This is a genomic window from Pseudomonas sp. GW821-FHT05H12 (assembly GCF_059419385.1).
This window is the reverse complement of sequence record NZ_JBWKRS010000003.1, coordinates 140131-195237: the sequence shown is the minus strand read 5'-3', so window position 1 is coordinate 195237 and position 55107 is coordinate 140131. Positions and strand designations below refer to the sequence as shown.

The following is a 55107-nucleotide window of genomic DNA, read 5'->3' as shown; positions in this document are numbered from 1 at the left end:
CAGGCACGCGCCCACCAGCAACACAAACCCGCCGTTCCAGCCGAAATGGTCCACGGTGTAGCCCATGGCCGCACTCGCTGCCACCGAACCGCCCAGGTATCCGAACAGGCCGGTGAAGCCTGCTGCCGTACCGGCCGCTTTCTTCGGTGCCAATTCCAGGGCCTGCAGACCGATCAGCATCACCGGGCCGTAGATCAGGAAGCCGATGGAGAACAGCGCGATCATGTCGATGGTCGGGTTGCCCGGTGGGTTGAGCCAGTAAACCAGGGTTGCCACGGTCACCAGGGCCATGAACACCACGCCGGTCAGGCCACGATTGCCACGGAAGATTTTGTCCGACATCCAGCCGCACAGCAGCGTGCCTGGAATGCCCGCCCACTCGTAGAAGAAATACGCCCACGAGGTTTTATCCACGTCGAAGTGCTTGGCTTCCTTGAGGTAGGTCGGCGCCCAGTCCAGCACGCCATAGCGCAGCAGGTAGACGAAGACGTTGGCGAAGGCGATGTACCACAGCATTTTGTTACGCAGCACGTACTTGACGAAGATTTCCTTGGCACTGAATTCTTCTTCGTGGCTGGCGTTGTAGCCTTCCGGGTAGTCGTTCTTGTACTGCTCGATCGGCGGCAGGCCTACCGATTGCGGGGTGTCGCGCATGGTGATGAAGGCAAACGCCGCCACCAGCAACGCTACGGTGGCCGGTACATAGAATGCTGCGTGCCAGTCGTTGAACCAGGCCATGCCCAGCAGGAACAGTGGGCCGATCAGGCCGCCGCCGACGTTGTGCGCCACGTTCCATACCGACACCACGCCGCCGCGTTCTTTCTGCGACCACCAGTGCACCATGGTGCGCCCGCTTGGCGGCCAGCCCATGCCTTGGGCCCAGCCGTTGATGAACAGCAAAATGAACATCATGGTCACGCTGGACGTTGCCCAAGGTGCGAAACCGAAAATGAACATCACCCCCGCCGACACCAGCAGGCCGAAGGTCAGGAAGTAGCGTGGGTTGGAGCGGTCGGACACCAGGCCCATCAGAAACTTGGATAAGCCGTAGGCGATCGCGATGGCCGACATGGCCAGGCCCAGCTCGCCGCGAGTGTAACCCTCGTCGATCAGGTAGGGCATGGCCAGGGAGAAGTTCTTGCGCAGCAGGTAGTAGCCGGCGTAACCGAAGAAGATACCGGCGAAGATCTGCCAGCGCAGCCGTCGGTAGGTACTGTCTATTTTTTCTTCAGGCAGGGGCGCCTGGTGTGCGGCAGGTCGAAAGAAAGCAAACATTCAAGAGCTCCAAATTTCTTGTTTTGACTGCGGATGCGAATGTTACAGTTTCGTTACCGAAAATAGCATCGCCTCTTATCTGCAAACACAGGAAATGAGAGCAATCGCATGTTCTCTTACGAACATGTCGCAAATGGATAAGTGTGGGTCGGGATGAGGTTCTTGAGCGTGTTGGAGATCAAATGTGGGAGCTGGCTTGCCTGCGATAGCGATCTATCAGCAGAAAATGTGTTGGCTGCCCCGACGCTATCGCAGGCAAGCCAGCTCCCACAGGGATTGCATTTCAGGTCCGTTAGCGGGTCTGGACGACCACTTTGCCCACCGCCCGGCGCTGCCCCAGGTCATTGATCGCCTGCGCGGCCTGTTCCAGTGGATAAACCTGCGACACCAACGGCTTGAGCTTGCCCTCGGCGTACCACGTGAACAGTTGCTGGAAGTTCGCCGCATTGTCCTGCGGCTGGCGCTGGGCGAACGAGCCCCAGAACACGCCGACCACGGATGCGCCTTTAAGCAGGGCCAAGTTCACCGGCAGCTCGGGAATGCGCCCGCTGGCAAACCCCACCACCAGCAGACGGCCGTTCCAGGCGATAGCGCGCACGGCCTGGTCGAACAGGTCGCCGCCCACCGGGTCGTAGATCACATCGACGCCATTGCCATCGGTCAGGCGCTTGATCTCGTCCTTGAGGCTGGTTTCGCTGTAGTTGATCAGCTCATCGGCGCCGGCCGCCTTGGCCACGGCCAGTTTGTCGGCGCTGCTGGCAGCGGCGATCACGCGGGCGCCCATGGCCTTGCCGATTTCCACGGCGGCCAGGCCCACGCCGCCCGAGGCGCCGAGCACCAACAGGGTTTCGCCGGGCTGCAGGTTGGCGCGTTGTTTCAAGGCATGCATCGAGGTGCCGTAGGTCATGCTGAACGCGGCGGCAGTGTTGAAATCCATGCTCGGCGGAATCGGCAGCACGTTATAGCCTGGTACCGCGACCTGCTCGGCGAAGCTGCCCCAGCCAGTCAGGGCCATGACCCGGTCGCCGGCCTTGAGGTGGCTGACCTTCTCACCCACTTCACTGACCACGCCGGCTGCCTCGCCACCCGGCGAAAAGGGGAAGGGCGGCTTGAACTGGTACTTGCCCTCGATGATCAACGTGTCCGGGAAGTTGACCCCGGCAGCGTGCACGTCCAACAGGATTTCGTTCTTCTTGATCGCCGGGCTGGCGACCTCTTCCAGCACCAGGGTTTCGGCGGGGCCGAAGGCTTTGCAGAGCACAGCTTTCATCGGACTATTCCTTTTGGCATCGTGGCCGATAAGTGTAGGAGGGTACGCCCGTGGGTCAACGAGCATGCCCGGGCCTGATAAGCCGCCATAAGCTTGTGCTCAGCCTTGCTAGCGTTATGCTACCCGGCAACCGAATTCGAGGAGTGAACTGTGAAAGCGTGGATCCTGTTGATGCTGGCCCTGACCTTGCCGATGGCAGCCCAGGCCGAAGAAGCGAAAGAAGGGGAGGCGCCGAAGGTCAGCTATATCAGCCTGACCCCGCCCTTCGTAGGCAACTACGGGCTGGACGGTACGGCCAAACTCAAAGTCTACAAGGCCGACATCGCCCTGCGTGTGACCGGGCCAGAAGCCGCCGCCGCCGTCAAAGCCAACGATGCGCTGATTCGTAACCAGTTGGTGGCGCTGTTCACCCAACAGACCAACGACACCATGAGCAGTGTCGAAGGCAAAGAAAAGCTGCGCCAGGAAGCCCTGAAGCAGACTCAACAAGTGATGAACGACGAGACCGGCAAGCCGGTGGTGGAAGACCTGTTGTTCAACAACCTGATCATCCAGTAACGCTTCACAGCAAATCGATCACCGCCGCCCATTGTTCGGCGGTCACGGGCATTACCGAAAGGCGGCTGCCTTTTTGTACCAGCGGCAGTTCGGCGAGAGCGGCTTGCTGTTTCAGGTAGCCCAGGCCGAGCACGTTGGGGAAGGTTTTGACGTGCGTCACGTTGATCGCGCTCCACGGGTTTTTCTCTGGAGTGGCCTTGGCGTCGAAGTAGTGGCTTTCCGGTTCAAGCGCGGTGGGGTCCGGGTAGGCCGCCTCGACGATTTTGCCGATGCCGGCAATGCCAGGTTCGGGGCAGCTGGAGTGATAGAAGAAAAACTCGTCGCCCACCGCCATGGCGCGCAGGAAGTTGCGCGCCTGGTAGTTGCGCACTCCGTCCCAGCGGGCTTCGCTTAGCTTTTCCAGGCCCTTGATCGAGAGTTCATCGGGCTCGGATTTCATCAGCCAGTAGGCCATTTTAGGGCTCCTGAAAAAGGCGTTGGGCAAGTTGTCTGGCAATTTTATGACAAACCGACAGTCGGTTGGCGCCAAGGTTTGCGTGTTGGTTCACGTTACCGCAGAATGCCGGGATTTTAAGCTTGACGCAGCTGCAACGGACTACTTTGGAACGTTGTTGTCATCGTGTACGAGGTGCCTGAAGGGGGGCAATCGATGCAACGTAAACCGGATTTACTATGGATTTTGGTTATTTTGTTTGGTCTGGGCGTCGTGACCACCGGATATGCGCAGAGCTTGTGGTCGAACAAGACCGATGCACCCGTTGAACTGGCTCAACAGAAGCCGCAACCGTTCAAGCGTTAACACGGCTTCAAGGCGTCGCTGGTTCCAGCGGCGTTCCCGCGACATACCATTGCTTATCGGTGACAGTGCCTGCCAACGGCACGTCCCAGCTTGCCTGTGCCAGGCGATCGACCTTCTGGCACTCATGGGCCAGGCCCAGCAGCGTTGGCTTGCGCCAGTGTTGGCGGCGAGCGAGGTAAGCCAGGCTGCGGTCATAGAAGCCGCCGCCCATGCCCAGGCGCCCACCGGCATCATCGAACCCCACCAGCGGCAGCAACACCACGTCCAGTGCCCAGACCTGGCGTTGGCGTTTGGCATTCACCCGTGGCTCAAGAATGCGGAAGCGGTTGGGCGATAACTTATCCCCAGGCCGCACGCGCTGAAACACCATCTTGGTCCGTGGCCAGGCGCTGAGCACCGGCAGGTAGGTGGCTTTGCCCCGACGTTGGGCGGCGCGCAGCAGCAGGCGCGGATCGATTTCACCGTCCGTCGGCAGGTACAAGGAAATGTGTTTGGCCCGGCGAAACAGCGGCTGCTGTGCCAGTTGCCGATAGAGGCCGTGGGCGGCCTTGCGCTGCTCGCTCGGCGTAAGGGCGCGGCGGGCTTTGCGCAACATGCGTCGAAGTTGCGGACGGGAAAGCGGCGCAGGTTCGGTCATGGTTTTCCGGCTCATAAAACAATGCCAGTCCGAAGACTGGCATTGAGTTTGGGAATTCAGGCTCCCCGACAGAGCCGCTGTCGACTTAGCCCTTGAACCCGAAAGTTCAAGGTGGAAGATGCAGTAGGCTTTAAGGCTTTCCGTCTAGCGGACATGCACACCAGCCCAACGTGCAACTTCCAGGGTAGTGCGAATCGGCTCAGGGACATCGCCGACTGGCAAACACGCCAGGGAGTGGGGCGAGTATACCTTAAACAGCTTCGGCAATCAGCCCTTGGGTGCGTCTGAATCGCTGGAAAGCACCAGATCGACACGCTCCAGCAGGTCACGCACCTGCTCGCGCGTCGAGCCGCTGGCCTGCACGTCAGGCCGTTCCTGCTTGTGCAGCAGATCATGGGTGATATTCAACGCGGCCATCACGGCGATGCGGTCGGCGCCGATCACTTTGCCGCTGCTGCGGATTTCACGCATCTTGCCATCCAGGTAACGGGCGGCGCTCACCAGGTTGTTGCGCTCTTCCTGGGGGCAGATGATCGAATATTCTTTGTCGAGGATCTGCACGGTTACGCTATTGCTTGAACTCATGAGTCTTGCTCCAGGGCCTTCAGGCGCGAAATCATCGATTCGACCTTACGCCGGGCGATTTCGTTTTTTTCAATGAGGTGAGCGCGTTCCTCGCGCCAGGTCTTTTCCTGAGCTAATAGGAGTCCGTTTTGACTCTTAAGTTGCTCGACCCGATCAATTAGCAGTTCGAGTCTGGCCATCAGCGCTTGCAGGTCGGTGTCTTCCATTGGGTTCCACTGGATTTGTCTGATGAATGGCAACTTCAGGATAAACGATCTGACGCCCTCGATAGTCTTGGTACGTCTGCCGGTGCTAGGATACAGCGCTCCATTCTAGACATTGCGCCGTCTGGCGCCTAGCTCACCATGCCCATTCAGAACTCCCCGTACGACGCTTTTTCCAAACTGCTGAGCACCAGCGGCCACCCATGCTCGCCTGCCGAACTGCACGGCGTGTTGCTGGGTCGCAGCTGCACTGGTGTCGGTTTCGATGCCGACAACTGGCTGGCCGATGTGGCCGAGCTGCTGGAGAAAGAACCCGAAGACAACGTGCGCAACGCGCTGATCGGCCTGCAGGAAATGGTCAAGGGCGAGCTGACCGGTGACGACGTCACCGTGGTTCTGCTGCTGCCGACCGACGACGCGCCGCTCACCGAACGTGCCGCCGCCCTGGGCCAATGGTGCCAAGGTTTCCTTCATGGCTTCGGCGTGAACGCCGGCGGCCTGGAGTTGAGCACCGACGCACAGGAAGTGTTGCAGGATTTGGCAGCCATCTCCCAGGTGCAAGATGCACTGGAAGAGTCCGAAGACGGCGAAAGCGACTATATGGAAGTGATGGAATACCTGCGCGTCGCGCCGCTGTTGCTGTTCACCGAGACCAAAAAGTCCGCTGAGCCGGCTGCGCCCAAGCCGTCGCTTCACTAAGAAAGGAAGCCCATCTGCCCATGATTCATATCCCCAGAGCGGAATACACCCGGCGCCGCAAGGCGCTCATGGCGCAGATGGAACCCAACAGCATCGCGATCCTGCCCGCCGCCGCCGTGGCGATCCGTAATCGTGATGTCGAGCACGTGTACCGCCAGGACAGCGACTTCCAGTACCTCAGTGGTTTCCCTGAGCCGGAAGCGGTGATCGTGCTGATGCCCGGTCGCCAGCATGGCGAGTACGTGCTGTTCTGCCGCGAACGCAATGCCGAACGCGAACTGTGGGACGGCCTGCGTGCCGGGACCGAAGGCGCGATCCGTGACTTTGGCGCCGACGACGCATTCCCCATTACCGACATCGACGACATCCTGCCCGGCCTGATCGAAGGCCGCGATCGGGTGTATTCGGCCATGGGCAGCAACGCCGAGTTCGATCGCCACCTGATGGAGTGGATCAACGTGATCCGCTCTAAAGCGCACCTGGGCGCCCAGCCGCCGAACGAGTTTGTTGCCCTGGATCATCTGCTGCACGACATGCGCCTGTATAAATCGGCGGCAGAAGTGAAGGTGATGCGCGAAGCGGCGCGAATCTCCTGCGCGGCGCATGTGCGGGCCATGCAGGCCAGCCGCGCCGGTTTGCATGAGTTCAGCCTGGAAGCCGAGCTGGATTACGAGTTCCGCAAGGGCGGCGCGAAAATGCCGGCCTATGGCTCCATCGTTGCCGCCGGGCGCAACAGCTGCATCCTGCATTACCAGCAGAATGATGCAGTGCTCAAGGATGGCGACCTGGTGCTGATCGATGCCGGTTGCGAGATCGACTGCTACGCCAGTGACATCACCCGCACCTGGCCGGTCAATGGCAAGTTCTCGCCGGAACAGAAGGCAATCTACGAGATTGTGCTGGCCTCCCAGGAAGCCGCGTTTGCCGAGATCGCCCCGGACAAGCATTGGAATCAGGCGCATGAAGCGACCGTCCAGGTGATCACGGCCGGGCTGGTAAAGCTGGGCTTGTTGCAGGGCGACGTTGACGAGTTGATCGCCAGCGAAGCCTACAAGGCTTTCTATATGCACCGCGCCGGCCATTGGCTGGGCATGGATGTGCATGATGTGGGCGAGTACAAGGTGGGCGGTGAGTGGCGTGTGCTGGAAGTGGGCATGGCGTTGACCGTGGAGCCGGGGATCTACATTTCGCCGGACAACCAGAACGTGGCAAAGAAATGGCGTGGCATTGGCGTACGCATCGAGGACGACGTGGTAGTGACCAAGCAAGGCTGTGAAATTCTGACCGGTGGCGTGCCCAAGGCCGTTGCCGAGATCGAAGCGCTGATGGCAGCCGCCCGATGAGCAGGGTCAACCTCGCCATCATCGGCGGCGGCCTGGTGGGTGCCAGCCTGGCGCTGGCGTTGCAGGCCGGGGCCAAGGCACGAGGCTGGAAGATCGTACTGATCGAACCCTTCGCACCCGGTGACAGTTATCAGCCGAGCTACGACGCACGGTCCTCGGCACTGTCATTTGGCGCCCGTCAGATTTACCAACGCCTGGGCCTGTGGCAGGAAATTTCCCGGCGTGCCGAGCCGATCAAGCAGATTCACGTGTCGGACCGTGGGCGCTTCTCCACCGCACGGTTGACCGCGCAAGAGGAGGGCGTGCCGGCCCTGGGTTACGTCGTGGAAAACGCCTGGCTGGGTCAATGCCTGTGGCAAGGCCTGGACAAGGACGTGGTCAGCTGGCGTTGCCCGGCCGAAGTCACACGCATGGAGCCATTGCCCGATGGCTACCGCCTGACCCTCAACGATGAAACCGTGCTGGAATGCGACCTGGCGGTACTCGCCGATGGCGGCCGTTCCGGCCTGCGCGAGCAACTGGGCATTGGCGTGAAGACCCGCCCGTACAACCAGAGCGCACTGATCGCCAACATCACCCCAAGCGAACCCCATAACGGCGAAGCCTTCGAGCGCTTCACCGATGAAGGCCCGATGGCCCTGCTGCCGCTGCCGGACAACCGTTGCGCGCTGGTCTGGACGCGCATCGGCATGGACGCCCAGCGCCTGGCCAACCTCGACGAACGAGCCTTCCTCAGCGAACTGCAGGGCGTATTCGGCTACCGCCTGGGCACCTTGAAGCAAGTCGGTGCCCGCCACCTGTACCCGTTGACCCTGGTCGAGGCCGAGGAGCAAGTACGCTCGCACCTGGCCATCCTCGGCAACGCTGCCCACAGCCTGCACCCGATTGCCGGGCAGGGCTTCAACCTGTCTCTGCGCGACGCGAATGCCCTGGCCGAGGCCTTGTTGGCCGGGCCTGCGGTACCGGGCGACCTGGCGACCTTGCAGGGCTACCTTGAGCGCCAGCGCCTGGACCAGAAAATGACCGTGGGTTTTTCCGACCAGGTCACGCGCCTGTTCGGCAGCGCGCAACCGCTGGTGGCGTTGGGCCGTAACCTCGGCCTGCTGGGGTTGGACTTGCTGCCACCGGCCAAACGCTGGTTCGCCCGTCAGGCCATGGGCCTGGGCACGCGTCCCGATGCGTAAGTGGCTGACCGAGCGCCTGGGCAAGGCGCGGCTGTTGCGTCTGTTCCTGACCCTGTACCCGCCGTACCTTGGCGCGGGCGTTCGGGTGCAGGCGCTGAGCGCGGATTTTCGCCATGCCAAGGTGCGCATGGGCCTGGGCTGGTACAACCGCAACTACGTCGGCACGCAGTTCGGCGGCAGCCTGTATTCGATGGTCGACCCGTTCTACATGCTGATGCTGATGGAGAACCTGGGTCGCGATTACATCGTCTGGGACAAGGCCGCGAGCATCGATTTCATTTCGCCGGGCAAAGGCCCGGTGTACGCCGAGTTTTCCATCGACGACGCGTTGCTCGATGACATTCGCCGGCAGACCGAAGGTGGCGAGAAGTACTTGCCTCACCTCAAGGTTCAGATTCATGACGGCTCCGGCACCCTGGTGGCGCGGGTCGACAAAACCCTTTACGTGCGGCGCAAGCCGCCAGCGAGACAGGCTTAAAGCATGGACATGCGCGCAGATGTGCTGATTGTCGGGGCCGGAATGGTCGGGAGCGCCCTGGCGCTGGCGTTGCAGGGCAGTGGCCTGCAGGTGCTGCTGCTCGACGGCAGCCCGCTGAGCGTCAAGCCATTCGACCGCGAGGCCGCCTTCGAACCCCGTGTGAGCGCATTGTCGGCCGCCAGCCAGCGTATTCTGGAGCGCCTGGGCGTGTGGGACGGCATCGTCTCGCGCCGCGCCAGCCCTTACGGCGAGATGCAGGTGTGGGACGGCAGCGGCACCGGGCAGATCCACTTTTCGGCCGCCAGCGTGCATGCCGAGGTGCTCGGGCATATCGTCGAGAACCGTGTGGTGCAAGACGCCTTGCTCGACCGCCTGCACGACTGTGATCTGGGCCTGCTGGCCAACGCACGTCTGGAGCAGATGCGCCGCTCCGGCGATGACTGGCTGCTGACCCTGGCCGACGGCCGCACCTTGCGTGCACCCCTGGTGGTGGCCGCCGATGGCGCCAACTCCGCCGTGCGCCGCCTGACCGGCACCGCGACCCGCGAGTGGGATTACCTGCACAACGCCATCGTCACCAGCGTGCGCAGCAGCCAGCCGCACCAGCGCACGGCCTGGCAACGCTTTACCGACACCGGCCCACTGGCGTTTTTGCCGTTGGTGCGCGATGGGCAGGAAGATTGGTGCTCGATCGTCTGGTCCACCACGCCGGCTGAGTCCGAGCGCTTGATGGCGCTGGATGATGAGGGCTTTTGCCGCGAACTGGAGCGCGCCTTTGAAGGGCGGCTGGGGACTGTGATCAGTGCAGACCCGCGCGTTTGTGTGCCCCTGCGTCAACGTCACGCCAAACGCTATGTGGCTGAAGGCCTGGCGTTGATCGGCGACGCGGCCCACGTGATCCATCCATTGGCCGGGCAGGGTGTGAACCTGGGCTTTCTCGATGCGGCGACCTTGGCTGAGGTGCTGCTCTCGGCGACTGAACGCGGCGAGCGCCTGGCGGATGTGAAAGTGCTGAGCCGCTACGAACGCCGGCGCATGCCGCACAACCTGGCGTTAATGGCGGCGATGGAAGGTTTCGAGCGACTGTTCCAGGCCGACCAACTGCCATTGCGCTGGTTGCGCAACGCCGGCTTGAAGATGGTCGACCAGATGCCCGAAGCCAAGGCCGTCTTCGTACGCCAAGCCCTCGGCCTGACCGGCGACCTCCCCGACCTCGCCCAACCCTGACCTCGAAACACAACCCCTGTAGGAGCCGGCTTGCCGGCGATGAGGCCCTCAGCCCCACCGCAAAAAGCCGGCCACGCAACATCTGGTAACGCCTCCACCAAGCGCCACCAAATGTGAGTCCTTATCATTTGCCCTCTTTTTGCAAATGAGAGACCGCACCCATGTTGGCACCCAAGCGCCTCCTGACTGCCCTGGCACTCACCCTGATCGGCAGCACCACCGTGCAGGCCGCCGACGAAGTGGTGGTCTACTCCTCGCGCATCGACGAACTGATCAAACCGGTGTTCGACGCCTACACCAAGAAGACCGGCGTACAGGTGAAGTTCATCACCGACAAGGAAGCCCCGCTGATGCAGCGCATCAAGGCCGAGGGTGAAAACGCCACCGCCGACCTGCTGCTCACCGTGGACGCCGGCAACCTGTGGCAGGCCGAGCAGATGGGCATCCTGCAACCGTTCACCTCTGAGGTGATCGACAAGAACATCCCCCTGCAATATCGCTCGTCCAAACACACCTGGACCGGCTTGAGCTTGCGCGCGCGAACCATTGCCTATTCCACCGACCGGGTAAAACCGGGTGATCTCACCACCTACGAAGCGCTGGCCGACAAACAGTGGGAAGGCCGCCTGTGCCTGCGCACGGCGAAAAAAGTCTACAACCAGTCGCTGACCGCCACCCTGATCGAAACCCATGGCGCGGAGAAGACTGAAGAGATCGTCAAGGGCTGGGTCAACAACCTGTCCACCGACGTGTTCTCCGATGACATCGCGGTGCTCGAGGCCATCAACGCCGGGCAATGCGACGTGGGCATCGTCAACACCTACTACTACGGCCGCCTGCACAAGCAGAACCCGAACCTGGCGGTGAAGCTGTTCTGGCCGAACCAGGGCGACCGTGGCGTGCACGTGAACCTGTCGGGCATCGGCCTGACCAAGCACGCGCCACACCCGGAAGCTGCCAAGGCGCTGGTGGAGTGGATGACCACGGCTGAAGCCCAGAAGATCTTTGCCGATGTAAACCAGGAATTCCCGGCCAACCCGGCTGTGCCGCCGTCTGCCGAAGTGGCGACCTGGGGCAAGTTCGTGGCAGACACCCTGCCGGTGGAAGTGGCGGGCAAGCGCCAGGCTGAGGCTATCCGCTTGATGGATCGCGCCGGCTGGAACTGATGCACATTTAGAAAACACAGCAGTTCATATGTGGGAGCAGTTTGTGTGGGAGCTGGCTTGCCTGCGATAGGATCACCTCGGTATGACTGATGTACTGAGGTGTTTGTATCGCAGGCAAGCCAGCTCCCACACAAGCCAGCTCCCACATTGGTTAGCGGCGACTTTAAATTCTTCATAATTCTGAGAGCTTTTCCTTGGCCCACCCCGCCCAACGCCGCTGGTACCTGCCGGTCTTCACCGTCGCCGCCCTGGTGCTGCTGCCGCTGAGCGTGCTGTTGCTGTCCTGGCAAAGCATCGACCCACAGATCTGGTCCCACCTCTGGGACACCCAGATGCCGCGCCTGCTGGACAACACCCTGACGTTGGTGCTTGGCGTCGGCGTCGGCGTGACCCTCCTCGGCGTCAGCCTGGCCTGGCTTACCAGCCTCTGCGAATTCCCCGGTCGGCGCTGGCTCGATTGGGCATTGATGCTGCCGTTCGCCATCCCGGCCTATGTGCTGGCGTTTGTCTTCGTCGGCCTGCTGGACTTTGCCGGCCCTGTGCAAACCCTGTTGCGCGAATGGTTCGGCACCGGTCTGCGCCTGCCACGGGTGCGATCCACCAGCGGCGTGATCATCGTGCTGGTGCTGGTGTTCTACCCCTACGTCTACCTGCTGGCGCGCACGGCGTTCCTGGCCCAGGGCAAAGGCTTGATGGAAGCGGCACGGGTGCTTGGGCAATCGCCGTGGCGAGCGTTCTGGCACGTGGCCCTACCCATGGCACGGCCCGCCATCGGAGCCGGCGTGGCCTTGGCCTTGATGGAGACCCTGGCGGATTTCGGCGCGGTTTCGGTGTTCAACTTCGATACGTTCACCACGGCCATCTACAAGACCTGGTACGGCTTTTTCAGCCTGTCGAGTGCGGCACAGTTGGCCAGCCTGTTGCTGCTGGTGGTGATGCTGGTGCTCTATGGCGAACGCCGTGCCCGAGGGGCCAGCCGGCCGAGCAATGAGCGGCCACGGGGCAAGGCGTTGTATCACCTGCACGGGTTCAAGGCTGCTGCGGCGAGCACCTGGTGCGGCCTGGTATTCGCCTGTGCCTTTGTCATTCCGATGGTACAACTGGTGGCCTGGTTCTGGCAGCGCGGCCGGTTCGACCTGGATGAACGCTATTCGGGCCTGATCCTTCACACCCTGTACCTGGGCGGGATTGCCGCGCTGATCACGGTCAGCGTGGCGTTGATACTGGCCTTTGCCAACCGCCTGGCACCGACCCGGGCGATACGCTCCGGCATCAGCTTGGCCAACGTCGGTTATGCCTTGCCGGGCTCGGTGCTGGCCGTGTCGATCATGCTGGCGTTCAGTTACCTGGACCGTGAGCTGGTGGTGCCGCTGTCCGGTTGGCTCGGTGGTGCAGGCAAGCCGCTGTTGCTGGGCAGCCTGTCGGCGCTGGTACTGGCGTATCTAGTGCGCTTCCTGGCGGTGGCCTATGGGCCGCTGGAAAACAGCCTGGCGCGCATCCGGCCGTCATTACCGGAAGCCGCGCGCAGCCTTGGCGTGAGTGGGCCACGACTGTTTTGCAAAGTGTATCTGCCGTTATTGCTGCCGGGGACCCTGAGCGCCGCGTTGCTGGTGTTCGTGGACGTACTCAAGGAAATGCCCGCTACCTTGCTGATGCGCCCGTTTGGCTGGGACACCCTGGCGGTTCGCATCTTTGAAATGACCAGCGAAGGCGAGTGGGCGAGGGCCTCACTACCGGCGCTGACGCTGGTGCTGGTGGGCCTGTTGCCGGTGATCGGGCTGATCCGTCGCTCTGCACGGCAAATCGGTTAGGTGCCAGTCCTACGGCTTGCGGCTACAATGCGCGGCATTCGGTGCGGTCCGTCTTTCGGATCGGGTCGCTGTGTGTGGCTGCAGGCCTTGTAATCAGAAGTGTCCAGCGCAAACGGCAACCCTGCGCACCTTCGCCAAGCCCGGAAGGAGAAACCCATGGGACAGCGTACGCCTTTGTATGACCTGCATCTCGCCCTCGGCGCGAAAATGGTCGATTTTGGCGGTTGGGATATGCCTCTGCACTACGGCTCGCAAGTTGAAGAACACCATCAGGTGCGACGCGACTGCGGGGTGTTCGATGTATCTCATATGACCGTGATCGATGTCACAGGCCCCCAGGCCAAGGAATGGCTCCAGCACTTGCTGGCCAATGATGTGGATCGTTTGCATGGCTGCGGCCGTGCGCTCTACAGCGCCATGCTCAACGAGCAGGGCGGCGTGGTGGATGACATGATCGTCTACCGAACCGACGACGGTTACCGACTGGTGGTTAACGCGGCCACCCGCGACCAGGACATGGCCTGGATGCAGGCGCAACTGGGCAGCTACCAGGTGCAACTGCACGAGCGGCCCGAATTGGCCATGCTCGCCATTCAAGGCCCCCACGCCCGGCAGAAAATCGCCGAGCTGGTCACCCAATCGCGTAGCACCCTGATCCACCAGCTCAAGCCTTTCGAGGGCCAGGCCGACGGCGACTGGTTTATTGCCCGTACGGGCTACACCGGCGAAGACGGGCTGGAAATCGTACTGCCTGCCGATCAGGCCCCTGGTTTTTTCAACGACCTGGTGGGTGCTGGCATTTCACCCATTGGTCTTGGGGCGCGCGATACACTGCGCCTGGAAGCCGGCATGAACCTGTACGGCCAGGACATTCACCAGGATGTTTCACCGCTGGCGGCGAATATGGCCTGGAGCATCGCCTGGGAACCCGTCGAGCGAGACTTCATCGGCCGTGCCGCGCTGGAAGCGGAAAAAGCGGCCGGGGTACAGTTCAAACTGGTAGGGCTGGTACTGGAAGAACGTGGCGTTCTACGTGCCCACCAAGTGGTTCGCATCGCCAATGTTGGCGAAGGGGAGATCACCAGTGGTAGTTTCTCTCCTACGCTGAGCAAATCCATTGCCCTGGCGCGCGTACCGACGGCAACTGCCGATCGGGCCGAAGTGGAAATCCGCGGCAAGTGGTACCCGGTTCGAGTGGTCAAACCGACCTTCGTACGCCATGGCAAAACCCTGATCTAACCTATTTCCGGCAGGCCAAAGGCCGCTGACATTTCTTCTTGAGGACACAGACTATGAGCGATATCCCTGCCGACCTGCGTTTTGCCGAAAGTCACGAATGGGCCCGTCTGGAAGCTGACGGAACAGTGACCGTCGGTATCTCCGACCATGCCCAGGAAGCGTTGGGTGACGTGGTGTTTGTTGAATTGGCCGAAGTCGGCGCTCAGTTTGAGGCTGAAGGCCAGGCGGGTGTGGTTGAGTCGGTAAAGGCTGCTTCGGATATCTACGCACCAATTGCTGGCGAAGTAATTGCTGTCAACGAAGAGCTGAGCGGTAGCCCTGAGCTGTTGAACTCCGACCCTTACGGTGCGTGGATCTTCAAGCTCAAGCCGAGCAACCCGGCTGACCTGGAAAAACTGCTGGATGCAGCCGGCTACAAAGCCGCCATCGGCGAGTAACACCGCAATCTACTGTAGGAGCCGGCTTGCCGGCGATGGCGGCCTCAAGTTCGCTGCAATGCTTGAGGGCCTCATCGTCGGCAAGCCGGCTCCTACAGGGTCAGCGTTTCAATACCGCTTTTACGGCCGCCACCGACCGCTCCACATCAGCCTCTGTCATCGCCGTAAACATCGGCAACGACACGATCAAACGCCCCACCTTCTCCGCGACCGGGAACATGCCTTCCTTGAACCCCTGTGCCCGATAAAGGCTCAGCAGGTGGATCGGCGGGTAGTGGTAGCCAATACCCACGCCGTGAGCTTGCATCTGCTCCATGAAGGTGGCGCGGGCAGGCAGGCCATCCTGACGTTCCGGCAGTACCAGTTGGAACAGGTGCCAGTTGCTGTTTTCGAAATCTGCGGGCGGCAGTTGCGCGCCGTATTGCTCTTCGAAGTCACTGCCGAAGCATTTGAAGTAGTGTCGCGCCAGGTTCTGGCGGTGAGCGGTGATCTTTTCGATATGAGCGAACTGACCCAGGCCAATGGCGGCGGCGATGTCGGTCATGTTGAACTTGCCGCCCAGCACGTCCACGTCCAGGCCATCGAAGCCGGTGCGGGTAACGCCCTGCAGGCGATATTTCTCTGCCAGGCGGGCTTCTTCGGCGTTATTCAACACCAGGCAGCCACCTTCCGACGAGGTGATGTTCTTGTTGGCCTGGAAGCTGAACGACACGAAGTCGCCGGTCGCGCCAATGCGCTCGCCATCCCAACTGGAACCCAGGGCTTGGGCAGCGTCTTCTACGATGCGCAGGTTGTACTTGTTGGCCAGGGCGTAAAGCATCGGCATGTCCAGCGGCAGGCCCGCCAGGTACACCGGAATGATTGCCTTGGTGCGCGGGGTGATTGCCGCCTCTACCTGAGCCAGGTCGATATTGCGGGTGACAGGGTCGATATCGGCAAACACGGGCGTGGCGCCCACTTCCAGAATCACGTTGGCCGTGGCAACCCAGGAAATCGGCGTGGTGATCACTTCATCGCCAGGGCCGATGCCCGCAATGCGCAGGGCAATTTCCATGGTGCAGGTGCCTGAGTTGAACGTGCGCACCGGGCGCCCACCAAAGTATTCCGACAACTGTGCCTCGAAGGCCTGCACTTTGGGACCGCTGGTGATCCAGCCTGAGCGCAATACATCGCCGACCGCCGAGATGGTGGCTTCATCAATGGTAGGTTTGGAAAACGGCAGAAAGGGCAGTTGGCTCATAACGACGAAGGCATCCGTTTCAGATTGGCGATGAGTGAGGGACGTATCAGTACCGGCATGGTTACACGGCTCGACTGAATATAGCCTGTCGCCCGTGAACGAATCGTCATGTTACGGACAAAAAAATGCCGCTTGAATAAGCGGCATTTTTTATGGGGCGTTTGTTACTCGGCCACAGCATTTTTCGCGAGGATGGCGTTGGCCAATTCCATATCCGTGGCTTGCAGGCCCGGATTGTCAGCGCGAACCTTCTGCATGGCTGCTTCCAGGTACGGGCCACGAATGCCGCCGTCGCTGGCAACGAAGCTGCCGGCGTCGTCTTGGGCGGCGACCACCAGCTTGTGGTCCTTGAAGGTCAGGTACGTCGAGCCGGTGGTGGCGCCCGAAGAGATGACATTGCGCCAGAAGCTGTCGGCCATGGCTGAACCGACAGGGAGGGAAAGCACAGCGAGGGTTGCGACAGCATATTTAAGACGCATGATGGGTGACTCCGGGTGGGTTATCTGTACTTTATGATTGTAGTAAGCCCAGCCGAGTTCCATCACTGACTAAACAGTTTCAACTGTTAAAACCACGCCATTCTGACCAATCACCCGTACTTGAGCGCCTACAGGGCTGTCCGGACCGGTTGCCATCCACACCCCATCACCGACTTTTATCTTGCCCCGGCCATCGACGATCGCCTGGTGCACCACAAAGACACGCCCCACCAGTTCCGAGCCGCGTTCGTTCAGCCCCGGCTGGTCGCTGGCCTTTGCGCTGCTGCGTTGGCGTTTCCACCAATACACGGCCGTCAATATCGACAGCACCGCGAACAACAGCAGTTGCCATTCCAGCCCAAGCGGCGGCACCAGGAACTTGATCACGCCCACCGCGGCCGCCGCGATACCCATCCACAGCAGGTAGCCGCCAGCGCCGAATACCTCCAGGATCAGCAGCACCGTGCCCAGTGCCAGCCAGTCCCAGAACGACAAGTGCTGCAGGAATTCCCACATGGCCTCAGCCTTTCTTGCTGTCGAAGGTGGCCTTGACGATCTCGCCGATGCCGCCCACGGCGCCAATCACCTGGCTGGCGTCCAGCGGCATCAGGATGACCTTGCTGTTGTTGGCTGACGCCAGCTTGCCCAGGGCGTCGATGTATTTCTGCGCCACGAAGTAGTTGACCGCCTGCACGTTGCCCGACGCGATGGCTTCCGACACGACCTGCGTCGCGCGAGCTTCCGCTTCGGCCTGGCGTTCACGGGCTTCGGATTCAAGGAAAGCCGCCTGTCGGCTACCTTCAGCCTCAAGGATCTGTGCCTGCTTCTTGCCTTCGGCGGTCAGGATCGCCGAGGCGCGCAGGCCTTCGGCTTCCAGAATCTGCGCACGCTTGATCCGTTCGGCTTTCATCTGGCCGGACATGGCGGCCATCAGGTCGGCAGGCGGGCTGATGTCCTTGATCTCGATACGGGTGATCTTGATGCCCCACGGCGCGGTGGCTTCATCCACGGTTTTCAGCAGTTTTTCGTTGATGCCGTCGCGCTGGCTGAGCATGGCGTCCAGCTCCATGGACCCCAGCACGGTACGGATGTTGGTTTGCAGCAGGTTGCGGATGGCATGTTCGAGGTTATTGACCTCGTAGGCGGCCTGGGCGGTGTTGACCACCTGGAAGAAGCACACGGCATCGATCTGCACGGTAGCGTTGTCGGCGGTGATGACTTCCTGTGGCGGAATATCCAGCACGCTCTCCATCACGTTGATCTTGCGGCCGATGCGGTCCATGACCGGGATGATGATGTTGAGGCCGGGCTTGAGGGTGTTGGTGTAGCGACCGAAACGTTCGACGGTCCACTGGTAGCCCTGCGGCACCACCTTGAAGCCCATGAACAGGATGGCCACGGCCAGGCCCACAAAAAGAAGCAGTACGGTTCCGATCTGCATAACGATTCCCTATCTGAAAGTGTCAGTGAAACGACGTTCGGCCGATTGTAACGGTCTCGTCACGGATAAGGACGGTTTCATGCCCCGACAATCAAAGGATTTGTTTCTGAATCCCCAGGCGTTACGCGCAAGACTTCAGCCAGGGTGGTAAGGCCGGCATTCATCTTGTCGATACCGGCCATGCGCAGGCTGCACATGCCTTGTTCAAGCGCCGCGCGGCGCAGCGCCTGTATATCGGCACCGGGCGTGATAAAGCCCTTGAGCGCTTCGTCCACCACCATGATTTCATAGAGGCCGGCCCGGCCCCGGTAGCCACTGTCACGACACTCCGCGCACCCGACCGCCTCATGGGCTTCAGTGTCTTTCACAGCGCGTTTGCAGTGAGGGCACAACACCCTCACCAGCCGCTGCGCCATCACGCCTATCAGCGTAGCCTTGATTAAATAATGAGCAATTCCCAGCTCTTGCAAGCGACTGATGGCGCTGGGGGCATCGTTGGTGTGCAGGGTCGACAGCACCAAATGCCCGGTCAGTGCGGCCTGGATCGCCATTTCTGCGGTTTCCTGATCACGAATCTCCCCGATCATGATGATGTCCGGGTCTTGTCGCAGCAGGGCGCGAATGCCGCTGGCGAAGGTCAGGTCGATGTTGTGCTGTACCTGCATCTGGTTGAAGGCGGGCTCGACCATTTCGATCGGGTCTTCCACCGTGCACAGGTTGACCTCGCGGGTCGCCAGTTGCTTGAGCGTGGTGTAGAGGGTGCTGGTCTTGCCCGACCCCGTTGGCCCGGTGACGAGGATGATGCCATTGGCCTGCCGAGTCATGGCGTGCCAGCGTTGTTGGTCATCGGTAGACAAACCCAACTGGTCAAAATCCTTGAGCAGGACCTGTGGGTCGAAAATGCGCATCACCAGTTTTTCGCCAAACGCAGTGGGCAAGGTGGACAGGCGCAGTTCCACCTCGGTGCCTGTGGGGCTCTTGGTCTTGACTCGCCCATCCTGGGGTTTGCGCTTTTCTGCCACATTCATCCGGCCCAGGCTTTTGAGGCGGCTGACCACGGCCATGGTGACTTGGGGCGGGAATTGGTAGACATCATGCAATAACCCATCGATGCGAAAACGCACGCGGCCCTGATCGCGGCAGGGTTCGATGTGGATATCGCTGGCCCGCTGGCCGAAGGCGTATTGCAGTAGCCAGTCGACAATATTGACGATGTGCGCGTCATTGGCATCCGGCTCCTTGTCGTGGACGCCGAGGTTGAGCAGTTCGGCAGTGCCAGGCACAGCGGGCTTTTGATCGGCACCGCTGACCGATTTGGCCAAGCGGTAAAACTCGCCGATGCAGCGCTGTATGTCCTGGGGGTTGGCGACCACGCGTTTGATCGAGCGCTTGAGCACCTGTGCCAGGCCGGCTTCCCAGGCGGTGATGCCGGGCTGGGCGCTGGCGATGGTCACGGTGTGCGCGTCCACGGCCACCGCGAGAATGGTGTGGCGTAAAGCGAAAGCGTGGGACATCAATGGCACCACGGTCGCCGCGTCGATCTTCAACGGGTCGATGCGCAGATAAGGCTGCCCAACGTGCCGAGCAAGCCATTGCGTCAGGGTTTCCAGGCAAGGCCCCTGTGCTGCAATGCACTCCAAGGGATGCAACGCATTGTTGGCGGGTAGCGCAGACAACTGCCGGGCGGTTTCGGGTGTTATCACGCCGCTGTCGATCATGGCGGGTAACAGCCGATGCAGTTCCAAAGGTTGATCAACGGGCATTGCAGGCTTCCTGGGCTGGCTTGGGGCGTAATCCCAAGGCTAGTCAGCCCCTGACTCAGCGCCTCCCGGCTTGTATTGCAGGCTTTTACAGCGCGACGGCTACCCGCTCTTGAGGCTCCGCGGAATCAGCTGCCCACAGTTCCAGGCTGCACACGCTGATCACATTTCGAATCTTTTCACCGATCACCTGGGCCCGGTGCCAGCTTAGGCCATTCATCACGATATCCACGCTCAGTAGGTCGTCCTCGCGGTTCACCTGGACCTGGCTGGGCGTCAGGAACTGCAGTGCAAAATAGTTGAGCACGCGGCACAGCACGTCCGGCTCAGCTTCGGCGACGATGCGGTAATGCGCCTGGCAATGCGCGCTGTTGACGGCCCACGCATCGACGCGGGTGGCGGGGTGGATGGTTTCGACGGCGTGCATGCTGACTCTCCAGATTCGACTGGAGAAATTTTTACATTCGGCACGGGAGATTTCTTATCTAAGATCGGCCATATTGGCCGCTATATGAATCACTCAATTCAATATGTCGGCAATCAAAGGTATTTTTATGCATAGCGAGCTGGACGCCTACGACCGTCGCATCCTGGCCCTGCTGCAAGAGGACGCCTCGCTGTCCAGTGCGCAGATCGCCGAGCAGGTGGGCCTGTCTCAATCGCCGTGCTGGCGGCGTATCCAGCGGCTCAAGGAGGAGGGGGTGATCCGTGGCCAGGTGACCTTGCTTGATCGCAAGAAGATCGGCCTCAACACGCAGATCTTCGCCGAGGTCAAACTCAACGCCCACGGTCGGTCCAACTTCACTGAATTCACCGAGGCGATTCGCGGTTTTCCGGAAGTGCTGGAGTGCTATGTGCTGATGGGGGCGGTGGATTTTCTGCTGCGCATCGTGACGGCGGATATCGAGGCGTACGAGCGGTTTTTCTTTGAGAAACTGTCGATGGTGCCGGGGATCCAGGAGGTCAATTCGATTGTGGCGCTGTCGGAGATCAAGTCCACCACGAGCCTGCCAGTGTTGCGCTGACAGGCTGGGCCCTATCGCCCGCAAGCGGGCTCCTACACGGTAAACCCAATCCCTGTAGGAGCCGGCTTGCCGGCGATAGCGATTTTACAGACGCAGCAGGGTCTTCCAGGCCCGGTTCTGGTACACCGCAATCGCCTGATGCATCCGCGCATCCAGCGACTCATCGGTGATCAGCTGGTTGGCCAGTTGCGCCAACTTGTTCAGCTCGCCGTACAAACGGTCCAGCTCCGGAATGTCCACCACATGGCGCGCATGGTGCAGCCAGGCCTGAATGCGTTCGATACGTGGCAGTTGCTCGGCCAGGTCTTCCGGCTGCTGCTGGTAGCGCGGCAGTTGCAGGGCGACGGCGTCGTCTGCCAGCAGGCGCGGCAGCCAGTTGGTGATTTGTGCAGCGCCCTGGCGATTGCCACGCACGTTGCGGTCGGCGGTCCAGCTACGGGCCAGCAACCAGCGGGAAGCGTTCAGCGAGAACAGGCCCCAACGCACGTCGTCCAATTCTTCGATGAATTGCTCAGGCGCGGCTTTGCGGATGTCTTCGTCGTCGTCACCGGCTTGCACCAGCGGGCGCCAGTCTTCCAGCAGGGCATCCAGTGCGCTGCGCAGTTCACTGGTGGACTGACGAGGTGCAGCTTGACCGAGGCTGCCGACCAGGGCGCGCAGTTCGCCCAGGTTGTCGACCCAGTCCTTCAGCAGGCGCCAGTGGCCATTGAAACGGTATTGTTCGGCCAGGCGCTGGCTGCTGCCGAGCAGGTGCCACATGATGGCGGCGAAAGCGTCGTCCAGCGGCATTTCGGCGTGCAGCTCAGGTGCCGGCAGGCTCAGGGAGTAGCTGCTGGCGTCGTACAGGCGGTAGCCGCGCTCGGCCTTGCTGATGTCGCAGGGCATCAGGGCCAGGGTGGCGGCCAGTTCGGCGGCCAGTTCCAGCAGGGCAGCCGGTTCGCCTTCACGCAATTCCAGCTCCAGCTCGCAGATTTCTTCTTTCTGCTTGCCGACCACCACGTGGCCCAGGTCCAAGGCCGCTTCGATAACCACCTTGGCCTTGCCACGGCCCCAGGCGATTTCGGCGCGCTCACGCACGAAGTCGGTGGTGAAGATCGGCTTAAGGGTCTTTTTGTCCAGCTCGGCCAGTTGCTCGGGCCAGCATTCGCCGTCCAGCTTCTTCACGTCGAGCTTGGCTTTGGGCAGGTCCCAGTTGTACTCGTTGCGTTCCGACAAGCCGGCGACGCTCTGGCCACGGGTCTTGAGGGTCTGGATGATGTCGTCACCGTCCTTGCGCAGGCGCAGGGCGACTTTGGCCTGGGCCAGGTCGCGCTCGGGGGTGTCGAAATACTGGTTCATCAACTCACGGCGTTCCCAGCCACTTTTGTTGCGTTTTTTCAGTAGCGGGTGCTCGCGCAGCGCGGCGAGTGTTTCGCGGCTGACGCGGAGCTTGATTTCGGTTTCTTTTTGCATGGCCGGAACATCCAGGATCGGGAGCGCAGCCGGGGAAAAGAGTGGCTGCCAAGGTCGTGCAGTGTACAGGACTGAGCCCGGCAACGCGCCGCAACGGTTTATTGTGTCGTGCAGATGGCTCTATAGTGGGGCTCATCCGGGAAGTTGAGAGACCGCGCATGCCATTACCGTCCATGAAAGAGCAGTTTGCCGCGCTGATTGCTGCGCCGTCGGTCAGTTGCACCCAGGCGTCTCTCGACCAGACCAACCGCCCGGTGATCGATTTGCTCGCCAGTTGGCTGGGCGACCTGGGTTTTGCCATCGATATCCAGCAGGTCAGCCCTGGCAAGTTCAACCTGCTGGCCAGTTTTGGCAGCGGCCCGGGTGGGCTGGTGTTGGCAGGCCACAGCGATACGGTTCCTTACGACGCCGCGCTGTGGAAGACCGATCCGCTCAAGCTGACGGAAGTGGACGGCCGCTGGGTAGGACTGGGCAGTTGCGACATGAAGGGCTTTTTCGCCCTGGCCATCGAAGCGGTGTTGCCGCTGCTGGACCAACCGTTCAAGCAACCGCTGTTGATCCTCGCCACCTGTGATGAAGAAAGCTCCATGTCCGGCGCCCGTGCGCTGGCTGAGGCGGGGCGGCCACTGGGGCGTGCGGCGGTGATCGGCGAGCCTACCGGCCTCAAGCCGATCCGCCTGCACAAGGGCGTGATGATGGAACGCATCGACATTCTGGGCCAGAGTGGCCATTCGTCGGATCCGAGCCTGGGCCACAGCGCACTTGAAGCCATGCACGACGCCATCGGCGAACTGCGCGGCCTGCGCCTGGCCTGGCAGCGCGAGTACCGTAACCCGCAATTCAGCGTACCCCAGCCGACCATGAATTTCGGTTGTATCCACGGTGGCGACAACCCCAACCGTATCTGCGGCCAGTGTTCCCTGGAATTCGACCTGCGCCCCCTGCCGGGCATGGACCCCCAGGTGCTACGCGATGCGATCCGGCAGAAGCTGCAACCCTTGGCCGAGCGTCATCAGGTCAAGATCGACTACGCGCCGTTGTTCCCCGAAGTGCCCCCGTTCGAACAGCCCGAAGACGCCGAACTGGTGCGTGTGGCTGAACGTTTGACCGGTCATCGTGCCGAAGCAGTAGCGTTCGGCACCGAAGCGCCTTATCTTCAGCGCCTTGGGTGTGAAACCCTGGTGCTTGGCCCTGGCGACATCGCCTGTGCCCATCAGCCGGGCGAGTACCTCGAAATGTCACGCTTGACGCCTACAGTGCGTCTATTGCGGGAACTGATCGAACACTACTGCCTGAAACCCGCATAAATTAACCCCAACCTGTTCGTACATAGAAAGGAGAGTGAGCGTGTCGCCAAGCCTGTTCCGACGATAACCATCAGCCCGCTGTGCGCTTTCACGATTCATCCTTTTCGGCTGCTTTTTATTACAGGCCCAGGTGTTATGCCCGACTACGTAAATTGGCTTCGTCACGCTTCGCCCTACATCAATGCCCACCGCGACTGCACCTTTGTGGTCATGCTCCCGGGCGACGGTGTGGAACACCCCAACTTCGGCAATATCGTCCACGACCTGGTGTTGCTCCACAGCCTGGGCGTGCGGCTGGTGCTGGTCCATGGCTCGCGCCCACAGATCGAAACCCGTCTTGAAGCACGCGGCCTGACCCCGGCTTACCACGAAGGGTTGCGCATCACCGATGCCGCAACGCTGGAGTGTGTGATCGACGCGGTCGGCCACTTGCGGATTGCCATTGAAGCGCGCCTGTCCATGGACATGGCCTCCTCGCCAATGCAGGGCTCGCGCCTGCGGGTGGCCAGCGGCAACTTGGTGACGGCGCGGCCGATCGGCGTACTTGAAGGGGTGGACTACCACCACACCGGCGAAGTGCGTCGGGTCGACCGCAAGGGCATCAATCGCCTGCTGGATGAACGCTCCATCGTGCTGTTGTCGCCTCTGGGTTATTCGCCTACCGGTGAGATTTTCAACCTGGCCTGCGAAGACGTCGCCACGCGCGCCGCCATCGACCTGGGCGCCGACAAACTGCTGCTGTTCGGCGCCGATTTAGGCCTGATTGATGAACATGGTCGTCTGGTGCGCGAGTTGCGCCCGCAACAAGTGCCGGCGCACCTGCAGCGCCTGGGCAGCAACTATCAAGCCGAACTGTTGGACGCGGCAGCCGAGGCGTGCCGGGGCGGGGTAGGGCGCAGCCACATCGTGAGCTACGCCGAAGACGGTGCTTTGCTCACCGAGCTGTTTACCCGGGACGGCGGCGGTACGCTGGTGGCCCAGGAACAATTCGAGCAGGTACGCGAAGCGGCGATTGAAGATGTCGGTGGTTTGCTCGATCTGATCAGCCCGCTGGAAGAGCAGGGCATCCTGGTGCGTCGCTCGCGGGAAGTGCTGGAGCGTGAGATCGAACAATTCAGCGTGGTGGAGCGCGAAGGCATGATCATCGCCTGTGCGGCGCTGTATCAGATCGCGGATTCGGACGCGGGCGAGCTGGCGTGCCTGGCGGTCAACCCGGAGTACCGTCATGGTGCGCGGGGTGATGTGTTGCTGGAGCGCATCGAGACCCGGGCGCGGGCGCAGGGTTTGAAAACCTTGTTCGTTCTCACCACTCGTACCGCCCACTGGTTCCGTGAGCGTGGTTTTGAGCCGAGCAGCGTGGACCGCCTGCCGTCGGCGCGGGCGTCGCTGTACAACTACCAGCGTAACTCGAAGATTTTCGAAAAGGCTTTGTAACCCACAATTGTGTAGGAGCCGGCTTGCCGGCGATGGCATTTTCAAGGACGCCATCGCCGGCAAGCCGGCTCCTACAAAGTGTTGTGTCAGGGCTTGATGAATTTGTCAGTTACGTACGCCGAATAGTCCGGCAGTACCGTCTCAACCTTCCCCTGTTCCTTCAAGAACTTCGCTGTTTCCCCAATCGCCTTTGCCGTGCCGCCTTTAAGCAGGGCATCGGTTTGCTGCGCCTGGGCGTCCGGGAATGTGGTGCCGGCCAGCAACTCAGGAATGTCGGCGGCGTTGGAGCCTGTCAATTTAGCGATTTTCTGCACAGGCTCGGAACCGACCGTCCAGCTGTCTTTATGGGCGGCGTAGTCGGCGAATGAGTCGAGGGTGACCTTGGCAAACTTGGCCACTACGTCAGGATGTTTTTCGGCGAAATCCTTGCGAGCCACCCACACTTCAAAGGTGGGCGCACCCCACTGACCCACCTGGGCCGCGTCTGTCAGGGTTTTGCCGGTCTTGCGGATCTCGCCCAAGGCGGGCGACCACACGAACGCGCCGTCAATATCGCCACGTTTCCACGCGGCGGCGATTTCGGCCGGTTGCAGGTTCACCACTTTGACTTTTTTAGTGTCCAGGCCCCAGTGCTTCAGGGCGCCGAGCAGGCTGTAATGAGAGGTTGAGACAAAAGGCGTGGCGATGGTTTTGCCGACCAGGTCCTGAGGTGTGTCGATGCCGCTGCCGTTGCGCACTACCAAGGCTTCAGAAGCATTGATCTGCGCCGATACGATAAACGCCACGATCGGCAGATTGCGTGAAGCCGCCGCTGCGAGCGGGCTGGAACCCAGGTTGCCGATCTGTACATCGCCGGAGGCGATGGCCGTCACGACTTCAGGCCCACTGTTGAATCGGCGCCAGGCGATATTCTCGCCAATGGCCTTTTCATAGAGGCCGTCGGCCTGGGGGACTTTGCTGGGGTCAATACCGGTTTGGTAGCCGATGGTTAAATCGGCCGCTTTGACACCAAAAGAAAGTATTAGTGACACAAAAACTGTAACAAATTGACGGGAGGATGTGCGTTTGGCCATGATGGCGTCGCCTTTTTGATCGTGGGTGACGTATGCAACAGTACGGCCACACTAATCGATCTAAAAAAAGGCTGGTAAATACCCTTTAGGAATTAGCTTATGGAGCGGTTTGTCTATGCTGACTCGCTCGCTTCATGGAAAGCCTTATTCCTGGATCGTATGAAAAAGAATGAAACAATTCTTTTTGGGTGTATGAAAAACTCATTACCCTGCAGGGACCAAATTAACTGCGGTTAGACGAAGGTAGTAGACACACAAGGTTACGATTGACTTGGTAGTCACTATCTGGCGCTAATCGCGCATCTGTGGATCAAGGGCGTCAGACCCGAGACCTTAGAAATACAAAAATTAGAAATGAGAGGAGCGGTACATGAAGAAGTCAACATTGGCGCTGGCTGTGGCCGTCGCTGGCATTGCCCAGCAAGTGAGCGCTGCTGGTTTTATCGATGACAGCAAAGTAACACTGGGTCTGCGTAACTTTTACATCAACACTGATAACCGTGATGGACACCGCGGGACGACTGGTGGTGCTGCCAACACAGCTAGCAAAAACGCTGAATGGGGCCAAGGCTTCGACCTGCGCTTCATCTCCGGCTTCACCCAAGGCACCGTAGGCTTCGGTCTCGATGCTATCGGCCTGTACGGCGTGCGTCTGGACTCCAGCCGTGCCGAACACGGCAACTACACCGGCACTGCTTCTGGCGGTACTGTGTTCCCAAGCGATGGCAACAAAGCCGTCAACGATTTCGCCAGCCTGGGTGTGACCGGTAAGGTCAAGGTTTCCCAGACCGTGTTGAAAATCGGCACCCTGCAACCAAACAACCCGGTCATCAAGACCAACGACGGTCGTTTGCTGCCACAAACCTTCCAGGGCGGCGAGATCTCTTCGAACGAGATCAAGGACCTGACCCTGACTGCTGGTCAGATCGAGCACGCCAAGGGCCGTAACTCCAGCAACAACGAAGGCTTGTCGCTGGCTGGCGCCAACGGTAGCTCGAACTACGACGCAGGCAACTTCGTCAACAAGTTCTACTACGCCGGTGCTGACTACAAAATCACCAAAGACCTGACTGCTTCGTACTACTACGGCGAGCTGAAGGACTTCTACGCACAGAACTTCCTGGGCTTGGTCCACAACTGGGCTATCGGTCCAGGCGTGCTGAAAAGTGACCTGCGCTACTACCGTAGCCGTGACAACGGCGCCAACGGTAACGAAGCTGGCTACTACACTTCCGGTTACTACTCGGATCACCCGACCAACGCCACCAAGGTTAAAGGCAAGGTCGACAACGATCTGTACAGCTACTTGGCGTTGTACTCGGTTGCTGGTCACACCTTCGGTGCTGGCTACCAGTACACCAAAGGCGACAGCGACTTCCCTTGGTTGAACCAAGGTGACGGCTCGTCCAACAGCACCATCACCGACATGCAGATCCAGAAGTTTGCCCGCGCCGGCGAGCGTACCTGGCAAGCTCGCTACGCTTATGACTTCGCTAAAGTCGGCGTACCTGGCCTGACTGCTGGTGTCGTGTACCTCAAAGGCAGCAACATCGACACCGTCGTCGGTGAAAAAACCGAATGGGAACGCGACTTGACCCTGGCTTACGTTGTTCCAGAAGGCCCGCTGAAAAACCTCGGCGTAGCCTGGAAGAACGCTATGTGGCGTACCGACCTGGTGAACACCCGTTCCCAGGACGAAAACCGCGTAATCGTCAGCTACAGCTACGCGTTCAAGTAAGAGCGTAAAACCTTGCCCGGCGCAATGCCGGGCAAGGTGTCTTGCTTTCAAGTCGGGCTCAACCCCCGCAAGCCCTTCCCGAATCCCCTCTTGTACAGCGTCTCAAGGCCTTCTCGAACCTTGTGATGGATGTTGATCCTCGGCCTTTCCCGCGTCCAGTGAACAGATTTTTAATATTCCTTTATCGTCTAGATAAATCGATATTTATTCTTTTTAAATAATCCGCAATGCATGCACAGTGGGCTCCATAAGCACTCACCAGGAGCCACACCATGAGCCTAAGACTGGGCGACATCGCCCCCGACTTTGAACAGGATTCCAGCGCCGGCAAGATTCGTTTCCACGAATGGCTGGGCGATAGCTGGGGCGTGCTGTTCTCTCACCCGGCGGACTTCACTCCGGTGTGCACCACGGAGCTGGGCTTTACCGCCAAGCTCAAGGATGAATTTGCCAAGCGTGGCGTCAAGGCCATCGCCCTGTCGGTCGACCCGGTGGATTCACACCACAAGTGGATCGAAGACATCAACGAAACCCAGAACACCGTCGTCAACTTCCCGATCCTGGCCGATGCCGATCGCAAAGTGTCGGACCTGTACGACCTGATCCACCCGAATGCCAGTGACACCCTCACCGTGCGTTCTTTGTTCGTGATCGACCCGAACAAGAAGATCCGCCTGACCATCACCTACCCGGCCAGCACCGGCCGCAACTTCCACGAAATCCTGCGGGTCATCGACTCGCTGCAGCTGACCGACAACCACAAGGTCGCCACGCCCGCCAACTGGCAGGACGGTGATGAAGTGGTGATCGTGCCGTCGCTCAAGGATGAGGAAGAGATCAAGAAACGCTTTCCAAAGGGTTACCGCGCGGTGAAGCCGTACCTGCGGCTCACCCCTCAGCCTAATCGCTGAGATCGCTATCGCCGGCAAGCCGGCTCCTACAATGCGATCACCTGTAGGAGCCGGCTTGCCGGCGATAGCAATATTTCTGACGAATCACATAGCAGGGGTTTTCAGGCCGTTTCGACGGCCTTTTTTTTCGCCTGTAGATGCTTGAATCTCATATGCACTTTAAGAATAAACAAATGAAAAAATAAGATTTATAGATATATAAATGTGCTGATAAGGTCTGTTCCATCTTGGCGACATCGCCACACAGCGAACCGCCGACACTTGCTCAAGGAATACCTGCATGCTGGTCGTAACACTTGGAGGCAGTCCCAGCCAGCGTTCCCGCTCCGGGGTCTTGCTGGATAAAACCCGTCAGTGGCTACAGCAAAAAGGCGTGGAAGTGGTGAGTTATCAGATACGGGACTTCCCGGCCGAAGACTTGCTGCACGCACGCTTCGACAGCCCCAAAGTCATCGACCTGTTGCAGCAAGTCGCCAACGCCGATGGCCTGGTGATCGCCACGCCGGTGTACAAGGCCTCGTTCTCCGGGGCGCTGAAAACCGTGCTGGACCTGCTGCCCGAACGCGCCCTGGCCCACAAGATCGTCTTGCCGATGGCCACAGGCGGCAGCATCGCCCACATGCTGGCGGTGGACTACGCCCTGAAGCCGGTGTTGTCCGCGCTCAAAGCCCAGGAATTGCTCCACGGCATCTTTGCCGAAGACAGCCAGATCGCCTATGGCGAAGGCAGTGCCCAGGCGCAATTGGTGCCGGTGCTTGAGCACCGTTTGCACGAGGCCCTGGAAACCTTCTACAGCGCCATGGCCCGTCGCCCGAAACCGCTGGACCCCCATGTGTTGAATGAACGTTTGTTGAGTGCTCGCTGGAGCATCTAAGCCTTACCGGATTTTGTAGTACTCACCTTACTCAGCCGCCAACGGCCAAGCAGGTGCAGCCAACCCCCTAAACGCACTATTTGGAGAGAGCGCCATGCGCACTGTCATCTTGCGTCGTGGTCTGGTCGCACTGTTTGCTGCGGCTGTGTCCTTCGGCGCCATTGTTCAAGCCCACGCTGCCGAAACCCTGCGGATCGGTTATCAGAAATACGGCACCCTGGTGCTGCTCAAGGCCAAGGGCACGCTTGAAAAGCGCCTGGCTGCCCAAGGCGTGAACGTGCAGTGGACCGAGTTCCCTGGTGGCCCGCAACTGCTCGAAGGCCTGAACGTCGGCTCCATCGACTTCGGCGTCACCGGCGAAACACCGCCGGTATTCGCCCAGGCCGCCGGTGCCGACCTGCTCTACGTCGCCTACGAACCGCCAGCACCGACCAGCGAAGCGATCCTGGTGCCCAAAGACTCGCCGATCAAATCGGTGGCCGAGCTCAAGGGCAAGAAAGTCGTACTCAACAAAGGCTCAAACGTGCACTACCTACTGGTACGTGCGCTGGAAGACGCCGGCCTCAAATACACCGACGTGCAGACCGTATTCCTGCCGCCCGCCGATGCCCGTGCCGCGTTTGAGCGTGGCAGTGTGGACGCCTGGGTGATCTGGGACCCGTACCAGGCCGCTGCCGAGAAGCAGCTGCAAGCCCGCACCCTGCGTGACGGCACCGGCATTGCCGACAACCACCAGTTTTACCTGGCAACCAAACCCTACGCCGAAAAACACCCGGAAGTGATCAAGGCACTGGTGGAAGAAGTGCGCGCGGTGGGCGAATGGTCCAAAGCCAATCCACAGGAAGTCACCGAACAAGTTGCCCCGCTGCTCGGCCTGCCGGCTGACATCACCTTGACCTCGGTGAAACGCCAGGGCTACGGCGCGCTGTTCCTGACCCCGGAAGTGGTCGCCGCCCAGCAAAAAATCGCCGACAGCTTCTACCAACTCAAACTTATCCCCAAACCCTTGAATATCAAGGACGTCATCTGGACGCCACCCGCCGCCGTTGCCAAAGCGCCGTAATCCGACTTCTTCAGGAGACAACTCCATGAGCCTCAATATTTTCTGGTTCCTGCCTACCCACGGCGACGGCCATTACCTTGGCACCGCCGAAGGCGCTCGCGCCGTCGACCACGGTTACCTGCAGCAAGTGGCCCAGGCCGCTGACCGCCTGGGCTTCGGCGGGGTGCTGATCCCTACCGGCCGCTCCTGCGAGGACTCGTGGCTGGTAGCCGCTTCGCTGATCCCGGTGACCCAGCGTCTGAAATTCCTCGTTGCCCTGCGCCCCGGGATCATTTCCCCGACGGTAGCGGCGCGTCAGGCCGCAACCCTGGACCGCCTGTCTGGTGGCCGTGCGCTGTTCAACCTGGTGACCGGCGGTGATCCGGAAGAATTGGCCGGCGATGGCTTGTTCCTCAGCCACGAAGAGCGTTACCAGGCCTCGGTGGAGTTCACCCGTATCTGGCGCCGTGTGCTGGAAGGCGAAACTGTGGATTACGACGGCCAGCACATCAGCGTAAAAGGCGCGAAATTGCTCTACCCACCGATCCAGCAACCGCGTCCGCCGCTGTACTTCGGCGGCTCGTCCGAAGCCGCCCAGGACCTGGCGGCCGAGCAAGTGGAAATGGTGCTGACCTGGGGCGAGCCACCAGCAGCCGTCGCGGAAAAAATCGAGCAGGTACGCGCAAAAGCCGCGAAGTTGGGACGCACTGTGCGCTTTGGCATTCGCCTGCACGTGATCGTGCGTGAAACCAACGACGAGGCGTGGAAAGCCGCTGACAAACTGATCTCCCACTTGGACGACGACACCATCGCCCGTGCCCAGGCCTCCCTGGCGCGCTTCGATTCCGTCGGCCAGCAGCGCATGGCGGCCTTGCACGGCGGCAATCGCGACAACCTCGAAGTCAGCCCCAACCTGTGGGCAGGCGTCGGCCTGGTGCGCGGTGGTGCCGGCACGGCGCTGGTGGGCGATGGCCCAACCGTTGCGGCGCGGGTCAAGGAATACGCAGCGCTGGGCATCGACACCTTCATTTTCTCCGGTTATCCCCACCTGGAAGAATCGTATCGGGTGGCCGAACTGCTGTTCCCGCACCTGGACATCGAGCGTCCCGAGCTGCCGAAAAGCGCCGGTTACGTCAGCCCGTTCGGCGAGATGGTCGCCAACGACATCCTTCCCAAAGCTGCGTCACAGAGTTGAGGCGCCGCCATGAACTTTGAAAAATTAAGCCATCGCGTGGCCCCTTGGGTGCTGCCGATCCTGTTGTTGGCGATCTGGCAGTTGTCGGTGTCAGCCGGTTGGTTGTCGACGCGCATTCTGCCGGCCCCCAGTGCGGTGATCGAAGCCGGGATTAACCTGGTGCGCAGCGGCGAAATCTGGACGCACCTGGCGATCAGCGGCTGGCGTGCGGGCCTGGGGTTTGTGATCGGTGGCAGCATCGGTCTGGCCCTGGGCTTTATCACCGGCTTGTCGAAGTGGGGCGAACGCCTGCTGGACAGCTCGGTGCAGATGATTCGCAACGTGCCGCACCTGGCGCTGATCCCGCTGGTGATCCTGTGGTTCGGCATTGACGAGACGGCGAAGATTTTCCTGGTCGCCCTCGGCACGCTGTTTCCGATCTACCTGAACACCTACCACGGCATCCGCAACGTCGACCCGGCGCTGGTGGAAATGTCGCGCAGCTACGGCTTGTCCGGTTTCAGCTTGTTTCGCCAGGTGATCCTGCCGGGCGCGTTGCCGTCGATCCTGGTGGGCGTGCGCTTTGCCCTGGGCTTCATGTGGCTGACGCTGATCGTGGCGGAAACCATCTCGGCCAGCTCCGGCATCGGTTACCTGGCAATGAACGCCCGTGAATTCCTGCAGACCGACGTGGTGGTACTCGCCATCGTGATGTACGCCATCCTTGGCAAGCTGGCCGACCTGGCGGCACGCGGCCTGGAGCGTGTGTGGCTGCGCTGGCACCCGGCTTATCAAGTGAATAAAGGAGGTGCGGCATGACGGCTCAACAACCTCCACGCCTGTTGAAAGGTATCCCGCTGGCGGTGCGCAAGTTGCGCAAGGCGTTTGGCACGCGGGAAGTGCTCAAAGAGATTGACCTGCATATTCCTGCTGGCCAGTTCGTGGCCGTGGTTGGCCGCAGTGGTTGCGGCAAAAGTACCTTGCTGCGCCTGCTGGCCGGTTTGGACAAAGCCACCGGCGGCGAGCTGCTGGCCGGCTCCGCGCCCTTGAGCGAAGCGATTGAAGACACGCGGTTGATGTTCCAGGAAGCGCGCTTGCTGCCGTGGAAAAAGATCATCGACAACGTGGGCCTTGGCCTCAAGGGCAACTGGCGCCCCCAGGCGTTGGAAGCCTTGGAAGCTGTCGGCTTGGCCGAGCGCGCGAATGAATGGCCAGCGGCCTTGTCCGGTGGCCAGAAGCAGCGCGTGGCCCTGGCCCGCGCCCTGATCCACCAGCCGCGTCTGTTGCTGCTTGATGAGCCGTTGGGCGCGCTGGATGCCTTGACCCGCATCGAGATGCAGCAACTGATCGAAAACCTTTGGCAGAAGCATGGTTTCACCGTGTTGCTGGTGACCCACGACGTCAGCGAAGCCGTGGCGATTGCCGACCGGGTGATCCTGATCGAAGACGGCGAAATCGGCCTCGACCTGGTCGTCGACCTGCCGCGTCCACGTGCTCGGGGTTCACACCGCCTGGCTGCGCTAGAGGCCGAAGTGCTCAACCGCGTGCTGTCGTTGCCGGGCTCGCCGCCGGAACCCGAACCTGTTTCACCGCTGCCTACGCAACTGCGTTGGGCTCAATAACTCACTCGTCCCTGAAGGAAGAACACCATGACTATTAAAGCCATCAACGTGCGTAACCAGTTCAAAGGCACCATCAAGGAAATCGTCGAAGGCGACGTACTGTCGGAAATCGACGTGCAGACTGCGTCCGGCATCGTCACGTCGGTGATCACGACTCGCTCGGTCAAAGAGCTGGAACTGGTGATTGGCAGCGAAGTGATTGCCTTCGTTAAATCCACCGAGGTGTCGATCGCCAAGTTGTGATTGGCGGCGTTCCTGAGGCCCTCATCGCGGGCAAGCCCGCTCCCACATTTAAAGGCATTCCAAATTTGGAATTCGGTCAAATGTGGGAGCTGGCTTGCCTGCGATGAGGCCAGTCCAGGCTCAACGCTTGGGCAAATAGGCTGGCAAATACAGCCCCACATACGCATCAAACACCCGCATCCCTTCCTCCGCCATGCGCGGCGTGATCAGCCCATGCTGATGCACCGAGCGCGCGTACACGCGGTCGCTCAGTTCCAGCGCCAGTGCAAACACATCCACATCGGTTGGCAGTGTCGGCACGTTGAAATGGCGGTTGAACACCGCAAACATCAAGTCGCCCAATTCCAGATCATGCTGGCGGTCCGCCTGGGTCACTTCCGTCAGGCCGTGCTGCGCCAGGATCAACTGGCGGGCGGCGGCGTCCTGCTCGTAGATGGTGAGCATGCGGTGTTCGACGATATAGGACAGGTCCCGCCAGTGCTTGAGTGATTCATGGTCGATGGGTGCCTGGATGGCGGCCCGGAATGCCGCGTGCACATCGGCGGTCAGTGCTTCGAGAAGGGCCGGCACGCTGGCGAAGAAGTGGTACACCGACGACGGCGGAATCTGCGCCCGCTCGGCCACGCTGTAGATCGACAAACCGGCCACGCCTTCGGCGGCCAGCAAGGTGCGGGCGGCGTCGAGAATCGCGTCGATCCGGGCCTGGCTGCGGGCGCGGGGTTTGCGAGGAGCGGCGGGGCGGGTGGTCATGGAAGTCTCCTACAAGGCAGCGGGCATTGTATGAGCAGGAGGATGTGTTGTCTTCAAGGCCGCCATCGCAGGCAAGCCAGCTCCCACAGTGGACTGCATTTCAAAGTTGGAACTCGGTCAACTGTGGGAGCTGGCTTGCCTGCGATGAAGTCACCTCGGTCTACCTGGAAAAACCCATAAAAAAACGCCGCAGGCCAAAAGCCTGCGGCGTTCTTTCAATACAACCAACCCTTACACGGTGTGCAGGTACCAGTTGTACTCAAGGTCGGAGATGGAGTGTTCAAACTCTTCCAGCTCACTTTCCTTACAGGCGACGAAGATATCGATGTATTTAGGATCGATGTACTTGGCCATCACTTCGCTGTCGTCCAACTCGCGCAATGCATCGCGCAGGTTGTTCGGCAGGCTCTGCTCGTTCTGCTCGTAGCTGTTGCCTTCCACCGGTGCGTTGGGCTCGATCTTGTTGGTCAGGCCGTGGTGCACGCCTGCCAGGACCGAAGCCATCAGCAGGTAAGGGTTGGCGTCGGCACCGGCCACACGGTGTTCGATACGCACCGCGTCGGACGAACCGGTCGGTACGCGAATCGCCACGGTGCGGTTGTCCAGGCCCCAGCACGGCGAGTTCGGCACGTAGAACTGTGCGCCGAAACGACGGTAGGAGTTGACGTTGGGGCACAGGAACGCCATTTGGGCGGGTAGGGTCTCGAGCACACCGCCGATCGCGTGACGCAATGCGGCGTTCTGCTCGGGATCCTCGCTGGCAAAGATGTTCTTGCCTTCCTTGTCCAGGATCGAAATGTGCACGTGCAAACCGTTGCCTGCCTGGCCTGGGTAAGGCTTGGCCATGAAGGTGGTGTCCATCTCATGGTCGTAGGCGATGTTCTTGATCAGGCGCTTAAGCAGTACGGCGTAGTCGCAAGCCTTGATCGGGTCGGCCACGTGGTGCAGGTTCACTTCGAACTGCGCCGGGGCACTTTCCTTGACGATGGCGTCGGCCGGGATGCCTTGCTCTTTGGCACCTTCCAGGATGTCCTGGAGGCAGTCGACGTATTCGTCGAGGTCGTCGATCAGGTAGACCTGTGTCGAGTGCGGGCGTTTGCCGGAAATCGGCGAGCGGGGCGGTTGTGGGCGGCCGTTCACGTTCTCCTGGTCGATCAGGTAGAACTCAAGTTCGAAAGCGGCGCAGATGGTCAGACCGAGGTCGTCAAATTTGCTTACAACTTGGCGGAGCACTTCGCGCGGATCGGCGAAGAAAGGTTCACCTTCAAGTTCGTGCATGGTCATCAGCAGTTGCGCGGTAGGGCGCTTTTGCCAGGGTTCATTGCACAGGGTGTCAGGGATCGGATAACAGATTCGGTCAGCATCACCGATGTCCAGACCCAGGCCGGTGCTTTCCACCGTCGAGCCGTTGATATCCAGGGCAAATAAAGAGGCAGGCAGGTTAATGCCCTTCTCGTAAACCTTGTGGAGGCTGGTGCGTTCGATGCGCTTGCCGCGCACCACACCATTCATATCCGCAATTAGAAGGTCTACGTACAGAACCTCAGGATGATCCTTAAGGAACGCGTTCGCTTCGTTAAGCTGAACGGCACGCGGGGGTACCGACATGATGCAACACCTTTGTTGTTAAAAATATCAATCATTGATCTTTTCTGGTTTCAGTCAACCCGAACGGCATGCCGAAGTCAAGCGAGGCCTTTTTTGCCCTAAAAAAGCGCCTCGAAGGCTTTTTTGGGGCTTTTTGGGGCAGTTTTTTGGGTTTGGGCGGCTTGGGACTAGCAGGCTTGAGCGGGCCGTGTTGTATTTTTTACGGGGGTGTTGTGTAAAAAAATGAACAAGGCTAAGCTCGATTCAAACCCATAACAGCAATAATACCGGGGTGCTTCATGTCTCGCCTGCCGTTAATCGGCGTCACCGCCTGCTCCAAACAGGTCGGTCTGCATGCTTATCACATCAGTGGCGACAAATACGTCCGTGCAGTGGCCACCGCTGCCAAGGGCTTGCCATTGATCATTCCGTCCCTTGGGCATCTGCTCGACCCGGCCAATATTCTTGACGGTCTGGACGGCATCCTGTTTACCGGTTCTCCCTCCAATATCGAACCCTTTCACTACGACGGTCCGGCCAGCGCGCCCGGGAATGCTCATGATTCTGCACGCGACCAGACCACATTGCCGTTGCTGCGCGCCGCGATTGCGGCAGGCGTTCCCGTGCTGGGCATCTGCCGGGGCTTCCAGGAGATGAACGTGGCGTTTGGCGGCAGCCTGCACCAGAAGGTTCATGAAGTGCCGGGCATGATGGATCACCGCGAAGACGACACCCAGCCACTGGACGTCCAGTACGGCCCGGCGCACGCCGTGGCGATCTCCCCGAATGGGGTATTGGCAAGCCTGGGGTTGCCACAGACGATTGAGGTCAACTCGATCCACGGGCAGGGCGTTGACCGCCTGGCGCCCGGGCTTGTGGTCGAAGCGACGGCGCCGGACGGCCTGATCGAAGCTTTTTCGGTGAAACAGGGCAAGGCTTTTGCTTTAGGAGTGCAATGGCACCCCGAATGGCAGGTAAGCTCTAACCCGCACTACCTAGCGATCTTCCAGGCATTTGGCACCGCCTGTCGAAAGCGGGCGATGCAACGCGACGCGGATGCTGCGTCAACCAACGCCTGACCTTTAATGGATGTCAGGAAACCCAGCCCAGAGGCATTTATGAGTAACAACCTCGACCAGCTCACCGATTGGTTGAAAGACCACAAGATCACAGAAGTCGAATGCATGATTGGCGACCTCACGGGCATCACCCGGGGCAAGATCTCGCCGACCAACAAGTTCATCGCCGAGAAAGGCATGCGCCTGCCCGAGAGCGTTCTGTTGCAGACCGTGACCGGCGACTATGTCGAAGACGACATCTATTACGAACTGCTCGACCCGGCCGACATCGACATGATCTGCCGCCCCGACCAGAACGCCGTGTACCTGGTGCCTTGGGCCATCGAGCCGACCGCCCAGGTGATCCACGACACCTACGACAAGCAAGGCAATCCGATCGAGCTGTCGCCGCGCAACGTGCTCAAGAAAGTCCTCAAGCTCTACGCCGACAAAGGCTGGCAGCCCATCGTGGCGCCGGAGATGGAGTTCTACCTGACCAAGCGCTGCGAAGACCCGGACTTCCCGCTGCAACCGCCGATTGGCCGTTCCGGGCGCCCGGAGACTGGTCGCCAGTCCTTCTCTATAGAAGCGGCCAACGAATTCGACCCGCTGTTCGAAGACGTCTACGACTGGTGCGAACTCCAGGAGCTGGACCTCGACACCCTGATCCACGAGGACGGCACGGCGCAGATGGAAATCAACTTCCGTCACGGCGATGCGCTGTCCCTGGCCGACCAGATCCTGGTGTTCAAGCGCACCATGCGTGAAGCCGCGCTCAAGCACGACGTGGCCGCCACCTTCATGGCCAAGCCGATGACCGGCGAGCCCGGCAGCGCGATGCATCTGCACCAGAGCATCATCGACATCGCCACCGGCAAGAACGTCTTCTCCAATGAAGACGGGACCATGAGCCAGCTGTTCCTCAACCACATTGGTGGCCTGCAGAAATTCATCCCTGAATTGCTGCCGTTGTTTGCCCCCAACGTGAACTCGTTCCGCCGCTTCCTGCCGGACACCTCGGCGCCGGTAAACGTGGAGTGGGGCGAAGAAAACCGCACCGTGGGCCTGCGCGTACCGGATGCCGGCCCGCAGAACCGCCGCGTGGAAAACCGTCTGCCGGGCGCCGACGCCAACCCGTACCTGGCGATTGCCGCCAGTTTGCTGTGTGGCTACATCGGCATGGTCGAAGGCCATAACCCGAGCGCGCCGGTGGTCGGCCGTGGCTACGAGCGCCGCAACCTGCGCCTGCCGCTGACCATCGAAGACGCCCTGGAACGCATGGAAAACAGCAAGACCATCGAGAAATACCTGGGTCAGAAATTCATCACCGGCTACGTCGCGGTCAAGCGGGCCGAGCATGAAAACTTCAAGCGCGTGATCAGTTCATGGGAGCGGGAATTCCTGCTCTTCGCCGTCTGATGCGCCGGGCGGGCCGTGGGAACGGCTCGCCCTCACCTGAAACATCTAGGAGATTGGTATGTCCAGCAACAACCCGCAAACCCGTGAATGGCAAGCCTTGAGCAGCGATCATCACTTGGCGCCGTTCAGCGATTTCAAGCAATTGAAAGAGAAGGGCCCACGGATCATCACCAAAGCCCACGGCGTTTACCTGTGGGACAGCGAAGGCAACAAGATCCTCGATGGCATGGCTGGCTTGTGGTGCGTGGCGATCGGTTACGGTCGCGATGAACTGGCTGACGCTGCCGCCAAGCAAATGAAAGAACTGCCGTACTACAACCTGTTCTTCCAGACCGCCCACCCGCCTGTGCTGGAACTGGCCAAGGTCATTTCCGACGTCGCACCGGCCGGCATGAACCACGTGTTCTTCACCGGTTCTGGCTCGGAAGGCAACGACACCATGCTGCGTATGGTCCGCCACTATTGGGCGATCAAGGGCCAGCCAAACAAGAAAACCATCATCAGCCGCAAGAATGGCTACCACGGCTCCACCGTGGCCGGCGCCAGCCTGGGCGGCATGACCTATATGCATGAACAGGGCGACTTGCCGATCCCGGGCATCACCCACATCGCCCAGCCGTACTGGTATGGCGAAGGCGGCGACATGAGCCCGGAAGAGTTCGGGATCTGGGCCGCCAACCAGCTGGAAGAGAAGATTCTGGAAGTCGGCGTGGACAATGTCGGTGCCTTCATTGCCGAGCCGATCCAGGGTGCCGGCGGTGTGATCGTGCCGCCAGACACCTACTGGCCGCGCATCAAGGAGATCCTCGCCAAGTACGACATCCTGTTTGTCGCCGACGAAGTGATCTGCGGTTTCGGCCGTACCGGTGAGTGGTTCGGTAGCGACTTCTACGACCTCAAGCCCCACATGATGACCATCGCCAAGGGCCTGACCTCGGGCTACATCCCCATGGGTGGCCTGATCGTGCGCGACGAAGTGGTTGCCGTGCTCAACGAAGGCGGTGATTTCAACCACGGCTTTACCTACTCCGGTCACCCGGTGGCGGCCGCGGTCGCCCTGGAAAACATCCGCATCATGCGCGATGAAAAAATCGTCAGCCGTGTCCACGAAGAAACGGCACCGTATTTGCAGAAACGTCTGAGGGAACTGGCTGATCACCCGTTGGTGGGTGAAGTGCGCGGTGTGGGCATGCTCGGTGCGATTGAGCTGGTGAAGGACAAAGCCACGCGCAAACGCTACGAAGGCAAAGGTGTGGGCATGATCTGCCGCACGTTCTGCTTCGAGAATGGCCTGATCATGCGCGCCGTGGGCGACACCATGATCATTTCGCCGTCGCTGGTGATCAGCAAGGCTGAAATCGACGAGCTGGTGACCAAGGCTCGCCACTGCCTGGACCTGACTTTGGCGGCATTGCAGGGCTAAGTGCTAGGCTCAGTGCGCAGCGGCTTTCGGGCGCTGTGTGCTGAGCGGTTTTAAATGAGGCTTTGGTTGAAAGCCGGCCTCGGAACTTGCCAGACTGTCGCCCTGTTTTGTTGCCCTTAGACGGGCCGCTTAACGATGAAGAACGTGGCCCAAAAAAGAAAAAATTGGAGCATCACCAAATGAAGGCATTAGGTTTGAAGAACGCTGGCAAGACCCTCCTCGCCTTGTCCCTGATGGGCGCAATGGCGGGCGCGGCCCAGGCAGACAATAAAGTGCTGCACGTGTACAACTGGTCCGACTACATTGCACCGGACACCATCGCCAACTTTGAAAAAGAGTCGGGCATCAAGGTGGTGTACGACGTTTTCGACAGCAACGAAACCCTGGAAGCCAAGTTGCTGGCAGGCAAGTCCGGTTATGACATCGTCGTACCGTCGAACAACTTCCTCGCCAAGCAGATCAAGGCCGGTGTCTACCAGGAGCTGGACAAGTCCAAACTGTCCAACTACGACAACCTGAACAAATCCCTGCTCAAAGCCGTGTCGGTCAGCGACCCGGACAACAAGCACGCCTTCCCGTACATGTGGGGCTCGATCGGCATCGGCTACAACCCGGAGAAGGTCAAGGCCGCACTGGGTATCGACAAGATCGATTCGTGGGACGTGATCCTCAAGCCGGAAAATCTCGCCAAGCTCAAAAGCTGCGGCGTGAGCTTCCTCGACTCGCCAACCGAAATGCTGCCAGTCGCGCTGCATTACCTGGGCCTGCCGACCGACACCCAGAAGAAGGCTGACCTCAAGCAAGCCGAGGACCTGTTCCTCAAGCTGCGCCCTTCGATCGGCTACTTCCACTCGTCCAAGTACATCTCGGACCTGGCCAACGGCAATATCTGCGTGGCCGTGGGTTACTCGGGTGACGTGCAACAAGCCAAGTCCCGCGCGGCTGAAGCCGGTGGCAAGGTCAAGGTTGCCTACGACATTCCGAAAGAAGGCGCTGGCAGCTTCTATGACATGGTCGCCATCCCTAAAGATGCCGAAAACGTCGACGCCGCCTACAAGTTCATGAACTACCTGCTCGAGCCTAAAGTGATGGCCGGGATCACCAACAGCGTACGTTTCCCGAACGGTAACGAAAAAGCCACTGCACTGGTGGACAAGGACATCACCAGCGACCCGGGCATCTACCCGCCAGCTGACGTGCAAGCCAAGCTCTACGCCATTGCTGACTTGCCGGCTGCAACCCAGCGTGAAATGACACGCAGCTGGACCAAGATCAAATCGGGCAAGTAAGCCTTAAAACAGTAGGAGGGGCAGGTTGACTGCCCTTCTTACACATTAAATGACAGAAAGTTTTGCCGGATCGGTTTATCGAGGGTAAGTTGCGCGCCGGTTTTGTTGCCGGGCAACAACTTTGGGCCCAACTATTTAAGAGGACCTCCACTTGCCAATTTCTTTATTTCGCAAAGCCTTGCTGGTGGGCGCAGGTATCACGCTGGCGTTGAGCGTGCAGGCCGCACCGACTGTGCATATTTATAACTGGTCGGACTACATTGGCCCCGACACCCTGGCCAACTTCGAAAAGGCCACCGGCATCAAGCCTGTGTATGACGTGTTTGATTCCAACGAAACCCTGGAAGGCAAGTTGTTGGCCGGTCGCACCGGTTACGACGTGGTCGTGCCGTCCAACCACTTCCTCGGCAAGCAGATCAAGGCCGGGGCGTTCCAGAAGCTGGACCGTTCATTGCTGACCAACTATTCCAACCTGGACCCGGTGCTGCTCAAGCGCCTGGAAAAAAACGACCCGGGTAATCAATACGCCGTGCCGTACCTGTGGGGCACCAATGGCATTGGTTACAACGTCGATAAAGTGAAGGAAGTGCTGGGCGTCGACCATATCGACTCCTGGGCCGTGCTGTTCGAACCGGAGAACATGAAGAAGCTGGCCAGTTGCGGCGTATCGTTCATGGACTCGGCCGATGAAATGCTGCCGGCGGTGCTCAACTACATGGGCCTGAACCCCAACAGCACCAACCCTGAAGACTACAAGAAGGCCGAAGAGAAGCTGCTCAAAGTGCGGCCCTACGTGACCTACTTCCATTCGTCCAAATACATCTCGGACCTGGCCAACGGCAACATTTGCGTGGCGGCAGGGTTCTCCGGTGATGTGTTCCAGGCCAAGGCCCGTGCGGCTGAGGCGGGCAAAGGCGTGAACATCGCCTACGTGATTCCCAAAGAGGGCGGCAACCTGTGGTTTGACGTGCTGGCGATCCCGGCGGACGCAGCCAACGTCAAAGAGGCCCACGCCTTCATCAACTATTTGCTGAAACCTGAGGTGATCGCTCAGGTCAGTGATCAAGTCGGTTACGCCAACCCTAACCCTGGGGCGGACAAACTGATGGAGCAATCGATACGCACCGACACAGCGGTTTACCCACCGCAGGCGGTTCTCGATCGGACATTCGTCAACTTCGAGTTACCCCCGAAAGTGCAACGTTTAATGACCCGTAGCTGGACCAAGGTCAAGACGGGCAAGTAAGGCTCAAACTATCCAAGGTTCGCCCGCCTCGGGCGCACAGAATTTTTTGTTGGGAGTTTCGTAAATGGCAGTTGCCTCCGGCGCCTATAAGAAAGCCCTCGAGGGCGACCAGACACCGAAAAAGGTGTTGGTCAAAATCGACCGGGTCACGAAGAAGTTCGACGAGACGATTGCCGTGGACGATGTGTCCCTGGAAATCAAGAAAGGCGAGATCTTCGCCTTGCTCGGCGGTTCGGGTTCGGGCAAATCCACCTTGCTGCGCATGCTCGCAGGCTTCGAGCGCCCAACGGAAGGTCGCATCTACCTCGACGGTGTGGACATCACCGACATGCCGCCCTACGAGCGGCCGATCAACATGATGTTCCAGTCCTACGCCCTGTTCCCGCACATGACCGTGGCGCAGAACATCGCCTTCGGCCTGCAACAGGACAAGATCCCCAAGGCCGAGATCGACGCCCGCGTGGCCGAGATGCTCAAGCTGGTGCAGATGAGCCAGTTCGCCAAGCGCAAGCCGCACCAGTTGTCCGGTGGCCAGCGCCAGCGTGTGGCCCTGGCGCGCTCCCTGGCCAAGCGCCCGAAACTGCTGCTGCTCGATGAGCCCATGGGCGCCCTCGACAAGAAGCTGCGTTCGCAGATGCAGCTGGAGCTGGTCGAGATCATCGAGCGCGTGGGCGTGACCTGCGTGATGGTGACCCACGACCAGGAAGAGGCCATGACCATGGCCGAGCGCATCGCGATCATGCACCTGGGCTGGATCGCCCAGATCGGCAGCCCGATCGACATCTACGAAACCCCCACCAGCCGCCTGGTGTGCGAGTTCATCGGCAACGTCAACATCTTCGACACCCAGGTGGTGGACGACGCCGAAGGCCACGCGGTACTCAAGTGCCCGGACCTGGACCGCGACATCTACGTGGGCTACGGCATTGCCACTGCCGTGGAAGACAAGTCGGTGACCTACGCCATCCGCCCTGAAAAGCTGCTGGTGACCACCGAAATGCCGACCTGCGAGCACAACTGGTCCAGCGGCAAGGTGCACGACATCGCCTACCTGGGTGGCCACTCGGTGTTCTACGTGGAACTGCCCAGCGGCAAGCTGGTGCAGTCGTTCGTGGCCAACGCCGAGCGCCGTGGCCAACGCCCAACCTGGGGTGACCAGGTGTACGTGTGGTGGGAAGACGACAGTGGCGTGGTACTTCGCTCATGAACATGAAGAAGCTCAAGCGCCAGCTGCAACGAATAACACCCGGTGGCCGGCATGTGGTCATCGGGATCCCTTTCCTCTGGCTGTTCCTGTTCTTCATGCTGCCGTTCTTCATCGTCTTGAAGATCAGCTTTGCCGAAGCCGACGTCGCGATCCCGCCTTACACCGAGATCTACACCTTCGTTGAGCAGAAACTGCAGTTGGTGCTCAACCTGGCCAACTACGCGATGCTGGGCGACGACGAGTTGTACATCGCCGCCTACCTGGGCTCGCTGAAGATGGCGTTTTTCAGCACGCTGCTGTGCCTGCTGATCGGCTATCCGATGGCCTACGCCATTGCCAGTGCGCGCAAAGAGATGCAGACCGTGCTGGTGCTGCTGATCATGATGCCGACCTGGACCGCGATCCTGATCCGCGTGTATGCGTGGATGGGTATCCTCAGCAACAACGGCTTGCTCAACGGCTTCCTGATGTCCATGGGGTTGATCAACGAGCCGCTGCAGATCCTCAACACCAACATCGCGGTGTATATCGGCGTGGTCTACTCGTACCTGCCGTTCATGATCCTGCCGCTGTACGCCAACCTGGTGAAACACGACCAGAGCCTGCTGGAAGCCGCGTCCGACCTGGGTTCGAGCACCTTCAACAGCTTCTGGAAAATCACCGTGCCGCTGTCCAAGAACGGCATCATCGCCGGCTGCATGCTGGTGTTTATCCCGGTGGTGGGTGAGTTCGTGATTCCTGAGCTGCTCGGCGGCCCGGAAACCCTGATGATCGGTAAAGTGTTGTGGCAAGAATTCTTCAACAACCGTGACTGGCCGGTGGCGTCTGCCCTGGCGGTGGTGATGCTGGCGATCCTGATCGTGCCGATCATCCTGTTCAACCGCAGCCAAGCCAAAGAGATGGAGGGCAAGATATGAAGCGCGTCAGTTTCTCAAGCTTCATGCTGGTGGCGGGGTTGTTGTTTATCTACCTGCCGATGCTGATCCTGGTGATCTACTCGTTCAACGAATCCAAGCTGGTGACCGTGTGGGGCGGTTGGTCGGTGAAGTGGTACGTGGGCCTGCTGGACAACACCCAGTTGATGGGCTCGGTGGCCCGCTCCCTGGAAATCGCCTGCTACACGGCGGTGGCCGCGGTGGCGCTGGGTACGTTGGCGGCCTTCGTGCTGACGCGCATCAGCCACTTCAAGGGCCGCACGCTGTTCGGCGGCCTGGTGACGGCGCCGCTGGTCATGCCAGAAGTGATCACCGGTCTGTCGCTGTTGCTGTTGTTCGTGGCCATGGCGCAGATGATCGGTTGGCCCCAGGAACGTGGCATCGTCACCATCTGGATCGCTCACACCACCTTCTGTGCGGCGTATGTGGCGGTGGTGGTGTCGGCGCGCTTGCGTGAACTGGACCTGTCGATCGAAGAAGCGGCCATGGACCTGGGTGCGCGGCCGTGGAAGGTGTTCTTCCTGATCACCATCCCGATGATCGCGCCATCCTTGGCGGCGGGCGGCATGATGTCGTTCGCGCTGTCCCTCGATGACCTGGTACTGGCCAGCTTCGTCTCGGGCCCGGGCTCGACCACCTTGCCGATGGAAGTGTTCTCGGCGGTGCGCCTGGGGGTTAAACCCGAGATCAACGCCGTGGCCAGCCTGATCCTGCTGGCGGTGTCGCTGGTGACCTTCCTGGTGTGGTTCTTCAGCCGTCGTGCCGAAGAGATGCGCAAGAAGGCGATCCAGCAAGCCATCGAAGAAGCGGCGGCAGACGGCTGGCAACAGCCCGACAAGCGCCGCGCGCCTGCACCGGTCTAACTGGCGCAACGTGGTAAAAAAATGTGGGAGCTGGCTTGCCTGCGATAGCGGTGTATCAGTCGACAGATGAGTCGACTGGCACGGCCTCATCGCAGGCAAGCCAGCTCCCACAGTGGTTTTGTGGTGTTTATGGGGTTGTGTTTCAGGCAGCCCAAGGCGATTTGCGAATCACCTCCACAAAGTTCATCGGCTTGAACCCTGGCTTCTGATCCACCAGCACATCCGTCTTCACGTTGCCAAACGTGGTCTGCGGGCGATGGCGCAAGCCGTCGGCGAACGCGCAGATGATGCACTCTTTGAACCCTTCACCCCGTGGATGCGCATGCACCACCGCTTCGCGCTGCACGCTGGAAAACGCGGCGTAGTCCATGCCCAGCACGTCCATTTCCACGCCCGCCGTCACCAGTGCCACGGTGGGGCGCAAATGTTGTGGCACACCCGGCGTGGTGTGCAGGGCGATGGACAGCCACACCTGTTCGATATCGTCATCGCTCAGCCCGTAAGGCTTGAGGAATGCTGCCGCCGCATTGGCGCCGTCCACTTCGAAGCGTTCGTTGTCACTGCGATGACCTTCGACCAGGCCCAGGTCATGGAACATTGCGCCGACGTACAGCAGCTCCGGGTTGTAGGCCAGTTGCTTGCGCTCACCGCTCAAGGCACCGAACAGGAACACCCGACGGGAGTGGTGGTACAGCAGGTCCGATTCGACGTCGCGGATGTATTCGGTAGTGGCCCTGGCCAGGGCGCTGTCCGGGATCTGGATGCCGGCGATGGTGGTGCTCATGGTCGTTCTCCTCAAGAAGCGCCGGGGGTGGCGCCGATGAGTCCAGTCTGGTCGCGCGCCCGCGAAGGGGCTATCGCCGCGAGGGCGCGATCCCGGCCAACCTGCCTTCATATCGCGCCATGGGCGTACACGATCAAATGTGGGAGCTGGCTTGCCTGCGATAGCATCACCTCGGTATACCTGATACACCGAGGTGTCTGCATCGCAGGCAAGCCAGCTCCCACAGGGTTTCGTGTCCGCCAGTCATAAGGTTTCGCCATGCATAGAACCGTCGCCATCCTGATCTTCCCCGGCGTCCAGTCACTGGACGTGACCGGCCCCCTGGATGTGTTCTGCGAAGCCAACCGCTTTTTGCCGCCTCAGGATCACTACCGGCTGGAAGTGATCGGCTTCGGCCACGGCAGCCTGGCGGCGTCCAACGGTTTGTCGTTGCAGGCCCACCGGCATTACAGCGAAGCCCTGCAGGCCTACGACCTGCTGCTGGTGGCGGGCGGCCCGCAATTGCCGTTCGAAGATTTCGGTGCCGAGTTCGATGACTGGTTGCGCGGCGCCACCGCCCGAGCGCAGCGTTTTGGCTCGATCTGCAACGGCGCCTTCATGCTCGCCCGCGCTGGGCTGCTCGACGGCAAAACTGTCACCACCCACTGGAACGACGCCGCTGACCTGGCGCGCCTGTGTCCTACGGCCCAGGTCGAGGCCGATCGCCTCTACGTGCAGGACGGCAACCTCTACACCTCGGCGGGCGTCACGGCAGGTATCGACTTGTCGCTGTATTTGCTGGCCCAGGACCACGGCCCGGAAGTCGCGCTGAGCGTGGCCAAGCGCCTGGTGGTGTTCACCCAGCGTTCGGGCGGGCAGTCGCAGTTCAGCCCGTTCCTCACGCCCCACGCCGAAACCACCTCGGCGGTGGCCTTGGTGCAGTTGTACGTGCTGGCGAACCTGACGGGGGACCTGACCATTGCGGACTTGGCCAAGGCGGCCAATATGAGTGCGCGCAACTTCTCCCGGGTGTTCGCCCGGGAAGCGCGGATAACGCCCGCCGAGTTCGTCGAGCGGGCGAGGGTGGATGCGGCGCGGGTGATGCTCGAAAGCAGCCCCGCACCGCTCAAGACCGTGGCCTATCAGTGCGGCTTTCGCGACGCCCAGCACATGCGCAGTGTGTTCAACCGCCGGCTGGGCGTGACGCCGCAACAGTTTCGGCTCAACTTTGCGGCGCCGGTTTGAGGGTGTCGTAGGCTTCCAGGGCGCGCAGCGAGTAGATGTACGCAGCACCGGCGTTCAGCGAGATGGCGGTTGCCAGGGTCGCAGCGACTTCTTCACGGGTGGCGCCGGCCTTGATTGCCGCATCCGCATGCACACCGATGCAGCCGTCGCAGCGGGTGGTGATGGCCACGGCGATGGAGATCAGCTCACGGGTCTTGGCGTCGAGGACGTTGTTTTCCTCGGCAGCTTCGCCCAGCGCCATGTAGGCTTTGACCATCTTCGGGTTGCTCTTGCCCAGCGCGCCAAAGGCTTTCTTCACGGTAGGCAGCAAGTCGGACCAGTTATTGAACATTGCGGTAACTCCTGAACGGGTTGGGTGTGAAGCCAGTGTGTGCCGTGCGGGGTTGGCGTTATTGTTCAATCCGCTCATCTTTTTGACCGATGTTCGCAAATGAATTCGATCGACACCCTCATCGCGCTGGCCAACCTGCGCGGCAGCCTGGACCTGCGGTGCCAGTTCCAGGGCGACTGGGCCATGGACCACGCGCCGGAAGCGTTGGGCGTGGCGCCTTACCACATCGTGCTCAGCGGCACCTGCCGGGCCGAGTTGTCTGGCGGCCAGCAGGTGACCCTGGAACCCGGCGATATCCTGCTGATGCCCGGTGGCGCCACTCACTTGCTGCGCAGCCAGGGCGCGCGGCGTGCGCCGAGCCAGCCGCAGGTGATCGACGGCGGGCTGCTCAAGGTGCATCGCCTGGGGGGCAACCAGCCGGATATCGATATGCTGTGTGGCTCCTTTCACTACAACCGCCAATCGTTGCTGTTCGGTGCGTTGCCGGAATACCTGGTGGTATCCAGCCGCGAGTGGCAGGGCGATGGGCAACTGGCGGCGCTGATCGCCCTGATGCGCAGTGAAGCGGACGGGCAGCAGCTGGGCGCACGAACCTTTATCGATGCGCTGTCATCGGCGCTCTTCACCCTCATCCTGCGCACCTGGCTGAACCGCCAGGCGCCGGTCGCCGGTACGTTTGCGCTGTTGGCTGATAAGCGACTGAGCAAGGCCTGGCAAGCGATGCTGGCCGAGCCTGGGCATGAATGGACCATCGACAATCTGGCAGCCGTGGCAACGATGTCGCGGGCGACCTTCATGCGGGCTTTTGTGAAAGTCGCGGGTGTCTCGCCGTGGCTGCTGTTGACGCAGTTGCGCATGGAGCTGGCGTACAACCTGCTGCGCCAATCGCGCCTGAGCCTGCTGGATATCGCCGCCCAGGTGGGTTACCAGTCCCAGGCGGCGTTCAGCAAGAAATTCAAGGAGACCTACGGCGAGGCGCCGGGGCGACTGCGTTCAAACGCCGATCACCTGTAGGAGCCGGCTTGCCGGCGATAGCGGTGTGACTGAAATACCGCCATCGCCTGCAAGCCGGCTCCTACAGTGTTTACGGTTATCGGGCAGGCAGCAATTTCAGGGTGCCGCGCGTATTCGCCGTCACTTCCTCATCACTGAAATGCGCTTGCTCATACCCCCCTTCGATGTACGTCTCCGCCTGATCCCCATAATGCGCATCAAACGGCACGCCGCTTTGCCCCACCGGGTTGATGGTGAGGGCGTGGGCCGGGTCGGCGAAGTCGATCAGGCGGCGGGTCGACGGACCGTAGGTCACGGGCCACGGCGCCGGGCCGATCATGGCGGATTGGTTGTTGGGCACTTCGTGGGTGCCCGGCGCAGGGAACGGGCCAACGTTGAACACCTTGTCCAACGGCTTCTGCATGCCCAGCGGGTGGCCGTGGGTCAGGGTGTGCGCCTTGCCCCATTGCCACTGGGTTGGGTCATCGCCAAAGGTGGCTTTGAGGTGTGCCAGGCTGTTGTCCCAGGCGAGCTTGACGGTGTCGGCGCGCTTGCCATCCCACCACGGCGAATCCGGCGTGGCCGCCAGGCGCGGCAGGGCGGCGTCGATTACGCGGGTGCCGAGCAGGGTCTTGAACAGGGCGTCGCCCAGCTTGGGATGGAAGGCGGCGTCGGTGAGGTTGAACAGGAACTGGTTGAACAGCGTGGCACTGGTGGAGTCCAGCGGGTAGTCACCTTTCCAGGCGGCCAGTTGCTCCACCAGCTTGAGCTGTGCCGGGTCCTTGACCACGTCGCGCAATACCGGCAACAGCGGCGCCAGCAAGCGAGGGCCGTAGGCGGTGGTGGTGCCCAGCTGCAATGCCTGGCTGTTGTTCACGTCCCACTTCACGCTCTTGTCGCTCAACTGCGCATTCAACTGCTGACCACGATCAGGCAGGTTGTAATAGCCGGGAATCTCCATGCCCGTGGGCGAGACCGGCTGGGCATTGGCCGACACCACATAACCGCGCGCCGGGTTTTCTTCCTGGGGGTTGGCGCTGAAGGGGTAGAAGCCCAGCTTGTCGGCCTGGGCGGTGCTGCCGTCGAGGATAAACCCTGCATTGGCGCCCGCCGGGCGAATCGGCAACTGCGCCGCCGCCCACCAGCCGATATCGCCCTTGGCGTTTGCCCAGACGATGTTCAGGCCCGGCGCAGACACTTTGGCCGCTGCCGCCCGAGCCTTGGCCAGGGTGTCGGCACGGTTGAGCTGGTAGAACCCTTCGAGGATCGGGTTCTGCGTGTCGAGGAAGGCCCACCACATGGCAATCGGCGTCTTGCCGGCGTTCTCACCCAGCACGTCGTTGACGATCGGGCCGTGGGGCGACTGGCGCAGGGTGATGGTCACCGGTGCCTGGCCTTTCACGGCGATCTGCTGCTCGCTGGTGGTCATGTTCACCCATTGGTCGTGGTACCAGACCTGGTTGGGGTTGTCCGGGTTGACCTTCTCGGCGATCAGGTCGAGGTCGTCGTTCTGGAACATGGTCAGGCTCCAACCGAAGTCCAGGTTGTGCCCCAGGAACGCCACCGGCACCAGCGCGTTGTGATAGCCGTACAACTCAAACCCCGGCGCCGACAGTTGCGCCTCGTACCACACCGACGGCACCGAGAAGCGAATGTGCGGGTCACCCGCCAGCAACGGCTTGCCGCTCTTGGTGCGGCTGCCGCTGATGGCCCAGGCGTTGCTGCCTTCGAACTGCGGCAAGCCATTTTCGGCCAGGGCCTGCTCGCTGAGGGAGGCCAGGGCGCCGAGGTTTTGCCAGTCGCTGGCAGCCAGGTTCAGGGCGCCCTTGGGTTGCCAGTCCAGGTCGAAGACTTTCAGGTAGTCGCTGCCCAGCTGGTCGCGTACGTAAGTCAGCAGGGGTTCGGTGCGAAAGGCGGCGGCAAAGCTGTAGGCCATGTAGCCGGCGACGCTGATGGTGTCTTCAGCGGTAAACGGCCGCTTGGGGATGCCCAGCACGTCGAATTCCATGGGGCTGGCGTGGCTGTCCTGATACTGGTTGATGCCGTCCAGGTAGGCTTGCAGCGCTTTCCACGCAGGCGAGTCGTGGTCCAGCTGTTCCACGTAACTCAAGGCGCGTTCGCGAATGCGCAGGCTGCGGAACAGCTTGTCGGTGTCCAGCAGTTTGGGCCCGAGCACTTCGGCCAGTTCGCCACGGGCCAGGCGCCGCATGATTTCCATCTGGAACAGGCGGTCCTGGGCGTGCACATAACCCAAAGCGCGGTACAGGTCGGTCTCGTTCTCGGCGCGGATATGCGGCACGCCACGGTCGTCGTAGCGCACCGTGACCGAGCCTTGCAGGCCGGCCAGCGTGACCGTGCCCTGGCGGGTGGGTTGCTTGCTGTAGACGTACCAGCCGCCCGCGAGGGCGAGCAGCACCACCAGAACCGCGAAAACCTGCAAGACGCGCTTCATGAACATTCCTTACCAAGAGTGGGGGTAACAGGCTACAGATCCTTAGGCCACGAACAATAGCAGCCCACCGCCAGGGTGTGCGTGGCATTCACCTCGCGTCCGGCTTCAAGGGCCTTGAGGATCGGCTCGATAAAACTGTTACTGGAATTGCACGTCAGCCCTTCGCTGTAGGGCCCGAAATACGCGAGCTTGCCGCTGCGGTCCCAGATGCCCACGGCGGGGCTGGCGGGCACTTGGTCGGCGCCGGACAGGGCGGTGAGGGTTTTCATCTGGCGCAGGTTGTCGGGCAGCTTGCCGTGGCTGCCGGCTTTTTGCAGGGCGTAGAACTCGACGCCGTGGGGCGCGTATTGCTCGATCAGCTCGCCCAGGTGTTGCTGGTTGCCAACATTGCACGGGCAGGCCGGGTCCCAGAAGTGCACCAGGCGGATCGGGCCCGGGCCGCTCAGCTCGGCGGGCAGGCGCAGGGCGTCACCGGAAAACACCGCCGTGTGCTCGCTGAAGGCCCGCAGGTAGCGGCCCTGGAACCAGTCGTAGGCTGCCCACAGCACGCCGGCGCAGATGATCAGGATCAGGCTGGCGAACAAGGCGGTACGGTAAGGCTGTCGCATTCAGATCAATCCTCGAAGGTCGCGTAGCTTGCCATGCTTGTCCTGACAGATGAATATCGCAGCTCGATATTCATCTTCGCCGTCAGTCTGGAACCCTTTATGCCCGTCACCTTTGACCCCGATCATCTGCGCGACAGCTTGCGCCCCCTGGTGGATGCGCAACCGCTGAGTGCCGAGGCGCGGGTCTACCAGCGTTTCTACGGGCTGGACCTGGCCAAGCGCACGGTGCCTGCGGTGAGCCGCCTGGGGCGCTTCGAGGTCGACGGTTTTGAGGTGGTGGCGCAGGTCTGGTGGCCAAAGGCGCCGGTGGCGACGATGTTCCTGTTCCACGGTTTCTATGACCACATGGGGCTGTACCGCAACGTGGTGGACTGGGCGCTGGACCAGGGCTTCGTGGTGATCGCCTGCGACCTGCCGGGCCATGGCCTGTCCAGTGGCGCGCGGGCCAGCATCGAGGATTTCTCGGTGTATCAGGACGTGGTCCAGGCGCTGTTCGCCCAGGCATCAGCACTGCGATTGCCCCAGCCCTGGCACCTGTTCGGGCAAAGCACCGGCGGGGCGGTGGTGGTGGATCACCTGCTCAACCACGGCGCCGACAGCCCGGCCCAGGGCAAGACCTTCCTGCTGTCGCCGCTGGTGCGGCCGCGTGCGTGGGGCTGGTCGCAGGTCAGCTACTACCTGCTGCGCCCGTTTGTAAAAGGCATTGCGCGGCGGTTCAGCGAGAACACCAACGACCCCGCGTTCAAGCCGTTCCTGGAAGCCGACCCGTTGCAGCCGCGCCAACTGCCCACCGCCTGGGTGGGCGCGCTCGCCCGCTGGATCAAACGCATCGAAGCCGCACCGCGCAGTTCGCGGCGGCCGGTGATTATCCAGGGGGAGGAAGACATGACGGTGGACTGGCAGCACAACCTGTTGGTGCTGCGGGGCAAGTTTGACCAGCCTGAGGTGCTGATGCTGCCGCGTGGCAGGCACCACCTGGCCAATGAAATTCCGGAAATTCGAGAAGAGTACTTCCGGTATCTAACAGCCCATCTGAAATAACACCGCCCCTGTGTAGGAGCCGGCTTGCCGGCGATGGCGGCATCAGATGTGTCGCACGTCTTGAGGCCGCCATCGCTGGCAAGCCAGCTCCTACAAGGAAGGTTATTGCGACAGGCTTGAGGTGCTTTGGCCGACCGCCAACCCTGCGCGGATGGCCGCCAACGCCGCCTGGTAATACGCCTTGCCGTCCGGTGACTCGGCAAACGTGGCGAATTCTTCCAGCTCCGGGTCAGACAAATCCCGATAGACGTACAGCAGCGTGTTGTTCAGATCCTTGTCGATCTGCTGCATCAACCGCTCGCGCTGACCATTCAACATGCCTTGGGCCTGACCGCCCCCCAGCAGGCCAGGGATCATCTGGCTCAGGCTGTCGGCCGCCACCCCGGCAATCGCCAGGCTGACTTCTGCGCCCGCTTCGCGAGCTGGCAGCGCCTGGGCCAGGTGACCGATGATCAGGCTGCGGGTGGCGTCGGTTTCGATTTTCGGCAGGCCTTGGGCGTTCTTTGCCAGTTGGTCGCGGCGGGTGGCGAGCAGCTCGGCGGCGACAATCTTGCGGCCCAGGGGCGACTGGAAAAACGCCAGGGCGGGCTTGGGGTCCGCCAGGTTCTTGCGCAGCTGCGCCTCGGCACGCTGGTCTACGGCCTGGGCGGCGAAGCGTTTATTGCTGTTGTCCACCAACGCTTGGTATACCGCTGGCGGCAGGCTATTGCGGTAGCGTTGCTGGGCGGCACTCAGGGCGTCATTGAAATGCGCACGTTGTTCGGCCCAGCCGGCGACCTTGTACAACTGGTCATGGCCGTCTGCCCAAGCGGGCAAAACGCAGAACATCAGCACGGAAAAAAACAAACGACGCATATGGACTCCTGTCAGTCGGCCACTATTGTCCGTGTCGGGCGTAGGATTTGTCGAGAAATCCTATCGGTCACCTGACTAAAGTGTATTCAGACGCTCGGCGGCTCTGTCGGATTCACAGGCGTATGGATACTATGCGCGCCATGCAAATTCCCCTCGATCACTCGCTGTTGCAACGTATTGTCGACGACCTCGCCGAAAAAGGCTGGTCCCGGCAGGACGGCTTCCTGCCCCAGGCTCTGACCCTGGAATTGGCGGCTGAGTGCCGTAAACGTAAAGCCGAAGGTGAGCTGGCGCCGGCAGCGGTCGGGCGCGGGCCTGCGCAGGAGATCCGCGAGGGGATTCGCGGTGACCATATCCAATGGCTCGAAGAGGGCGATGCTGCCGTTTGCGGCACCTACATGGGGTTGATGGACGGCCTGCGCCAGGCGATGAATCGCGATCTGTTCCTGGGCCTTGAGGATTTCGAAAGCCACTTTGCGATGTACCCGCCCGGGGCGTTTTACCTAAAGCATGTGGACCGCTTTCGCGACGATGACCGGCGCATGGTCTCGGCAGTGGTCTACTTGAATGACGCCTGGCTGCCCGAACACGGCGGCCAGTTGCGCATGTACCTCAAGGACGGCGCAGAGTACGACGTAGAGCCCAACGGCGGTTGCCTGGTGGTGTTCCTGTCGGGCGAAGTGCCCCACGAAGTTTTGCCGGCGACGCGTGAGCGGCTGTCCCTCACGGGCTGGTTTCGCCGGCGCGGCAACGAGCCGTTTTAACCATGGAAAAGATCCTAGTCAGCCGTTGCCTGCTCGGGCACAAGGTGCGTTACGACGGCGCCGGCAGCGGGCCGTTCGATCAGTTGGCCGCATGGCAGGCTGAGGGGCGGGTGGTGGCGATCTGTCCGGAAGTGTCCGGCGGGTTGCCCACCCCCAGGCCTGCGGCTGAAATTCCGGGCGGGCAGGGGGTGGACGTATGGGAAGGCCGTGCCCGGGTGCTGACCGCCGACGGCGAGGATTTCAGCGAGGCGTTTCTCGACGGCGCCCGCCAAGCCCTGGCGTTGGTGCAGCAGCACAACATCCGTATCGCCATTCTCAAGGCCAATAGCCCGTCGTGCGGCAACCTGCTGACCTATGACGGCACGTTCTCGGGTGTGAAGGTGAGCGGTGAGGGTGTGACGGCGGCGCTGCTCAAGCGCCATGGCGTGCACGTCTTCAGCGAGCTGGAGCTCCCCCAGGCCGCCCAGGCACTCAACAACCTGTAGGAGCCGGCTTGCCGGCGATGAGGCCCTTAAGGTTTGCGAACAACCTGAGGCCGCCATCGCCGGCAAG

General features: G+C 60.9%; 56 protein-coding genes and 1 other RNA gene (1 of these 57 only partly in view). 35 read left to right on the top strand and 22 right to left on the bottom strand.

Annotation, left to right across the window (positions count from 1 at the left end):
• Both glpT and AC07SU_RS04215 read right to left on the bottom strand, forming a co-directional pair.
• Window positions 1-1275 carry the 5' portion of a glycerol-3-phosphate transporter gene (gene glpT, locus AC07SU_RS04220; RefSeq protein ID WP_176996867.1) on the bottom strand. Its footprint begins 75 nt before the window's first position, so the window shows 1275 of its 1350 coding nt (coding positions 1-1275); it begins with the start codon at window positions 1273-1275; its stop codon lies off the left edge, out of view.
• A gap of 292 nt (window positions 1276-1567) precedes the next feature.
• The gene (locus tag AC07SU_RS04215; protein ID WP_259172349.1) at window positions 1568-2545 is read right to left on the bottom strand and encodes an NADPH:quinone oxidoreductase family protein; all 978 of its coding nucleotides are present in this window, start codon (window positions 2543-2545) and stop codon (window positions 1568-1570) included.
• A gap of 150 nt (window positions 2546-2695) precedes the next feature.
• Here AC07SU_RS04215 and AC07SU_RS04210 point away from each other — a divergent pair, with 150 nt between their 5' ends.
• On the top strand, window positions 2696-3103 hold the full coding sequence (locus AC07SU_RS04210) for a flagellar basal body-associated protein FliL (RefSeq protein ID WP_176996865.1): 408 nt from the start codon (window positions 2696-2698) through the stop codon (window positions 3101-3103).
• 4 nt (window positions 3104-3107) lie between these two features.
• Here the strand turns inward: AC07SU_RS04210 and AC07SU_RS04205 are convergent, their stop codons facing one another.
• A complete protein-coding gene (locus AC07SU_RS04205; RefSeq protein WP_494996281.1) occupies window positions 3108-3557 on the bottom strand; it encodes an EVE domain-containing protein in 450 nt (149 codons plus the stop codon).
• Between the two features lie 195 nt (window positions 3558-3752).
• Between AC07SU_RS04205 and AC07SU_RS04200 the strand changes: the two genes are divergently transcribed.
• Window positions 3753-3902 carry a hypothetical protein gene (locus AC07SU_RS04200; protein WP_176996863.1) on the top strand — a complete coding sequence of 50 codons (150 nt, stop codon included), beginning with the start codon at window positions 3753-3755 and terminating at the stop codon, window positions 3900-3902.
• Window positions 3903-3909: 7 nt separating this feature from the next.
• On the opposite strand, the gene AC07SU_RS04195 is transcribed toward AC07SU_RS04200, so the two are convergent.
• The 4 genes from AC07SU_RS04195 to AC07SU_RS04180 all read right to left on the bottom strand — a co-directional run bounded on the left by AC07SU_RS04195 (window position 3910) and on the right by AC07SU_RS04180 (window position 5330).
• A complete protein-coding gene (locus tag AC07SU_RS04195; RefSeq protein WP_494996319.1) occupies window positions 3910-4539 on the bottom strand; it encodes a 5-formyltetrahydrofolate cyclo-ligase in 630 nt (209 codons plus the stop codon).
• A 58-nt stretch (window positions 4540-4597) separates the two neighbouring features.
• Window positions 4598-4776: non-coding RNA, 6S RNA (gene ssrS, locus AC07SU_RS04190), on the bottom strand.
• A 30-nt stretch (window positions 4777-4806) separates the two neighbouring features.
• Window positions 4807-5124, bottom strand: a complete 318-nt coding sequence (locus tag AC07SU_RS04185) for a cell division protein ZapA (RefSeq protein ID WP_003176812.1) — start codon at window positions 5122-5124, stop codon at window positions 4807-4809.
• Entirely contained in the window at window positions 5121-5330 is a 210-nt protein-coding gene (locus AC07SU_RS04180; protein ID WP_003177365.1) for a TIGR02449 family protein, read from the bottom strand. The genes AC07SU_RS04185 and AC07SU_RS04180 overlap by 4 nt, the downstream gene beginning before the upstream one ends.
• 138 nt (window positions 5331-5468) lie before the next feature.
• Between AC07SU_RS04180 and AC07SU_RS04175 the strand changes: the two genes are divergently transcribed.
• The 9 genes from AC07SU_RS04175 (at window position 5469) to gcvH (ending at window position 14911) form a co-directional block, all read left to right on the top strand.
• Window positions 5469-6026 (top strand): YecA/YgfB family protein, encoded by a 558-nt coding sequence (locus AC07SU_RS04175; protein ID WP_176996862.1) that lies wholly within the window; start codon window positions 5469-5471, stop codon window positions 6024-6026.
• Between the two features lie 20 nt (window positions 6027-6046).
• Window positions 6047-7369 (top strand): Xaa-Pro aminopeptidase, encoded by a 1323-nt coding sequence (gene pepP, locus AC07SU_RS04170; protein ID WP_176996861.1) that lies wholly within the window; start codon window positions 6047-6049, stop codon window positions 7367-7369.
• A complete protein-coding gene (ubiH, locus tag AC07SU_RS04165) occupies window positions 7366-8553 on the top strand; it encodes a 2-octaprenyl-6-methoxyphenyl hydroxylase (RefSeq protein WP_176996860.1) in 1188 nt (395 codons plus the stop codon). The genes pepP and ubiH overlap by 4 nt, the downstream gene beginning before the upstream one ends.
• Window positions 8546-9031 (top strand): DUF4442 domain-containing protein, encoded by a 486-nt coding sequence (locus AC07SU_RS04160; RefSeq protein WP_494996280.1) that lies wholly within the window; start codon window positions 8546-8548, stop codon window positions 9029-9031. Before ubiH ends, AC07SU_RS04160 begins: the two co-directional genes overlap by 8 nt.
• A 9-nt stretch (window positions 9032-9040) precedes the next feature.
• The gene (locus AC07SU_RS04155) at window positions 9041-10258 is read left to right on the top strand and encodes a 2-octaprenyl-3-methyl-6-methoxy-1,4-benzoquinol hydroxylase (protein WP_494996318.1); all 1218 of its coding nucleotides are present in this window, start codon (window positions 9041-9043) and stop codon (window positions 10256-10258) included.
• A 161-nt stretch (window positions 10259-10419) separates the two neighbouring features.
• On the top strand, window positions 10420-11424 hold the full coding sequence (locus AC07SU_RS04150; RefSeq protein ID WP_176996858.1) for an extracellular solute-binding protein: 1005 nt from the start codon (window positions 10420-10422) through the stop codon (window positions 11422-11424).
• A 194-nt stretch (window positions 11425-11618) separates the two neighbouring features.
• Window positions 11619-13235, top strand: a complete 1617-nt coding sequence (locus AC07SU_RS04145; protein ID WP_176996857.1) for an ABC transporter permease — start codon at window positions 11619-11621, stop codon at window positions 13233-13235.
• 156 nt (window positions 13236-13391) lie between these two features.
• Window positions 13392-14474: a glycine cleavage system aminomethyltransferase GcvT gene (gene gcvT / locus AC07SU_RS04140; protein ID WP_176996856.1), complete on the top strand. Its 1083-nt coding sequence runs from the start codon at window positions 13392-13394 to the stop codon at window positions 14472-14474.
• A gap of 53 nt (window positions 14475-14527) precedes the next feature.
• Window positions 14528-14911 carry a glycine cleavage system protein GcvH gene (gcvH, locus tag AC07SU_RS04135; RefSeq protein ID WP_176996855.1) on the top strand — a complete coding sequence of 128 codons (384 nt, stop codon included), beginning with the start codon at window positions 14528-14530 and terminating at the stop codon, window positions 14909-14911.
• A gap of 100 nt (window positions 14912-15011) precedes the next feature.
• Here gcvH and AC07SU_RS04130 read toward each other — a convergent pair whose 3' ends face one another.
• The 6 genes from AC07SU_RS04130 to AC07SU_RS04105 all read right to left on the bottom strand — a co-directional run bounded on the left by AC07SU_RS04130 (window position 15012) and on the right by AC07SU_RS04105 (window position 20258).
• Window positions 15012-16151 carry a DegT/DnrJ/EryC1/StrS family aminotransferase gene (locus AC07SU_RS04130; RefSeq protein WP_178919961.1) on the bottom strand — a complete coding sequence of 380 codons (1140 nt, stop codon included), beginning with the start codon at window positions 16149-16151 and terminating at the stop codon, window positions 15012-15014.
• 164 nt (window positions 16152-16315) lie between these two features.
• Window positions 16316-16630: a DUF2388 domain-containing protein gene (locus tag AC07SU_RS04125; protein WP_021492636.1), complete on the bottom strand. Its 315-nt coding sequence runs from the start codon at window positions 16628-16630 to the stop codon at window positions 16316-16318.
• Window positions 16631-16699: 69 nt separating this feature from the next.
• Window positions 16700-17146, bottom strand: coding sequence for an NfeD family protein (locus AC07SU_RS04120; protein WP_176996853.1), 447 nt, complete (start codon window positions 17144-17146; stop codon window positions 16700-16702).
• Between the two features lie 4 nt (window positions 17147-17150).
• Window positions 17151-18071, bottom strand: a complete 921-nt coding sequence (locus AC07SU_RS04115; RefSeq protein ID WP_176996852.1) for an SPFH domain-containing protein — start codon at window positions 18069-18071, stop codon at window positions 17151-17153.
• 77 nt (window positions 18072-18148) lie between these two features.
• Complete coding sequence (locus AC07SU_RS04110) at window positions 18149-19834, bottom strand: GspE/PulE family protein (RefSeq protein WP_494996279.1); 1686 nt, start codon at window positions 19832-19834, stop codon at window positions 18149-18151.
• 85 nt (window positions 19835-19919) lie between these two features.
• On the bottom strand, window positions 19920-20258 hold the full coding sequence (locus AC07SU_RS04105) for an ACT-like domain-containing protein (protein ID WP_494996278.1): 339 nt from the start codon (window positions 20256-20258) through the stop codon (window positions 19920-19922).
• Window positions 20259-20385: 127 nt separating this feature from the next.
• Here AC07SU_RS04105 and AC07SU_RS04100 point away from each other — a divergent pair, with 127 nt between their 5' ends.
• The gene (locus tag AC07SU_RS04100; protein ID WP_007928270.1) at window positions 20386-20856 is read left to right on the top strand and encodes an Lrp/AsnC family transcriptional regulator; all 471 of its coding nucleotides are present in this window, start codon (window positions 20386-20388) and stop codon (window positions 20854-20856) included.
• A gap of 84 nt (window positions 20857-20940) precedes the next feature.
• Here the strand turns inward: AC07SU_RS04100 and AC07SU_RS04095 are convergent, their stop codons facing one another.
• Window positions 20941-22308: a CYTH domain-containing protein gene (locus tag AC07SU_RS04095; protein ID WP_494996277.1), complete on the bottom strand. Its 1368-nt coding sequence runs from the start codon at window positions 22306-22308 to the stop codon at window positions 20941-20943.
• 158 nt (window positions 22309-22466) lie between these two features.
• Here AC07SU_RS04095 and argE point away from each other — a divergent pair, with 158 nt between their 5' ends.
• Both argE and argA read left to right on the top strand, forming a co-directional pair.
• Window positions 22467-23615: an acetylornithine deacetylase gene (gene argE, locus AC07SU_RS04090; protein WP_494996276.1), complete on the top strand. Its 1149-nt coding sequence runs from the start codon at window positions 22467-22469 to the stop codon at window positions 23613-23615.
• A 135-nt stretch (window positions 23616-23750) separates the two neighbouring features.
• Complete coding sequence (argA, locus tag AC07SU_RS04085) at window positions 23751-25049, top strand: amino-acid N-acetyltransferase (protein WP_176996847.1); 1299 nt, start codon at window positions 23751-23753, stop codon at window positions 25047-25049.
• 86 nt (window positions 25050-25135) lie between these two features.
• Here argA and tauA read toward each other — a convergent pair whose 3' ends face one another.
• Complete coding sequence (tauA, locus tag AC07SU_RS04080) at window positions 25136-26122, bottom strand: taurine ABC transporter substrate-binding protein (protein WP_494996275.1); 987 nt, start codon at window positions 26120-26122, stop codon at window positions 25136-25138.
• A 370-nt stretch (window positions 26123-26492) separates the two neighbouring features.
• Between tauA and AC07SU_RS04075 the strand changes: the two genes are divergently transcribed.
• The 8 genes from AC07SU_RS04075 (at window position 26493) to AC07SU_RS04040 (ending at window position 33726) form a co-directional block, all read left to right on the top strand.
• Window positions 26493-27860 carry an OprD family porin gene (locus AC07SU_RS04075; protein WP_494996274.1) on the top strand — a complete coding sequence of 456 codons (1368 nt, stop codon included), beginning with the start codon at window positions 26493-26495 and terminating at the stop codon, window positions 27858-27860.
• A gap of 272 nt (window positions 27861-28132) precedes the next feature.
• On the top strand, window positions 28133-28771 hold the full coding sequence (locus AC07SU_RS04070; protein WP_003195267.1) for a peroxiredoxin: 639 nt from the start codon (window positions 28133-28135) through the stop codon (window positions 28769-28771).
• Window positions 28772-29051: 280 nt separating this feature from the next.
• Window positions 29052-29645: an NADPH-dependent FMN reductase gene (ssuE, locus tag AC07SU_RS04065; protein ID WP_176996843.1), complete on the top strand. Its 594-nt coding sequence runs from the start codon at window positions 29052-29054 to the stop codon at window positions 29643-29645.
• A 94-nt stretch (window positions 29646-29739) separates the two neighbouring features.
• The gene (locus AC07SU_RS04060; protein WP_494996273.1) at window positions 29740-30708 is read left to right on the top strand and encodes a sulfonate ABC transporter substrate-binding protein; all 969 of its coding nucleotides are present in this window, start codon (window positions 29740-29742) and stop codon (window positions 30706-30708) included.
• A gap of 25 nt (window positions 30709-30733) precedes the next feature.
• Window positions 30734-31882 carry an FMNH2-dependent alkanesulfonate monooxygenase gene (gene ssuD / locus AC07SU_RS04055; RefSeq protein WP_071485087.1) on the top strand — a complete coding sequence of 383 codons (1149 nt, stop codon included), beginning with the start codon at window positions 30734-30736 and terminating at the stop codon, window positions 31880-31882.
• A 9-nt stretch (window positions 31883-31891) separates the two neighbouring features.
• A complete protein-coding gene (gene ssuC, locus AC07SU_RS04050) occupies window positions 31892-32680 on the top strand; it encodes an aliphatic sulfonate ABC transporter permease SsuC (protein WP_176996840.1) in 789 nt (262 codons plus the stop codon).
• Complete coding sequence (ssuB, locus tag AC07SU_RS04045) at window positions 32677-33483, top strand: aliphatic sulfonates ABC transporter ATP-binding protein (protein ID WP_176996839.1); 807 nt, start codon at window positions 32677-32679, stop codon at window positions 33481-33483. The genes ssuC and ssuB overlap by 4 nt, the downstream gene beginning before the upstream one ends.
• Before the next feature lie 27 nt (window positions 33484-33510).
• Window positions 33511-33726, top strand: a complete 216-nt coding sequence (locus AC07SU_RS04040; RefSeq protein ID WP_003213899.1) for a TOBE domain-containing protein — start codon at window positions 33511-33513, stop codon at window positions 33724-33726.
• Between the two features lie 120 nt (window positions 33727-33846).
• Here the strand turns inward: AC07SU_RS04040 and AC07SU_RS04035 are convergent, their stop codons facing one another.
• Window positions 33847-34476, bottom strand: coding sequence for a TetR/AcrR family transcriptional regulator (locus AC07SU_RS04035; RefSeq protein WP_176996838.1), 630 nt, complete (start codon window positions 34474-34476; stop codon window positions 33847-33849).
• A gap of 231 nt (window positions 34477-34707) precedes the next feature.
• Window positions 34708-36084 (bottom strand): glutamine synthetase family protein, encoded by a 1377-nt coding sequence (locus tag AC07SU_RS04030; protein ID WP_176996837.1) that lies wholly within the window; start codon window positions 36082-36084, stop codon window positions 34708-34710.
• Between the two features lie 278 nt (window positions 36085-36362).
• Between AC07SU_RS04030 and AC07SU_RS04025 the strand changes: the two genes are divergently transcribed.
• The 8 genes from AC07SU_RS04025 to AC07SU_RS03990 all read left to right on the top strand — a co-directional run bounded on the left by AC07SU_RS04025 (window position 36363) and on the right by AC07SU_RS03990 (window position 45503).
• Complete coding sequence (locus tag AC07SU_RS04025; protein ID WP_494996272.1) at window positions 36363-37142, top strand: gamma-glutamyl-gamma-aminobutyrate hydrolase family protein; 780 nt, start codon at window positions 36363-36365, stop codon at window positions 37140-37142.
• A 39-nt stretch (window positions 37143-37181) separates the two neighbouring features.
• A complete protein-coding gene (locus AC07SU_RS04020) occupies window positions 37182-38540 on the top strand; it encodes a glutamine synthetase family protein (RefSeq protein ID WP_016978997.1) in 1359 nt (452 codons plus the stop codon).
• A 58-nt stretch (window positions 38541-38598) separates the two neighbouring features.
• Window positions 38599-39963 carry an aspartate aminotransferase family protein gene (locus AC07SU_RS04015; RefSeq protein WP_494996271.1) on the top strand — a complete coding sequence of 455 codons (1365 nt, stop codon included), beginning with the start codon at window positions 38599-38601 and terminating at the stop codon, window positions 39961-39963.
• Window positions 39964-40157: 194 nt separating this feature from the next.
• Complete coding sequence (locus tag AC07SU_RS04010; protein ID WP_176996904.1) at window positions 40158-41252, top strand: polyamine ABC transporter substrate-binding protein; 1095 nt, start codon at window positions 40158-40160, stop codon at window positions 41250-41252.
• 151 nt (window positions 41253-41403) lie between these two features.
• Window positions 41404-42498: a polyamine ABC transporter substrate-binding protein gene (locus tag AC07SU_RS04005; RefSeq protein ID WP_494996270.1), complete on the top strand. Its 1095-nt coding sequence runs from the start codon at window positions 41404-41406 to the stop codon at window positions 42496-42498.
• A gap of 64 nt (window positions 42499-42562) precedes the next feature.
• Window positions 42563-43705, top strand: coding sequence for an ABC transporter ATP-binding protein (locus tag AC07SU_RS04000; RefSeq protein WP_176996833.1), 1143 nt, complete (start codon window positions 42563-42565; stop codon window positions 43703-43705).
• A complete protein-coding gene (locus AC07SU_RS03995; protein ID WP_176996832.1) occupies window positions 43702-44622 on the top strand; it encodes an ABC transporter permease subunit in 921 nt (306 codons plus the stop codon). The genes AC07SU_RS04000 and AC07SU_RS03995 overlap by 4 nt, the downstream gene beginning before the upstream one ends.
• Window positions 44619-45503 carry an ABC transporter permease subunit gene (locus AC07SU_RS03990; protein WP_176996831.1) on the top strand — a complete coding sequence of 295 codons (885 nt, stop codon included), beginning with the start codon at window positions 44619-44621 and terminating at the stop codon, window positions 45501-45503. Before AC07SU_RS03995 ends, AC07SU_RS03990 begins: the two co-directional genes overlap by 4 nt.
• Window positions 45504-45645: 142 nt before the next feature.
• Here AC07SU_RS03990 and AC07SU_RS03985 read toward each other — a convergent pair whose 3' ends face one another.
• Window positions 45646-46287 (bottom strand): HD domain-containing protein, encoded by a 642-nt coding sequence (locus tag AC07SU_RS03985; RefSeq protein WP_494996269.1) that lies wholly within the window; start codon window positions 46285-46287, stop codon window positions 45646-45648.
• 258 nt (window positions 46288-46545) lie between these two features.
• Between AC07SU_RS03985 and AC07SU_RS03980 the strand changes: the two genes are divergently transcribed.
• Window positions 46546-47511, top strand: a complete 966-nt coding sequence (locus tag AC07SU_RS03980) for a GlxA family transcriptional regulator (RefSeq protein ID WP_494996268.1) — start codon at window positions 46546-46548, stop codon at window positions 47509-47511.
• Here the strand turns inward: AC07SU_RS03980 and AC07SU_RS03975 are convergent.
• Window positions 47489-47842, bottom strand: a complete 354-nt coding sequence (locus AC07SU_RS03975) for a carboxymuconolactone decarboxylase family protein (protein ID WP_016973032.1) — start codon at window positions 47840-47842, stop codon at window positions 47489-47491. The genes AC07SU_RS03980 and AC07SU_RS03975 overlap by 23 nt on opposite strands.
• A gap of 99 nt (window positions 47843-47941) precedes the next feature.
• Here AC07SU_RS03975 and AC07SU_RS03970 point away from each other — a divergent pair, with 99 nt between their 5' ends.
• Window positions 47942-48856: an AraC family transcriptional regulator gene (locus tag AC07SU_RS03970; RefSeq protein ID WP_176996828.1), complete on the top strand. Its 915-nt coding sequence runs from the start codon at window positions 47942-47944 to the stop codon at window positions 48854-48856.
• A 76-nt stretch (window positions 48857-48932) separates the two neighbouring features.
• On the opposite strand, the gene AC07SU_RS03965 is transcribed toward AC07SU_RS03970, so the two are convergent.
• Window positions 48933-51287 carry a penicillin acylase family protein gene (locus AC07SU_RS03965; RefSeq protein ID WP_494996267.1) on the bottom strand — a complete coding sequence of 785 codons (2355 nt, stop codon included), beginning with the start codon at window positions 51285-51287 and terminating at the stop codon, window positions 48933-48935.
• Between the two features lie 32 nt (window positions 51288-51319).
• Window positions 51320-51895, bottom strand: coding sequence for a DUF6436 domain-containing protein (locus AC07SU_RS03960; RefSeq protein ID WP_494996266.1), 576 nt, complete (start codon window positions 51893-51895; stop codon window positions 51320-51322).
• A gap of 99 nt (window positions 51896-51994) precedes the next feature.
• Here AC07SU_RS03960 and bipL point away from each other — a divergent pair, with 99 nt between their 5' ends.
• Window positions 51995-52936, top strand: coding sequence for a phospholipase BipL (bipL, locus tag AC07SU_RS03955; RefSeq protein ID WP_494996265.1), 942 nt, complete (start codon window positions 51995-51997; stop codon window positions 52934-52936).
• Window positions 52937-53038: 102 nt separating this feature from the next.
• Here bipL and AC07SU_RS03950 read toward each other — a convergent pair whose 3' ends face one another.
• On the bottom strand, window positions 53039-53791 hold the full coding sequence (locus tag AC07SU_RS03950; protein WP_494996264.1) for a DUF2059 domain-containing protein: 753 nt from the start codon (window positions 53789-53791) through the stop codon (window positions 53039-53041).
• Window positions 53792-53922: 131 nt separating this feature from the next.
• Between AC07SU_RS03950 and AC07SU_RS03945 the strand changes: the two genes are divergently transcribed.
• Both AC07SU_RS03945 and AC07SU_RS03940 read left to right on the top strand, forming a co-directional pair.
• Complete coding sequence (locus tag AC07SU_RS03945) at window positions 53923-54555, top strand: 2OG-Fe(II) oxygenase (protein WP_494996317.1); 633 nt, start codon at window positions 53923-53925, stop codon at window positions 54553-54555.
• 2 nt (window positions 54556-54557) lie between these two features.
• Window positions 54558-55040, top strand: a complete 483-nt coding sequence (locus tag AC07SU_RS03940) for a 2-thiouracil desulfurase family protein (protein ID WP_176996823.1) — start codon at window positions 54558-54560, stop codon at window positions 55038-55040.
• The last annotated feature ends 67 nt before the right edge of the window (window positions 55041-55107 follow it).

Bases quoted from the DNA above. Each gene is read 5' to 3' on its own strand.
- AC07SU_RS04200 (WP_176996863.1), top strand. From the start codon at position 3,753: ATGCAACGTAAACCGGATTTACTATGGATTTTGGTTATTTTGTTTGGT.
- AC07SU_RS04205 (WP_494996281.1), bottom strand. From the start codon at position 3,557: ATGGCCTACTGGCTGATGAAATCCGAGCCCGATGAACTCTCGATCAAG.
- AC07SU_RS04075 (WP_494996274.1), top strand. From the start codon at position 26,493: ATGAAGAAGTCAACATTGGCGCTGGCTGTGGCCGTCGCTGGCATTGCC.
- argE (WP_494996276.1), top strand. From the start codon at position 22,467: ATGCCATTACCGTCCATGAAAGAGCAGTTTGCCGCGCTGATTGCTGCG.
- AC07SU_RS03980 (WP_494996268.1), top strand. From the start codon at position 46,546: ATGCATAGAACCGTCGCCATCCTGATCTTCCCCGGCGTCCAGTCACTG.
- ubiH (WP_176996860.1), top strand. From the start codon at position 7,366: ATGAGCAGGGTCAACCTCGCCATCATCGGCGGCGGCCTGGTGGGTGCC.
- AC07SU_RS04185 (WP_003176812.1), bottom strand. From the start codon at position 5,124: ATGAGTTCAAGCAATAGCGTAACCGTGCAGATCCTCGACAAAGAATAT.
- AC07SU_RS04125 (WP_021492636.1), bottom strand. From the start codon at position 16,630: ATGCGTCTTAAATATGCTGTCGCAACCCTCGCTGTGCTTTCCCTCCCT.
- AC07SU_RS04110 (WP_494996279.1), bottom strand. From the start codon at position 19,834: ATGCCCGTTGATCAACCTTTGGAACTGCATCGGCTGTTACCCGCCATG.
- AC07SU_RS04020 (WP_016978997.1), top strand. From the start codon at position 37,182: ATGAGTAACAACCTCGACCAGCTCACCGATTGGTTGAAAGACCACAAG.
- AC07SU_RS04180 (WP_003177365.1), bottom strand. From the start codon at position 5,330: ATGGAAGACACCGACCTGCAAGCGCTGATGGCCAGACTCGAACTGCTA.
- AC07SU_RS04000 (WP_176996833.1), top strand. From the start codon at position 42,563: ATGGCAGTTGCCTCCGGCGCCTATAAGAAAGCCCTCGAGGGCGACCAG.
- AC07SU_RS03995 (WP_176996832.1), top strand. From the start codon at position 43,702: ATGAACATGAAGAAGCTCAAGCGCCAGCTGCAACGAATAACACCCGGT.
- AC07SU_RS03960 (WP_494996266.1), bottom strand. From the start codon at position 51,895: ATGCGACAGCCTTACCGTACCGCCTTGTTCGCCAGCCTGATCCTGATC.
- AC07SU_RS04040 (WP_003213899.1), top strand. From the start codon at position 33,511: ATGACTATTAAAGCCATCAACGTGCGTAACCAGTTCAAAGGCACCATC.
- AC07SU_RS04015 (WP_494996271.1), top strand. From the start codon at position 38,599: ATGTCCAGCAACAACCCGCAAACCCGTGAATGGCAAGCCTTGAGCAGC.
- AC07SU_RS04130 (WP_178919961.1), bottom strand. From the start codon at position 16,151: ATGAGCCAACTGCCCTTTCTGCCGTTTTCCAAACCTACCATTGATGAA.
- AC07SU_RS04215 (WP_259172349.1), bottom strand. From the start codon at position 2,545: ATGAAAGCTGTGCTCTGCAAAGCCTTCGGCCCCGCCGAAACCCTGGTG.
- AC07SU_RS04105 (WP_494996278.1), bottom strand. From the start codon at position 20,258: ATGCACGCCGTCGAAACCATCCACCCCGCCACCCGCGTCGATGCGTGG.
- AC07SU_RS03970 (WP_176996828.1), top strand. From the start codon at position 47,942: ATGAATTCGATCGACACCCTCATCGCGCTGGCCAACCTGCGCGGCAGC.
- AC07SU_RS03940 (WP_176996823.1), top strand. From the start codon at position 54,558: ATGGAAAAGATCCTAGTCAGCCGTTGCCTGCTCGGGCACAAGGTGCGT.
- ssuC (WP_176996840.1), top strand. From the start codon at position 31,892: ATGAACTTTGAAAAATTAAGCCATCGCGTGGCCCCTTGGGTGCTGCCG.
- AC07SU_RS04120 (WP_176996853.1), bottom strand. From the start codon at position 17,146: ATGTGGGAATTCCTGCAGCACTTGTCGTTCTGGGACTGGCTGGCACTG.
- AC07SU_RS04070 (WP_003195267.1), top strand. From the start codon at position 28,133: ATGAGCCTAAGACTGGGCGACATCGCCCCCGACTTTGAACAGGATTCC.
- AC07SU_RS04035 (WP_176996838.1), bottom strand. From the start codon at position 34,476: ATGACCACCCGCCCCGCCGCTCCTCGCAAACCCCGCGCCCGCAGCCAG.
- gcvT (WP_176996856.1), top strand. From the start codon at position 13,392: ATGGGACAGCGTACGCCTTTGTATGACCTGCATCTCGCCCTCGGCGCG.
- AC07SU_RS03990 (WP_176996831.1), top strand. From the start codon at position 44,619: ATGAAGCGCGTCAGTTTCTCAAGCTTCATGCTGGTGGCGGGGTTGTTG.
- pepP (WP_176996861.1), top strand. From the start codon at position 6,047: ATGATTCATATCCCCAGAGCGGAATACACCCGGCGCCGCAAGGCGCTC.
- AC07SU_RS04175 (WP_176996862.1), top strand. From the start codon at position 5,469: ATGCCCATTCAGAACTCCCCGTACGACGCTTTTTCCAAACTGCTGAGC.
- AC07SU_RS04030 (WP_176996837.1), bottom strand. From the start codon at position 36,084: ATGTCGGTACCCCCGCGTGCCGTTCAGCTTAACGAAGCGAACGCGTTC.
- AC07SU_RS04150 (WP_176996858.1), top strand. From the start codon at position 10,420: ATGTTGGCACCCAAGCGCCTCCTGACTGCCCTGGCACTCACCCTGATC.
- AC07SU_RS04025 (WP_494996272.1), top strand. From the start codon at position 36,363: ATGTCTCGCCTGCCGTTAATCGGCGTCACCGCCTGCTCCAAACAGGTC.
- AC07SU_RS03950 (WP_494996264.1), bottom strand. From the start codon at position 53,791: ATGCGTCGTTTGTTTTTTTCCGTGCTGATGTTCTGCGTTTTGCCCGCT.
- bipL (WP_494996265.1), top strand. From the start codon at position 51,995: ATGCCCGTCACCTTTGACCCCGATCATCTGCGCGACAGCTTGCGCCCC.
- gcvH (WP_176996855.1), top strand. From the start codon at position 14,528: ATGAGCGATATCCCTGCCGACCTGCGTTTTGCCGAAAGTCACGAATGG.
- ssuE (WP_176996843.1), top strand. From the start codon at position 29,052: ATGCTGGTCGTAACACTTGGAGGCAGTCCCAGCCAGCGTTCCCGCTCC.
- AC07SU_RS03965 (WP_494996267.1), bottom strand. From the start codon at position 51,287: ATGAAGCGCGTCTTGCAGGTTTTCGCGGTTCTGGTGGTGCTGCTCGCC.
- ssuD (WP_071485087.1), top strand. From the start codon at position 30,734: ATGAGCCTCAATATTTTCTGGTTCCTGCCTACCCACGGCGACGGCCAT.
- AC07SU_RS04115 (WP_176996852.1), bottom strand. From the start codon at position 18,071: ATGCAGATCGGAACCGTACTGCTTCTTTTTGTGGGCCTGGCCGTGGCC.
- AC07SU_RS04100 (WP_007928270.1), top strand. From the start codon at position 20,386: ATGCATAGCGAGCTGGACGCCTACGACCGTCGCATCCTGGCCCTGCTG.
- argA (WP_176996847.1), top strand. From the start codon at position 23,751: ATGCCCGACTACGTAAATTGGCTTCGTCACGCTTCGCCCTACATCAAT.
- AC07SU_RS04195 (WP_494996319.1), bottom strand. From the start codon at position 4,539: ATGACCGAACCTGCGCCGCTTTCCCGTCCGCAACTTCGACGCATGTTG.
- AC07SU_RS04160 (WP_494996280.1), top strand. From the start codon at position 8,546: ATGCGTAAGTGGCTGACCGAGCGCCTGGGCAAGGCGCGGCTGTTGCGT.
- tauA (WP_494996275.1), bottom strand. From the start codon at position 26,122: ATGGCCAAACGCACATCCTCCCGTCAATTTGTTACAGTTTTTGTGTCA.
- AC07SU_RS03985 (WP_494996269.1), bottom strand. From the start codon at position 46,287: ATGAGCACCACCATCGCCGGCATCCAGATCCCGGACAGCGCCCTGGCC.
- ssuB (WP_176996839.1), top strand. From the start codon at position 32,677: ATGACGGCTCAACAACCTCCACGCCTGTTGAAAGGTATCCCGCTGGCG.
- AC07SU_RS04155 (WP_494996318.1), top strand. From the start codon at position 9,041: ATGCGCGCAGATGTGCTGATTGTCGGGGCCGGAATGGTCGGGAGCGCC.
- AC07SU_RS04060 (WP_494996273.1), top strand. From the start codon at position 29,740: ATGCGCACTGTCATCTTGCGTCGTGGTCTGGTCGCACTGTTTGCTGCG.
- AC07SU_RS03945 (WP_494996317.1), top strand. From the start codon at position 53,923: ATGCGCGCCATGCAAATTCCCCTCGATCACTCGCTGTTGCAACGTATT.
- AC07SU_RS04095 (WP_494996277.1), bottom strand. From the start codon at position 22,308: ATGCAAAAAGAAACCGAAATCAAGCTCCGCGTCAGCCGCGAAACACTC.
- AC07SU_RS03975 (WP_016973032.1), bottom strand. From the start codon at position 47,842: ATGTTCAATAACTGGTCCGACTTGCTGCCTACCGTGAAGAAAGCCTTT.